General features: G+C 45.4%; 54 protein-coding genes and 2 pseudogenes. 26 read left to right on the plus strand and 30 right to left on the minus strand.

Annotation, left to right across the window (positions count from 1 at the left end):
• Nucleotides 1-79 precede the first annotated feature (79 nt).
• The gene (locus H6F66_RS11310; protein ID WP_190421198.1) at nucleotides 80-388 is read right to left on the minus strand and encodes a hypothetical protein; all 309 of its coding nucleotides are present in this window, start codon (nucleotides 386-388) and stop codon (nucleotides 80-82) included.
• Nucleotides 389-418: 30 nt separating this feature from the next.
• Here H6F66_RS11310 and H6F66_RS11315 point away from each other — a divergent pair, with 30 nt between their 5' ends.
• The 5 genes and pseudogenes from H6F66_RS11315 to H6F66_RS11330 all read left to right on the plus strand — a co-directional run bounded on the left by H6F66_RS11315 (nucleotide 419) and on the right by H6F66_RS11330 (nucleotide 5,400).
• Nucleotides 419-1,303, plus strand: coding sequence for a GTP-binding protein (locus H6F66_RS11315; protein WP_190421200.1), 885 nt, complete (start codon nucleotides 419-421; stop codon nucleotides 1,301-1,303).
• 119 nt (nucleotides 1,304-1,422) lie between these two features.
• A complete protein-coding gene (locus H6F66_RS11320; RefSeq protein ID WP_190421202.1) occupies nucleotides 1,423-1,854 on the plus strand; it encodes an archease in 432 nt (143 codons plus the stop codon).
• 389 nt (nucleotides 1,855-2,243) lie between these two features.
• Nucleotides 2,244-3,962 carry a hypothetical protein gene (locus tag H6F66_RS11325; RefSeq protein ID WP_190421204.1) on the plus strand — a complete coding sequence of 573 codons (1,719 nt, stop codon included), beginning with the start codon at nucleotides 2,244-2,246 and terminating at the stop codon, nucleotides 3,960-3,962.
• A gap of 27 nt (nucleotides 3,963-3,989) precedes the next feature.
• Nucleotides 3,990-4,101, plus strand: a pseudogene (locus tag H6F66_RS29295) (archease); the annotation flags it as partial.
• A 150-nt stretch (nucleotides 4,102-4,251) separates the two neighbouring features.
• Entirely contained in the window at nucleotides 4,252-5,400 is a 1,149-nt protein-coding gene (locus H6F66_RS11330) for a DNA cytosine methyltransferase (protein WP_190421206.1), read from the plus strand.
• Nucleotides 5,401-5,421: 21 nt separating this feature from the next.
• Here the strand turns inward: H6F66_RS11330 and H6F66_RS11335 are convergent, their stop codons facing one another.
• Nucleotides 5,422-6,315 carry a helix-turn-helix transcriptional regulator gene (locus H6F66_RS11335; RefSeq protein ID WP_190421208.1) on the minus strand — a complete coding sequence of 298 codons (894 nt, stop codon included), beginning with the start codon at nucleotides 6,313-6,315 and terminating at the stop codon, nucleotides 5,422-5,424.
• Between the two features lie 178 nt (nucleotides 6,316-6,493).
• On the opposite strand from H6F66_RS11335, the pseudogene H6F66_RS11340 reads away from it, so the two are divergent.
• The 3 genes and pseudogenes from H6F66_RS11340 (at nucleotide 6,494) to H6F66_RS11350 (ending at nucleotide 8,491) form a co-directional block, all read left to right on the plus strand.
• Nucleotides 6,494-7,208, plus strand: a pseudogene (locus H6F66_RS11340) (Uma2 family endonuclease).
• A gap of 687 nt (nucleotides 7,209-7,895) precedes the next feature.
• Nucleotides 7,896-8,066, plus strand: coding sequence for a hypothetical protein (locus H6F66_RS11345; RefSeq protein WP_190421210.1), 171 nt, complete (start codon nucleotides 7,896-7,898; stop codon nucleotides 8,064-8,066).
• 248 nt (nucleotides 8,067-8,314) lie between these two features.
• A complete protein-coding gene (locus H6F66_RS11350) occupies nucleotides 8,315-8,491 on the plus strand; it encodes a hypothetical protein (RefSeq protein ID WP_190421212.1) in 177 nt (58 codons plus the stop codon).
• Here H6F66_RS11350 and H6F66_RS11355 read toward each other — a convergent pair.
• The 7 genes from H6F66_RS11355 to H6F66_RS11385 form a co-directional block, all read right to left on the minus strand.
• Nucleotides 8,463-9,431, minus strand: a complete 969-nt coding sequence (locus H6F66_RS11355; protein ID WP_190421214.1) for a hypothetical protein — start codon at nucleotides 9,429-9,431, stop codon at nucleotides 8,463-8,465. The two genes, H6F66_RS11350 and H6F66_RS11355, sit on opposite strands and share 29 nt — an antisense overlap.
• Before the next feature lie 569 nt (nucleotides 9,432-10,000).
• Nucleotides 10,001-10,555: a general stress protein gene (locus tag H6F66_RS11360; protein ID WP_190421216.1), complete on the minus strand. Its 555-nt coding sequence runs from the start codon at nucleotides 10,553-10,555 to the stop codon at nucleotides 10,001-10,003.
• A 539-nt stretch (nucleotides 10,556-11,094) separates the two neighbouring features.
• Entirely contained in the window at nucleotides 11,095-11,589 is a 495-nt protein-coding gene (locus H6F66_RS11365; RefSeq protein ID WP_190421218.1) for a DUF2243 domain-containing protein, read from the minus strand.
• 530 nt (nucleotides 11,590-12,119) lie between these two features.
• The gene (locus H6F66_RS11370) at nucleotides 12,120-13,205 is read right to left on the minus strand and encodes a PAS domain-containing protein (protein WP_190421220.1); all 1,086 of its coding nucleotides are present in this window, start codon (nucleotides 13,203-13,205) and stop codon (nucleotides 12,120-12,122) included.
• A 683-nt stretch (nucleotides 13,206-13,888) separates the two neighbouring features.
• Nucleotides 13,889-14,692, minus strand: coding sequence for a phytanoyl-CoA dioxygenase family protein (locus tag H6F66_RS11375; RefSeq protein ID WP_190421222.1), 804 nt, complete (start codon nucleotides 14,690-14,692; stop codon nucleotides 13,889-13,891).
• 956 nt (nucleotides 14,693-15,648) lie between these two features.
• Nucleotides 15,649-16,533, minus strand: coding sequence for a WGxxGxxG-CTERM domain-containing protein (locus H6F66_RS28345; RefSeq protein ID WP_190421225.1), 885 nt, complete (start codon nucleotides 16,531-16,533; stop codon nucleotides 15,649-15,651).
• 650 nt (nucleotides 16,534-17,183) lie between these two features.
• A complete protein-coding gene (locus H6F66_RS11385; protein ID WP_190421227.1) occupies nucleotides 17,184-18,266 on the minus strand; it encodes an iron-containing redox enzyme family protein in 1,083 nt (360 codons plus the stop codon).
• A gap of 249 nt (nucleotides 18,267-18,515) precedes the next feature.
• Here H6F66_RS11385 and H6F66_RS11390 point away from each other — a divergent pair, with 249 nt between their 5' ends.
• Nucleotides 18,516-19,103 carry a Uma2 family endonuclease gene (locus H6F66_RS11390; RefSeq protein ID WP_190421229.1) on the plus strand — a complete coding sequence of 196 codons (588 nt, stop codon included), beginning with the start codon at nucleotides 18,516-18,518 and terminating at the stop codon, nucleotides 19,101-19,103.
• 137 nt (nucleotides 19,104-19,240) lie between these two features.
• Nucleotides 19,241-19,597, plus strand: a complete 357-nt coding sequence (locus H6F66_RS11395) for a hypothetical protein (protein ID WP_190421231.1) — start codon at nucleotides 19,241-19,243, stop codon at nucleotides 19,595-19,597.
• On the opposite strand, the gene purQ is transcribed toward H6F66_RS11395, so the two are convergent.
• Nucleotides 19,561-20,235, minus strand: a complete 675-nt coding sequence (purQ, locus tag H6F66_RS11400) for a phosphoribosylformylglycinamidine synthase subunit PurQ (RefSeq protein ID WP_190421233.1) — start codon at nucleotides 20,233-20,235, stop codon at nucleotides 19,561-19,563. The genes H6F66_RS11395 and purQ overlap by 37 nt on opposite strands.
• Nucleotides 20,236-20,316: 81 nt before the next feature.
• Nucleotides 20,317-20,595 carry a phosphoribosylformylglycinamidine synthase subunit PurS gene (purS, locus tag H6F66_RS11405; RefSeq protein ID WP_190421235.1) on the minus strand — a complete coding sequence of 93 codons (279 nt, stop codon included), beginning with the start codon at nucleotides 20,593-20,595 and terminating at the stop codon, nucleotides 20,317-20,319.
• A 159-nt stretch (nucleotides 20,596-20,754) separates the two neighbouring features.
• On the opposite strand from purS, the gene H6F66_RS11410 reads away from it, so the two are divergent.
• Nucleotides 20,755-21,159 (plus strand): Fur family transcriptional regulator, encoded by a 405-nt coding sequence (locus tag H6F66_RS11410; protein ID WP_190421237.1) that lies wholly within the window; start codon nucleotides 20,755-20,757, stop codon nucleotides 21,157-21,159.
• 50 nt (nucleotides 21,160-21,209) lie between these two features.
• Here the strand turns inward: H6F66_RS11410 and H6F66_RS11415 are convergent, their stop codons facing one another.
• On the minus strand, nucleotides 21,210-22,193 hold the full coding sequence (locus H6F66_RS11415; RefSeq protein ID WP_190421239.1) for an SPFH domain-containing protein: 984 nt from the start codon (nucleotides 22,191-22,193) through the stop codon (nucleotides 21,210-21,212).
• Between the two features lie 47 nt (nucleotides 22,194-22,240).
• On the minus strand, nucleotides 22,241-22,741 hold the full coding sequence (locus tag H6F66_RS11420) for an NfeD family protein (RefSeq protein WP_242019034.1): 501 nt from the start codon (nucleotides 22,739-22,741) through the stop codon (nucleotides 22,241-22,243).
• Nucleotides 22,742-22,939: 198 nt separating this feature from the next.
• Between H6F66_RS11420 and H6F66_RS11425 the strand changes: the two genes are divergently transcribed.
• Both H6F66_RS11425 and H6F66_RS11430 read left to right on the plus strand, forming a co-directional pair.
• On the plus strand, nucleotides 22,940-25,012 hold the full coding sequence (locus H6F66_RS11425) for a protein phosphatase 2C domain-containing protein (RefSeq protein ID WP_190421241.1): 2,073 nt from the start codon (nucleotides 22,940-22,942) through the stop codon (nucleotides 25,010-25,012).
• 237 nt (nucleotides 25,013-25,249) lie between these two features.
• On the plus strand, nucleotides 25,250-25,474 hold the full coding sequence (locus H6F66_RS11430; RefSeq protein ID WP_190421300.1) for a ferredoxin-thioredoxin reductase variable chain: 225 nt from the start codon (nucleotides 25,250-25,252) through the stop codon (nucleotides 25,472-25,474).
• Nucleotides 25,475-25,528: 54 nt separating this feature from the next.
• On the opposite strand, the gene H6F66_RS11435 is transcribed toward H6F66_RS11430, so the two are convergent.
• From H6F66_RS11435 to H6F66_RS11445, 3 genes are all read right to left on the minus strand, one after another.
• On the minus strand, nucleotides 25,529-25,753 hold the full coding sequence (locus H6F66_RS11435; protein ID WP_190421243.1) for a hypothetical protein: 225 nt from the start codon (nucleotides 25,751-25,753) through the stop codon (nucleotides 25,529-25,531).
• 63 nt (nucleotides 25,754-25,816) lie between these two features.
• On the minus strand, nucleotides 25,817-26,608 hold the full coding sequence (locus tag H6F66_RS11440) for a YdcF family protein (protein WP_190421245.1): 792 nt from the start codon (nucleotides 26,606-26,608) through the stop codon (nucleotides 25,817-25,819).
• 111 nt (nucleotides 26,609-26,719) lie between these two features.
• Complete coding sequence (locus H6F66_RS11445) at nucleotides 26,720-27,769, minus strand: saccharopine dehydrogenase NADP-binding domain-containing protein (RefSeq protein WP_190421247.1); 1,050 nt, start codon at nucleotides 27,767-27,769, stop codon at nucleotides 26,720-26,722.
• Nucleotides 27,770-27,883: 114 nt separating this feature from the next.
• Between H6F66_RS11445 and H6F66_RS11450 the strand changes: the two genes are divergently transcribed.
• A complete protein-coding gene (locus H6F66_RS11450) occupies nucleotides 27,884-28,537 on the plus strand; it encodes an HAD-IA family hydrolase (RefSeq protein ID WP_190421249.1) in 654 nt (217 codons plus the stop codon).
• Nucleotides 28,538-28,711: 174 nt separating this feature from the next.
• Here H6F66_RS11450 and H6F66_RS11455 read toward each other — a convergent pair whose 3' ends face one another.
• The 5 genes from H6F66_RS11455 to H6F66_RS11475 all read right to left on the minus strand — a co-directional run bounded on the left by H6F66_RS11455 (nucleotide 28,712) and on the right by H6F66_RS11475 (nucleotide 36,488).
• Nucleotides 28,712-29,239, minus strand: coding sequence for a hypothetical protein (locus H6F66_RS11455; RefSeq protein WP_190421251.1), 528 nt, complete (start codon nucleotides 29,237-29,239; stop codon nucleotides 28,712-28,714).
• 141 nt (nucleotides 29,240-29,380) lie between these two features.
• On the minus strand, nucleotides 29,381-33,217 hold the full coding sequence (locus H6F66_RS11460; protein WP_190421253.1) for a hypothetical protein: 3,837 nt from the start codon (nucleotides 33,215-33,217) through the stop codon (nucleotides 29,381-29,383).
• A gap of 16 nt (nucleotides 33,218-33,233) precedes the next feature.
• On the minus strand, nucleotides 33,234-33,824 hold the full coding sequence (locus H6F66_RS11465) for a phage tail protein (RefSeq protein WP_190421255.1): 591 nt from the start codon (nucleotides 33,822-33,824) through the stop codon (nucleotides 33,234-33,236).
• Nucleotides 33,825-33,838: 14 nt separating this feature from the next.
• Nucleotides 33,839-34,033 (minus strand): hypothetical protein, encoded by a 195-nt coding sequence (locus tag H6F66_RS11470; protein WP_190421257.1) that lies wholly within the window; start codon nucleotides 34,031-34,033, stop codon nucleotides 33,839-33,841.
• Between the two features lie 97 nt (nucleotides 34,034-34,130).
• A complete protein-coding gene (locus H6F66_RS11475; protein ID WP_199294972.1) occupies nucleotides 34,131-36,488 on the minus strand; it encodes a substrate-binding domain-containing protein in 2,358 nt (785 codons plus the stop codon).
• A gap of 215 nt (nucleotides 36,489-36,703) precedes the next feature.
• On the opposite strand from H6F66_RS11475, the gene H6F66_RS11480 reads away from it, so the two are divergent.
• Nucleotides 36,704-36,913: a Nif11-like leader peptide family natural product precursor gene (locus H6F66_RS11480; RefSeq protein ID WP_190421259.1), complete on the plus strand. Its 210-nt coding sequence runs from the start codon at nucleotides 36,704-36,706 to the stop codon at nucleotides 36,911-36,913.
• Nucleotides 36,914-37,200: 287 nt separating this feature from the next.
• On the opposite strand, the gene H6F66_RS11485 is transcribed toward H6F66_RS11480, so the two are convergent.
• The 4 genes from H6F66_RS11485 to H6F66_RS11500 form a co-directional block, all read right to left on the minus strand.
• A complete protein-coding gene (locus tag H6F66_RS11485; protein ID WP_190421261.1) occupies nucleotides 37,201-39,183 on the minus strand; it encodes an ATP-binding protein in 1,983 nt (660 codons plus the stop codon).
• Complete coding sequence (locus H6F66_RS11490; protein WP_190421263.1) at nucleotides 39,180-40,520, minus strand: DUF4255 domain-containing protein; 1,341 nt, start codon at nucleotides 40,518-40,520, stop codon at nucleotides 39,180-39,182. Before H6F66_RS11490 ends, H6F66_RS11485 begins: the two co-directional genes overlap by 4 nt.
• A 112-nt stretch (nucleotides 40,521-40,632) precedes the next feature.
• Nucleotides 40,633-41,307 carry a response regulator transcription factor gene (locus H6F66_RS11495; protein WP_190421265.1) on the minus strand — a complete coding sequence of 225 codons (675 nt, stop codon included), beginning with the start codon at nucleotides 41,305-41,307 and terminating at the stop codon, nucleotides 40,633-40,635.
• A 91-nt stretch (nucleotides 41,308-41,398) separates the two neighbouring features.
• Nucleotides 41,399-42,544: a HAMP domain-containing sensor histidine kinase gene (locus tag H6F66_RS11500; RefSeq protein ID WP_190421267.1), complete on the minus strand. Its 1,146-nt coding sequence runs from the start codon at nucleotides 42,542-42,544 to the stop codon at nucleotides 41,399-41,401.
• Between the two features lie 245 nt (nucleotides 42,545-42,789).
• On the opposite strand from H6F66_RS11500, the gene H6F66_RS11505 reads away from it, so the two are divergent.
• The 8 genes from H6F66_RS11505 (at nucleotide 42,790) to H6F66_RS29300 (ending at nucleotide 48,135) form a co-directional block, all read left to right on the plus strand.
• Nucleotides 42,790-43,350: a Pvc16 family protein gene (locus tag H6F66_RS11505; RefSeq protein WP_190421269.1), complete on the plus strand. Its 561-nt coding sequence runs from the start codon at nucleotides 42,790-42,792 to the stop codon at nucleotides 43,348-43,350.
• Between the two features lie 52 nt (nucleotides 43,351-43,402).
• Nucleotides 43,403-45,121: a phage tail sheath C-terminal domain-containing protein gene (locus H6F66_RS11510; RefSeq protein WP_190421271.1), complete on the plus strand. Its 1,719-nt coding sequence runs from the start codon at nucleotides 43,403-43,405 to the stop codon at nucleotides 45,119-45,121.
• Nucleotides 45,122-45,204: 83 nt separating this feature from the next.
• Entirely contained in the window at nucleotides 45,205-45,675 is a 471-nt protein-coding gene (locus H6F66_RS11515) for a phage tail protein (RefSeq protein WP_190421274.1), read from the plus strand.
• A 104-nt stretch (nucleotides 45,676-45,779) separates the two neighbouring features.
• Entirely contained in the window at nucleotides 45,780-46,280 is a 501-nt protein-coding gene (locus H6F66_RS11520; RefSeq protein ID WP_190421276.1) for a phage tail protein, read from the plus strand.
• A gap of 469 nt (nucleotides 46,281-46,749) precedes the next feature.
• On the plus strand, nucleotides 46,750-47,256 hold the full coding sequence (locus H6F66_RS11525) for a phage tail protein (protein ID WP_190421278.1): 507 nt from the start codon (nucleotides 46,750-46,752) through the stop codon (nucleotides 47,254-47,256).
• On the plus strand, nucleotides 47,243-47,602 hold the full coding sequence (locus H6F66_RS11530) for a hypothetical protein (RefSeq protein WP_190421281.1): 360 nt from the start codon (nucleotides 47,243-47,245) through the stop codon (nucleotides 47,600-47,602). The genes H6F66_RS11525 and H6F66_RS11530 overlap by 14 nt, the downstream gene beginning before the upstream one ends.
• A 9-nt stretch (nucleotides 47,603-47,611) precedes the next feature.
• Nucleotides 47,612-47,992 carry a phage tail assembly protein gene (locus H6F66_RS11535; RefSeq protein WP_190421283.1) on the plus strand — a complete coding sequence of 127 codons (381 nt, stop codon included), beginning with the start codon at nucleotides 47,612-47,614 and terminating at the stop codon, nucleotides 47,990-47,992.
• 17 nt (nucleotides 47,993-48,009) lie between these two features.
• Nucleotides 48,010-48,135, plus strand: a complete 126-nt coding sequence (locus H6F66_RS29300; protein ID WP_347269365.1) for a DUF6760 family protein — start codon at nucleotides 48,010-48,012, stop codon at nucleotides 48,133-48,135.
• 193 nt (nucleotides 48,136-48,328) lie between these two features.
• Here the strand turns inward: H6F66_RS29300 and H6F66_RS11540 are convergent, their stop codons facing one another.
• Entirely contained in the window at nucleotides 48,329-49,132 is an 804-nt protein-coding gene (locus H6F66_RS11540; RefSeq protein WP_190421285.1) for a DUF928 domain-containing protein, read from the minus strand.
• A 508-nt stretch (nucleotides 49,133-49,640) separates the two neighbouring features.
• Between H6F66_RS11540 and H6F66_RS11545 the strand changes: the two genes are divergently transcribed.
• The 3 genes from H6F66_RS11545 to H6F66_RS11555 all read left to right on the plus strand — a co-directional run bounded on the left by H6F66_RS11545 (nucleotide 49,641) and on the right by H6F66_RS11555 (nucleotide 53,174).
• The gene (locus H6F66_RS11545) at nucleotides 49,641-51,956 is read left to right on the plus strand and encodes a CHASE2 domain-containing protein (protein ID WP_190421287.1); all 2,316 of its coding nucleotides are present in this window, start codon (nucleotides 49,641-49,643) and stop codon (nucleotides 51,954-51,956) included.
• Between the two features lie 58 nt (nucleotides 51,957-52,014).
• Nucleotides 52,015-52,344, plus strand: a complete 330-nt coding sequence (locus H6F66_RS11550; protein ID WP_190421289.1) for an ArsR family transcriptional regulator — start codon at nucleotides 52,015-52,017, stop codon at nucleotides 52,342-52,344.
• A gap of 68 nt (nucleotides 52,345-52,412) precedes the next feature.
• Nucleotides 52,413-53,174 carry a MinD/ParA family protein gene (locus tag H6F66_RS11555; protein ID WP_190421291.1) on the plus strand — a complete coding sequence of 254 codons (762 nt, stop codon included), beginning with the start codon at nucleotides 52,413-52,415 and terminating at the stop codon, nucleotides 53,172-53,174.
• Nucleotides 53,175-53,204: 30 nt separating this feature from the next.
• Here the strand turns inward: H6F66_RS11555 and H6F66_RS11560 are convergent, their stop codons facing one another.
• From H6F66_RS11560 to H6F66_RS28350, 4 genes are all read right to left on the minus strand, one after another.
• Nucleotides 53,205-53,423: a hypothetical protein gene (locus H6F66_RS11560; RefSeq protein WP_190421293.1), complete on the minus strand. Its 219-nt coding sequence runs from the start codon at nucleotides 53,421-53,423 to the stop codon at nucleotides 53,205-53,207.
• 63 nt (nucleotides 53,424-53,486) lie between these two features.
• Nucleotides 53,487-54,188, minus strand: coding sequence for a tetratricopeptide repeat protein (locus H6F66_RS11565; protein ID WP_190421296.1), 702 nt, complete (start codon nucleotides 54,186-54,188; stop codon nucleotides 53,487-53,489).
• A 242-nt stretch (nucleotides 54,189-54,430) separates the two neighbouring features.
• Entirely contained in the window at nucleotides 54,431-55,252 is an 822-nt protein-coding gene (locus H6F66_RS11570) for an Rpn family recombination-promoting nuclease/putative transposase (RefSeq protein WP_347269364.1), read from the minus strand.
• A 3-nt stretch (nucleotides 55,253-55,255) separates the two neighbouring features.
• Nucleotides 55,256-55,408 carry a hypothetical protein gene (locus H6F66_RS28350; RefSeq protein ID WP_242019035.1) on the minus strand — a complete coding sequence of 51 codons (153 nt, stop codon included), beginning with the start codon at nucleotides 55,406-55,408 and terminating at the stop codon, nucleotides 55,256-55,258.
• Nucleotides 55,409-55,583 lie beyond the last annotated feature (175 nt).

The raw sequence follows: 55,583 nt of genomic DNA on the forward strand, positions 1-55,583 counted from the left end.
TTCCTTCTACCGCATCTTCAGTTCAACGTTCACATAGAGGCACTGGAAACGATGGAAGCTAACAATTCATTCCTTCCTTCTACCGCATCTTCAGTTCAACTGCGTAACTCCTGTAGGTTTTTAACCGAGGCAATAGACAAACCCCATTCCAGGTGTTGCCATTATTTCCACCCATCGCCAAATAAACCATCCATTTTCCATCAAAAGAGATATCACATCTTTTTGGATATAACTTACCGTTAAACCAAGACCCATATTCTAGGGAATCGTCTTTCGTATTCCAACGAATGATGTGGAAAACGTGTGACGGCTTTCGTCTAATTACAGCGACGTATGGGGAGCCTTTAGCCGGAAGTAAATGTATTCTCGCTGGTATTTCTTCAATCATCGCAGTACAGTTCCATCAAAGGGATAGTTTATGCAGGTACGCACGCCACTTACAGTCATTACGGGGCCACTCGGAAGCGGAAAAACAACTCTACTTCGTCACATTCTCGACTCTTTTCCTAAAAAGATCGCCATTTTGATGAATGAATTTGGCGAAATTGGTATCGATACCAAAATCATTCAAGGCAAAAATGTCCAAATGGCGGATCTCGGTGGTGGTTGCGTCTGCTGTTCGCTGTTAGGAGAGTTTGAAGCCGCTGTCAATGAAATCATTGATAGTGTTGACCCCGATAATATTGTGGTGGAGACAACTGGGGTTGCAGAACCAGATGCGCTGGTGTTTGACATTCAAGAAAGCTTAACCAAAGTGCGACTGGATGGGGTCGTGACGGTTATCGATGCAGATGCAATGGTGAAATATCCGTCGGTAGGACATACCACTAGGATACAAATTGAAGCAGCAGACACCCTGCTTCTGAATAAAGTTGATTTAGTTTCCGAAAGCGAGTTAAAGGCAATAGAAGATAAATTGCGCTCCTTTAACGAAGTCGCCTCAATTTTGCATACTAAGCGCTGTCAAGTAGACCCTGATTTGCTATTTGGTATTGGTCGAGAGCGAGTGCAACCGCAACCTCATCACGTTCACCAACTTGAATTTGAATCATTTAGCACGACAAGTCCTGCTACTTTCGAGCGACAATGTTTTGAAGAATTTGCCGACTCCCTTGGGACAGATGTTTACCGGGCGAAAGGTTTTGTACGATTTCCTGAAGGAAACTACCTATTTAATTTCGTGGCTGGACGTTGGGATCTGGAGCCATTTCAACAAGAGGGGACGGAGCTAGTTTTTATCGGCAAACAGGTAAGCGATCGCAAAGCAGAAATTCTGGATCGTTTGAAGTCATGCGAACAATAGAGCGTAGGTTGGGTTGAGGTAACGAAACCCAACTATATAAACACTTGTTGGGTTTCGCTTTCGCTCAACCCAACCTACAGCTTAACTAATATTTAGCGCCATTTTAGTGAATTAGTATTATGTCCTACGAGTTTCTTGAAGATGTTGCCACTGCTGATATTGCTTTTCACGCTTGGGGAAAGGATTTAGAGGAGCTTTTCATCGCGGCGGGTGATGCAACGCTCAACGTGATGATTGATAATCTGGATGCGATCGCGCTAACCGAGACGCGCACCTTCAGCTTAGAAAACGATGAGTTGGATATGCTGCTGTTTAATTTCCTGCAAGAATTTATCTACTACAAGGACAGCGAATTACTACTGCTGAGAGCGCAACAAGTTGAGATTTCCGAGAAAGATGGAGTGCATCAACTAAGCGCGGTTACGAAGGGAGAAAAGCTAGATAGCGATCGCCATCAACAACGGGTAGATGTCAAAGCTGTTACATTACACCAGTTCCAATTAGAAAAAACCGATGACGGTTGGACGACAATGGTAATCCTTGATATTTAGCGCGTGTCTGCAAAAAGGCTTTGCAAATTGTAAATGGCGATGCGGATATTTTAAGATTGTAGCGAATATAGCAGTTCTCTATCGAATGGAACATAGGTTGTTTGTAGGAGTAATTCATCCGCCCCTACTCTGTAGTTTTTCCAAGAATGACTAATTCTCCTTTAAGTCAGTGACATTCGATTTAAAAACTCTGACAGGGAAAAATATTACCCAAGCTAAGCCTCTTTAGCCTACGGCACGCTACGCTAACGCCGACTCACCAAAAACCCAAGTTTGGAAACCTGCGAAGGCAGATTTCGTCTGTATATCCATAACTTACAGGATACCCTTATCCTTCCAATCGCAGTGCGTCTTTATAAACATCCTTTCAAGAGGAGATTTTTTCCATAATGCACGATTTTATAGAACCACTGGGTAACTGGAATCCCCAACTGTTGCGGGAACTCAAAGGACGTCTTAAACCTCAAAACATTCTGCTGGCAACTGCTATCTCTGTGCTGGGTCAATTTGGAATATTCATGTATTTTCAAACCCAGCTGCCGAATTCTGTTAACCGAATTGCGGATATCTACAACAAATATTGCACAGGTAAGCCCCTTCCTAATAGTAAGGAACCGCTATGCCTGCCGGATGGATTGGGCAATATTGTCATAAAGTGGCAATTATGGTCACTAGACCGATTTATATACCTGAGCATTATTGGCATCTTAATCCTGTTACTAGCAGGAACCTATTTGCTAATTAGTGATTTGGCTACTGAACAACGTCGCGGCACCCTCAATTTTACTCGCCTCACCCCTCACTCTACTGCGGGTATTTTGACGGGAAAACTGCTGGGGGTTCCGATTTTGATTTATCTGGTAGCCGTCGTTGCAGTTCCTTTCCATTTGTGGGCTGGACTCGCCGCTAAAATTCCTTTGGGAGAAATTTTGAGTTTCTATGGGGTTCTTGTTGGTAGCTGTATTTTCTTTTACAGTGCTGCGTTGCTATATGGGATTGTCAGTTCTTGGCTAGGCGGTTTTCAAGGTTGGTTAGGCAGTGGTACGGTTCTGGCTTTACTAATGCTAACTAAGGGAATAAGTACGACCAGTTACTATAATTCAACGACTTGGCTGAAGCTGCTTAACCCCTTTTGCCTAATCCCACATTTGTCCGCCAGTTCTTTTAATGAATCCTTTGCCACAGGGTTAGAAGGGTTTAAGTGGTTTAGCTTACCATTGGGTGACAGTGTTTTAACTGCCGTCGGTTTTGTGCTGTTGAATTACGGCATTTTGACTTGGTTTATTTGGCAAGCTTGGCAGCGTTGCTTTCGTAATCCCAATGCCACTATATTAAGCAAGCAGCAGAGTTATTTATTAACTGCTTGCTTTACAGTTTTGACTATAGGATGTGCCAATTACAACTCTATAGAAAATCGTAGCGTTTACGCTACGCCACTGTCAGAAAACCTCTTGGCGCTATCGTTGTTGAATCTGTTGCTATACCTCTGTTTAATTGCTGCTGTGACGCCTCATCGCCAAACTCTACAGGATTGGCTACGCGCTCGACCCAAGAGGGGTTCTAATAGCAAAAGATTTGCTGATAGCTCGTTAGTAAAGGACTTAATTTGGGGTGAAAAAAGCCCGGCAGTAGTAGCGATCGCTGTGAATGTAGTGATTGTTCTCATCCCCTTGGCTTTATTTATTTTACTCTCCCCTGCACAATCAGCTACTGGTACAAATGCTGCTCTGAAAGTAAATGAGAGCAGAACTGGGGCGTTGTTCGGTCTTACTCTGGAGGCTGGCTTAATGCTAATTTACGCAAGCCTAGCCCAACTGCTGTTATTCATGCGAACTCAGCAACGGGCGTTCTGGGCAGCAGGTACGCTGGGGGCAGTAATTTTATTGCCGCCAACTATTTTTGTAGTACTGGGAATTGGCAATTTCGCTCCATTGGCGGTGCTGTCGCTGTCTATTGTCTTTCCCTTCGCTTTCTTACTAAACCAGGAGAACGTTTTTCTGCTAATTACGTGTCTGGGACTAATACTGGTATTACTGAACCTGCAACTGACACGCCAGTTGCGACAAGCAGGCAAGCAAATCAAAGGCTCTAGCCACGTCACCTCGTAGTGAGAAACGCGCGATCACGATGATGGCGATCCCGATCGCCATCAACAACGAGTAGATGTCAAAGCTGTTACATTACACCAGTTCCACATTAGAAAAAACCGATGACGGTTGGACGGCGATAGTGATTCTTGACATTTAGCGTGTGTTTGTGAATTCGAGAATAGAGAGCGATCCGTTTTCTGATTTGCTTACCCTTGACATGCTCAGAAAACTGCTGCATTAAGATGAAAATGAACGAACACGCCATATATGGTGTTTCATAAGAGCAAAGAGCAGTTAAAGAGCAGTTATGGGGCAGCGATTGAAAATTATTGACTTATTCTGCGGGACAGGCGGTTTTTCAGCGGGATTCGAGACGACAGGTGAGTTTGAGGTAAGAGCTGGAATTGACCTCCTGGAAGATAGACTGAGGACATTTAAGGCAAATCACAAGCACGCTTACGTGATCGAGGGCGACATCCAGCAATGGTTGCCTATTAAGTTCTGCAAAACTACTGGGCTTGCCCCAGGCGATGTAGATGTATTGATCGGAGGCCCGCCATGTCAGGGCTTTTCCTCAGTACGTCCATTTCGTAGTCTGAATATGGAAGATCCTCGCAATACACTGTTTGAGTCGTTTGCACTGTTTGTTCAGTTCTATCTACCAACTTTTTTTGTTATGGAGAATGTTGTTGGCTTAATCAGTCACAATAAGGGGAAGACTATTCAACAAATCGTCAAGACATTTGAAGCTATTGGATATTGTACAGATTGGCGAGTGCTAAATGCAGTCCACTACGGTTTACCGCAAAGGAGAGAACGGGTAGTTGTAGTTGGGCGTTTTGGCAACAAAAAGGAAGTAATTTTTCCGGAGCCAACTCACTATTTTGAAGGGCGTAGTATGGCTCCCATCAACCATAACAAGGTAGTACGGACATACCCATTAATGCAATATATACTTGCGCCAGCAGTTACAGTAATGGAAGCAATTCATGACCTACCAGAACTGAGATCAGGGGAGAAAAAGACTCAGTATCGCTCTGATATTTCTCCTAGCCCCTACGAAGTTGAGCGCCGCAATAATACGGAACAGCTTACATTGCATGAGGCTACTGCCCATACGGAAAAAATGCTGAAAGTCATTAAATGTGCAGGAGCAAATATTTTTTCCTTGCCTCCTGGAATGGTAACAAGCGGCTTTAGTACTTCGTATAGTCGAATTGAGCCTGATCAACCCTCTGTTACTTTAACCGTAAACTTTGTACACCCAGGTTCAAATAAATGCATCCACCCATATCAAGATCGAGCGCTAACCCCTAGGGAAGGAGCTAGACTTCAGGGCTTTGACGATGACTATATATTTGTAGGCAACCGCAGCCAAATTGTTAAGCAAATTGGCAATGCTGTTCCGCCTCTTCTGGGACGGGTGATCGCTACCGCCTTGCTAGCACAGTGGTAACGGTCGCCTGCCAATTCAAAGCTAGTTAAAGTAGACATAGCGTTTGTACGGACACAGCGCTTGGTCAAAATAGACGAGATTCATTCTACGTAGAGCTTCGCTTTTTATCACAGCCGTCTTTCCACTGTCACCTGCTGTATTGCTAACCGAAAAGTCGCTCTCGGAGAGCCTTCCGCAGCGTGCTTCCCATATTGAAACTATGTCTCCACGGTGAGAGCGGTCAAAACCGCTTGTGGTGACTAATACATAACGAAAGGTAAGGTAGGTGCCAGCTTTTGCAAGGTGCCCTTTTGGAACGTTGGTTTCAATAGCTACCTTGATCTCGATTCCAGATGCAAAATCACTATTGGTAGATAGGAGATCGGGAAACTTATGTGGACCATTGCGAACAAACTGCCCACCCGAATGAAGAGCTACTCCAGCTCCCAGTAAGTTACCAACAATAGAAGATAGATTTGCTAACTCAACTGTACCACCACCAAGACGCTCCAGTCCTCCTTCCAGCAGGCGAGAATCTATGGAATCAATTACTGTATAGGCATGGAAAATCGCATGGCATAACCTTTCTGGAGTCAGCCCGATAGAATTCAGTCCCTCAGTGTTTCTGCAACAAGGCAGCATTTCAGTCGGAGAGAGGCGTGGCAGACTAGTAGCTTGAGGTCGAGAACCAGAGAGTAGGTGTGGTTCTATTAAGTCAGTGATATTGACCCCAAGGGCTAAAGCCAAGGCAGAAAGAGTACTAATCGTGACATTTAGTTCTCCAGCTTCTACCTTCTGAACGTGACGGGAGTTCAAACCAGCTCGGTCAGCAAGTTCTTCTTGGGTAAGACCTAGAGCCCTCCGGCAAGCACGTACTCTAGCTGCAAGAGTCTCCAAAAGGGTATCAGGAGGGGTCGGTGAATCATCATTGTTCATGCAGCCATGCTATTAACAGCATGGTCAACGCACCACGCCTTTTATGGCGTATGAAAGGGCAAAATCAAAACTGGATCACCAATGCTCTACGGTGTACTGCGCGATCGCTGCTGGGTATGAGAATTCGGCTGTCTTACCGGGTTAACATACAAGCAGTAAGTTACCAGGGGGAAACGTTATGGTACAGTACAACCCGTTGCAATATCTTCCCACCGCTGAAGAACTGCCCGACTCTGACGATACCCCAGTGGATAACGAACTGCAAATCCTCATCCCCACTCTGCTACGAGCAATCTTAGCTCTACTGTGGGCAGACCGCAGGGACTGGTTTTTCGGGGTGAACATGGGATTTTACTATCAACCCCAATTAGCGGCAATTGTACCGGATAGCTTTCTGAGTTTAGGAGTAGAGCGATTTAAGCCTAGTGGTAAACTCCGACTAAGCTACGTACTTTGGCAAGAAAACAATATTGTCCCGCAGTGGGTATTAGAAGTTGTCTCTGAAACTCCAGGCGGCGAGTACGACGAAAAGATGACCAAGTATGCTCAACTCGGTGTGCTGTACTACGTCATCTACAACCCCGACTATTACAGGCGCGACCAGCACGACTCGTTTGAAGTGTATCGTCTAGAGAATGGGGTCTACGTGCGTCAGATGAGTTCCCTAGTGTGGATGCCAGAAATTGGGTTGGGAATAGGGTGTGTGTGAGGTGGGTACTCATGAAGGATACATGAGGGAATGGCTCTATTGGTACGACCAGAATGGCAATCGACTTATTCCACCAGAGGAAATAATTAGGCAGGAGCGTCAAATAGCACAGCAGGAGCGTCAACGGGCAGAGCGTTTGGCGGAGCGGCTGCGGCAGATGGGAGTTGACCCCGATACTCTGTAGAAATGCGATAAGCCTGACGGTATGCTTTGCTAACGCACGGTAATAATTCATCAGTGCGATCGCGTCTGGGTCTACTCCAGTTCAAGTTGAGCCAAGAGCTTTTGTCTACTGAAACCTTACCAAGCGTTTCCCAAAATACATCATTCTTTATACAGAGAAATTGATACCAAAAAATTTCTCTGATGTTTAGGCAATATTCATTCACTATTTTAAGGCTAAATAGTTTATCCCCCCTACCCCCTCCTGTCTTTAACAATATGATGTGCTGTAGTCTTAAAAATTAAAATTCGGGGGGATTGGTTTTTTGGCGGACACTTAGTGAAAAAATGCTTCAGATATTTAGTCAATACTAATTCACCATTTTAAGGCTAAATACGTTATCCCCCCACCCCCTTTTACTCTTAACAGGATGATGCGCGGTAGACAAAGGAGTCGGGAGTTAGGGGGGATTATTTATTACGAACAAATTAGTGAAATGGGATAATTTGTACCGCCTTAGAAAGAAGATTATAAGATTTATTTCCAATAGTCTAGTTAAAGGACAATAGTTGGGAACGAGCTTATGCAGATTTCATTATAGAGGCATTAAGTGGACAAGGCATCGTTCATCCTTGGGGCAATCTAATCAGCAATCTTTGGTAATTGTTCTAATCAATCAAAATCATTGAAATCTAAATTCGGAGCATTATGACAACTGAACAACCAAAAAATACCAACCAGACTGACGCTGTGCAGCACGATAGCGAAACACCTCTTCCTAAGAAACCCTCTGTTCTATTTATCCTCAGCACTTCAATAGGACTGATCACCATTCTCACTGTGGTTATAAGTGCTTATCGCGGAGTTGCTGGTCTCTAGTTCTACTCAATAGAAGTTCTAAACGCTGGCATTTCTTTAAGGAAGTGTCAGCGTTTAGAGCTGATTTATGGCGATTCTCGTTTGAATGCGCTACGTTTAACCCCAGCCCTGTAGAAACGCGATATATTGCGTCTGGAACATTTATCTTCCCCGAAAAAAAACGTTGCTCTTGGGTGAGGTTTTGAAATTGAAATAGGCGATCGCTTAGCGCTGAGTCACCAATATCTTGATACCCTGTTTTGGGCGGAGTGTTAACGAGGGTTACAGCACCACCGGATACTCTGGTTGTAGTGTTAGATGAAATTTTTGCGCGATCGCTTCTACCTGTTCGTGCTGAAGGTATATCGATTTTGGATGATTTTAGATTGGAAATTGAGAAATCTCCCTTCCAGCCACCTATTCCCCTACTGCTTCAATTGCTCTAAGTGGTTGAGGTTCTAGGTTCCTCGCACCATATAGCTCAACGAATCTTCTCATAAGCCACATTGTTTCTCGATCTGAAAGCCCACTTAAGTTGACTAAACGGTATATATTTCTTTCTGCTAGTTTACGCAAGTAGGGTAAATCTTCAAACAGTGTCAAACAAGCGGCAAAATGCAAGATGGTTTGTAACAACGGTTTGGGCCATTCCAGATTACTGTAGATGTCTATAAACAACTTATGCTCGTTCTCATTCAGAGGAATAGCATTAAACATTACAGTTATATGTTTGTTGTTGTAGACCGGAATTATCAGCTCTACAGTATAGGGAGTATGCAATATTAATCCCGCTTCAACTATCGGCTGTCTCCAAATTCTCAGAGCATTGGCTGGAGAATCTAAAATTGTCTGAAACTTAACCATCCCACCCATTTCTGTTGGCTGAATCTGGCTAACATTAATGACTTTTAAGTTATTCAGGCTGAAATTGTGAATCGTCTCCAGATGTTTTAAATTCAACAAATGATAGATTTGACAGAGATAGGGAACAGGCAAAATATATTCCTGGCTGATCATATGTTGATCTTGCAATTCAACCATTCTGGATTGAACTGTAGATATATATACTTCATCCAGATAAGGATGTGAATCTTTCCGGTATCTTTGTATCGTGTCAACACCACCGCTATTAAAGCTTTGCTCTGGCTTCAAACACAGCCAACTTCCAAAGAAGAAAAAGGCGGTCAATAATTGGAAAATTTCTATTGGAGAGATATATCCATCAGCCAATGAAGCAAAGCTTCTATCTGTGATTCCAAAAAGCCAAGATGGAATTCCAAATGCCCAAATATTATTTTTGAGCTTGGTCATCAAAAGAGAAAGTTCTAAAGATTGAATGTTCTGTATGGTTTGAGAACTTTTGGTGGGCAAAATACCGCTAGTCATAGCAATTCAAAAAAATTATTTTTAAAGCTTCTCAGCACAAACTATCCCCGAAAGGGTAGACCGGATAGATGCGTAAGCGTTACTTAGACTTTTACCAATTTTTCTGTGTGATGCTATACACTATATTTTTCCTACTCTCCTTAAAAAAGGAGAGTTTAAAGAATCGCAAGTGTAGCGCTAATGAAGCCAATTGGTATTAGTAGGCTCGCTTTGGATATTTAATGGTGAAATTTAAACCCTGATAAAACATCTTGATAAGAGCGATCGCTGTTTTATCGCAGATATTTTGGAAAGGTATTCCTTCTAAGAGCATATTTGTGCCTACATATAAAGTAACACGTAATATTTTTTAACAGCCTCTATCCCAGGTTAAGGCTGACTTTCTACCAAAATAAGGAAGGCGGGTAAAGTCAATATGTATTAAGATAGAAAAGGTAGGCTAAACATCACTTGTATTAGGCGGGAATTGGGAATTAGTGAAGAGAAAAATCCCAGCTTCCCCTAATAAAGAGGGCGAACCTTCCGGCCCGCCCTACAAGAATCATCCTTTGTTTGTGCTGTCCTGAGTATTAAACCTGTGCGGGATTAAAAATGCCCCAATCTTTAATACCCTTATTGCTTAAGATTGCTTCAGCGCGATGAATGTCCTCATCTGAGCCATCTACTATAAGCAAATACTTGCCTAGATGGAGGCGATCGCTATAAGCTCTAGCTTGTTCTTCGGGAATGCCTAAATCGGTCATCGCCTTAACCAAATTATTACTAGCTAATGCTCCCAATCCAGTACCCGCCACGCCAGTAAGTAGCGCCACGCCAAGGGAACCCGCGGCTAAGACTGGGCCTACACCGGGAATTGCTAGACTGGTCAACCCAACTAATACAGTACCCCAGGTAGCGCCTGTGACAGCATCAGCCACCACTCCTGTTGCAGATCCTACATCTTGACTACCAACGCGATCGCTCATCTCCGCACCGCTAAGCTGATCGTTGTGGTCTGCATCCCTAGCAATAACAGAAACTTTGTCCATTGGGAAGTCTGAAGCTTTTAATTCATTGATTCCCTGTTGGGCTTCTTCACGGTTAGAAAATACTCCAATACCATGTATGCGATCGCTTACTTCCATATCTCCCTCCACCTATAAATGCAGAATTACTTTGATATTTTTGTGGTTTTAGTCACGCTTTTTTCCACAGAAACGTTGACTCCACAGCCGTACCTTAAACTTACCTTTACCGGGGTTGTTCTATCTTCCCACCGGAGATACAGCTTACTGTTAATTTAGTCTGTTAAATACAATACAAAAACATTTCTGAAGTAGCAATAGTTGCTCCTCCTAAAGGAAGATGGGAAACCACAAGCAATGTACCTGAGTAGCGTAGGGATATATTTGCTAGCATTGGGATACATCCGACAAGTGAGTGCGATCGCTTCCTACCCTGCTTATTGTATTGCTAGGAAAGCATGAAAGCTAATATATCCAGCGCCACCACTTATCTATAATATCTATCTTAAGACACGTTATATTACCTTTTATTTGTTCGCTGTCTTCAAATTTTAATTTGAGAACCTATGGTTATTTTTTTAAAGTTGTAAATTGGCTCCAATTGTTGCCTAAATTCAAGAATATTTGAATACAAAATTCAAAACACAAAATTTACAATTTTAGCTTTTGATTTCAGTAGGTGCGATTTCCCGTCCTCCATCTCGCCATAGAATCCCGCCGACTACAACAAGAAGCGCACCTAGGATGAGAAATCCGATATCCCAGGCAAGTTCATTAGGGCCAGATTTTACATGATGAATGCCGAGAATGTGGTGGTTAATTATCCCTTCAATTACGTTGAAAGCACCTGCACCAACAAGCAAAGCTCCCCCAAAAGTCTTTGACTTCCCCACAAAATCGCCACGCAAACCCGCACGCCACAGCAACACGAGTCCAGCTATAGTCATGGCGTATGTGCTGGCATTGAAAAGACCATCCCAGAAGGTATTTACTTCAAAATTGCCGATGTTCGTAGTAGGCTGAACGCTTGTTAGCATATGGTGCCATTGAAGGATTTGATGCAGCATGATGCCATCAAAAAATCCTGCGAAGCCCATCCCAAGAAGGATACCAGCAATAATTAGTAGTCTGTGTTGGTTTTGTTTAGTTTCCATATTTATTAGTTAATTAACACCAGGCTAATATCGACAAAATCGGGGGTGTAGGTAGTCTTACTACATCCTCAGCAGTCACAAAAGTATGCCCAGCAATCAGACAGCGTAACGCATTGGTAACGACGTTGTACTCATCCCAAAGACCGAAGAATCGATAGTGCAGATTATCAGTGATGAGAGATGCACCCTTAAAACCCGCTCCTCTGTAACTAATACAGTCTATTTAAAAATAGTTTTAGGTTTAAAATTTATAACTTCTTCGTGTGCAAGAGATTGGCTGTGCTTCTAAACTTTCATATGTGCAACAGCAAGGAATTGTTGAAATGAAGAACATTAAAATTTATTTTGTTATCGCAATTTTAATTAATAATGATTATCAATTTAATACTTAATTATAGAAAAGTTTTACTTGGGTTGAGAAAGCCAACAAATACTTATGCGTCTTGGGTGAGATTCCTCTACTCAACCCACTTTCTACATGGCTGGCAATCAGTGCAGAATTATGTCAGCAATTTCCATTTATCCACAAGTTAATGTTCGCAAAGAAATTTCGAGCGCGATCGCATTATCGCTATGCTTGAAAAAAAATCACTGTTGTTTGGAAACCCCACCCTCACCGTAAACGGTGAGGGTGGGGTTTCCAAACAATTTGCATCATTGGAATGCTCTAGAGGAATGTAACGTTGGCGGGAGAGAAAATGCTTAATTTCTCCTCGTTCGTTGTGGATCGGGGCGCAATTCAACTGCACCTTATATTCCTTACCATCCTTGCTGTAGTTTCTTATCTCACCCTGAAATGGTTGTCCCTGCGACAAGTTCCGACGCAATTTCTCTAAGACTGAGCGATCTGTTTTAGCGCCTTGCAGAATACGTGGTGTTTTGCCAATAATCTCTTCGGGAGTATAGCCCGTAATTTTAGTAAAAGTTGGGTTAACAAAGAGAATTCTCGGCCCCGGTTCTTCAAGTTCGGCTGATGTGATAATGATGCACTCTTCAATCTGTTGCACAGCTTCTTTGAGTAACCGCAGTTCTTCTCCTGCTCGCTCAACCAGAGTGATGTCGCGTAGAAGCCAGCGTAGAGCGATCGCTTTGCCTCCCCAGTTGCGGATAGTAGCCACCGTCAGGGACACATCCATAGACTGCTCCCTATCGCGCGATCGCAAATGCACTTTCCACTCCTCAAGCCGATCCACTTGGCAGAGCCGATTTAGTTCCCAACGAAACGCTCGACGCTCTTGCTCGACTACAAACAGAACCAGCGGCTTACCCACCAAGAACCGCTGCGGGACGTTGAGCATCGTCGCCGCAGCGCCGTTTGCCTCTTGAATGACCCCTGCCATATCAGTCACCAGACAGGGATCTGGGATAAATTCCAATAAGTCTTGGTAGCGCTGGCGTTCCCCTTGGGCTACCTGGTGAGCCGCAGCAAGCTTCTGATTTAATAAGCTTAACTGCTCCTGAGCTACTTGAAGTTTTTCCAAAGCAGCATACAGTTCCTCAAAAGATTCTGATACTAGGTTTTGTTGCTGTAAAAGCGATTTACGAGCGCACTCGTTCAAAGTAGCTGCACGCCAGTGTGCAACCTTTATCTCTTGAGAAAATCGATTTAAATTCATATCATTTCTGGCTCCACCTTCTTTATGAACGTCTTTATCTATGTTTATCTGCGGATTTTTCTAAAAAACACATACTAACTGGTTCCTATCCATCAGCTGTTTTCTTCAGTAACGGTGACAGAAAGCCGTAGATTTAAAGATTAGGTGAATGAGTCAGAACCAACCTGTGTAGATAAGATAATCGACTTTTTGTATCCAGCCATAACAATCCACAATATCACTACAGTTCCGGCTCCACAGCTTTTGGAAAACTTGCAGTATTAGTAGTTTTTCTATTAAGTATTCTTATTGCCCCCTTAACGCTGCTCAATCGCCATTGGAAGCCAATTAGCCAATCTACTACAAATTAACCCTGCTGTTTTATCTATTCGTCTGCCTAAAGGCACGATCCAGTTTTGATTTTATCTGTAAATTTTTATACAAAAGCCTTTGGTGAAGCGTTTTAGGGGCTTGAATACAATACTTCTGGCATAAGCTTGGATCTACGTTAGCCCCTGATAAATTGTTTAAGTTTTGTTAAGACGAAAAAAGAAACTTTGGGATGGAATGCGATCGCATTCTATCCCAAACATCAGAGAAATTCTCCTAAAACCAATTGCCCTGTCTCATCTGCAAATATTAAACAAAATGCAGATGGGTAAACAGGGTAATTTAGGTATCGGTTTTAATCCAATTAGATATTCTTAGTAAGCGTAAGACTGATAAACCTCAACTTTGGGTTTTTCATCAACGGATTCGACAATCGGATTAAAACGTAGCAAATGGCGGGCGCGTTCCGAGAGGGTATCGTAACTAGCACGCGGGACATGAATACACACCTCCGGACGATATAGCCAGCGACGACTATAGCCAATTACCACCATCGGGCGTGGTGTTTCCGTATAGTTAGGAGTACCCCGGTGCAGACCCCGCACATCGCGGATCATCACATCACCCAGTCGCATCGTAATCGGTTGTAACTTTATTTCACCCGACTCCATGCGGCGCAGTCCTTCCTCCTTTGAGATCATGTGCGTACCGCGCACAATCTCCATCGGGCCGTTTTCCAGGGTTATATCTACGAGTGGAAAGTTGACTGCAAGCTGGAAAGGTGGTGTTTCTTCACCAGTTTCCGGGAAAAGTGGCGGCGCATCCCTATGCACATCTTGATATTCAGATCCCAGCAAGGGCGTGTCCGTCGCCAGCTGACACATGACTGCATCTTTGCCTACCAATAGCTCAACAATTGCCAAAATATCGTCATCTTCGTAGATACTGGGGTCAGCAAAGGGAGCAGTGAAGGGAAGGGTGACATAATAGCGGGATGTGCCGCGATTACGCAGCTTACCTTCGCGGGCGATGTGATCCGAGAGCATTGGCGCGAAAGCCTCACGCCAGGAATTGAGTGTTGCTGGAGAGAAGTAATTGGGCAACACGCAATAGCCATCGTTCCAAACTGATTGGGCGAACGATTGGATTTGTTGGTTGTTATAACGCTTTGTGATCATATTTTGATTTTAGACATTCATATAGTGGCTTGGTAATTGCCTAGACTCCATTTGTAACAACCATTAATAAATACTTCTGCCCCTTCAAGCCACTAGGTTTTGCGTTGAAATGAAACTTCATAAACCCAGTATTTTGTTGTGTATTTTAAGTTGTGGCTGGATGTCAGTCAGGGGCTTTTCTGTATGAAAAATTACACGCCCTCTTAACGTTGAAGCAATTCTTCAGGTAGACGGTGGTGAAAACAATAGCGGTTATGTTGTTGATAGGACAACAGATCAGAACCTGTGGTTAACGCTCCTGGGAGCTTCTACAAGGGTTTGGAAAATAAGGCACTAACTCCTAAGTCTCCGCTAGACTCATGAGCCAGAAGGTACAAACTAATGCGATAAGTCCGGCTATGCGGTAAGCGTAAAGTCTACAGCATACAAGTTCCTTCAGAACTGGGAAGAGAGCTGACGCAAAATGGCCCCAATACACTTTGCTAGGTTCGCTCCCCGTGCGCGAAGCGTTCCGGGTTGTAGTCGAGCTTTGCGCGATCGCGTATGTCACGATTACGCAGCTTCTCGCTATTGTAAAAATCCTTAACATTGCCCTTGGCTTCCTACCCAGAAACTCCCAGGTTTTTTTCTTAAACCCATCTAAAAAATATTAGGCTATAGCACCGCTAAAGGATTTGTGAATGCGAGATCCCCGACTTCTTTGAGAAGTCGGGGATCTGTATATATATTCATTACTCTTAAATTTAAGATATATTACTGAAAAAAAAGCTTTATTGCTTTGAATACTAAAACAAACTTGCGATCGCAGCAATTCCCAGAACACACGTCTTGAAATTGTGTTCTGGGAATTGTCTATCTCAGGCGTTGTCTAGGCTGTTGAAATTAAGCGTTTTAATATCAACAGCCAGAATTCGCCACCATCACCTTATTGCCATCCGCACTCGCAGCAGTTTGGATTAACGTTGACGCACAGGTTCTTGACGGTTGCGGAACAAGTTGGCTAAACCGATTAAACCAAGCAAACCTAGCCAGCCCCAGGAATTGCTATCGCGTGTTTCAGAACGAACTCCAGAGTAAGTGGTTGTTCCCGTAGTATCACTAGGAGTTGTCGTCGTGGCATCAGGAGCCGTAGTTGTCCCAGTCGTGGCATCAGGAGCCGTGGTTGTCCCAGTCGTGTCACCGGGAGTTGTCGTGGTACCGTAAGGAGCCGTGGTTGTCCCAGAACTTGAACCACCTGCACCAGTCGTTCCAGTCGTTCCAGTAGTGCTACCTGCACCAGTCGTTCCAGTAGTGCTATCTGCACCAGTCGTTCCAGTCGTCCCTGTCGTTCCAGTTGTTCCAGTTGTTCCAGTAGTGCTACCTGCACCACCAGTCCCTGTCGTCCCAGTCGTTCCAGTAGTGCTATCTGCACCTGTTATCCCAGTAGTGCTACCTGCACCACCAGTCCCAGTCGTTCCAGTTGTTCCAGTTGTTCCAGTAGTGCTACCTGCACCACCAGTCCCTGTCGTCCCAGTCGTTCCAGTTGTGCTATCTGCACCTGTTATCCCAGTAGTGCTACCTGCACCACCAGTCCCTGTCGTTCCAGTCGTTCCAGTCGTTCCAGTTGTTCCTGTCGTTCCAGTTGTTCCAGTAGTGCTACCTGCACCACCAGTCCCTGTCGTTCCAGTTGTTCCTGTCGTTCCAGTTGTTCCAGTAGTGCTACCTGCACCGCCAGTCCCGGAACCCGAACCACCCGCACCACCGCCAGTCTGGGCAGAAGTAGGCACAGCTAAGGGTAGAGTGGCTACAGTTAGGGCAAAAGTACCAGCAAACAAGATTCTGGACAAATGAGAAGGCTTCATAGTAATGTTTTCTCTTAATTTTCTAGAGAGCTGTGGTTTTTGATGTTGCCAACAAGGTATCGGCAAGTTAATTGGCGGTTGAATTGAAAACAGTCATAGGTTTTGCGATCGCGCAGCACCGATTCAGGAAAATTCTTGTTTTGATTAGGGTTGGAATGGCCAGAGGTATTTGCTGTTTTTGTCCAAATTTATCCTATGTAAAGCAGAGTAACTGCTATTGTTTGCCACCACTCCTACCCAAAGAGAGACTTAGTTATACCTAAAGAATTGACCTGATATTAAGTTAAGCTGTGCTTCTGGATACAATAATTACTGTAGGCAGCCTGATTGACTGACAAAACTCCTAAAACCCTTGAAAAATCTTAGGTTGGGTAGAGCGTAAGCGAAACTCAACGAACTGCACCAGTGGTGCGTAGAGTTCATGAAACCCAGCCTACACATCCGATATTTGTCAGTCAATCAGGTAGGCAGCTGCGCTATCAAGGTCGGTAGCTCACCAAAAATTACCCTAGCTATATGCCAATATGGTGTACTTAATGTTCAGATTTTTAGCTTTAAGTGAACCGTATTGAGCTATATGCTGGGGTTATTTCGTTGAGGGCATACTTTCAAAATACGCCCTACACAACGACAGAAAGTTAGAAATCCAATTACCTTTCGGCTTGGCGGACAGATCGAACGACGGCGGAACCTGCGCGATCGCCCATCAGCTTCTCTTGGTCATACCCTAGCACCAGCTGCCACGCTTCACCTGGGTATTGTTCCGCTAGAGGCAAAGCTACATCATCTAACATCCACTGTCCGTGGCGTTCGTCTTCCTTAATGTGCAGTTCCCAATAACCCATCGCCGCCGCTGATAGTTGCAACCGTTGCGCTGCGGCTAAATAGTTCCTGTACCATGAAGGGCCAGCCACTTCAAAATAGGTCAGTCCACCGCAGTAGCGTAAGAAGTAGATTTTGCGCTCGGTCACGAGAAAGTTATGATTATCGCAAGCCAGCACTTCCCAAGGTACTAAATCAAAGTATGCCTCTGGTTCGGTGTTCATCCCAAACTCGTTAAGCATCTGGGCAAAAAATGTAGAATGCTTGCGAGTATAACGACCGTTACCGTACTCTTCTAGCAGCACTTTGGTGAGCGTACACTGCACCTCATTTGCCGCACCACCCAGGATGCGAGACAGACGGCTGCCTTCGACTAAGCCATCAAAGGAACCAATCGCCAGCAGGTGACGATAACCTGCCTCAGTCATCTGTTCCCGCAGATAGCGACTATCATCTGACAAAGATGGATCGAGATCGGCAGCTACACGATCAATTAGCGCTTGCTTGGGATCAAGTTTTTGTAGTGCAGCTACGTCAATTTGGGCTATTTCCCAGTCTTGCCAAGCTTCCTCAATTTGGTCGCGCACTAATTGCAAGTAGATAGACCGCTCATTAGTGTAGTGTCGCAGATCGTCGTACCAAAACAGTTTGAGGCGATTAATGCGATAAAGTATACGCTGTAAAAAGCGGTGTGCGGCATCATCGCCGGGTGCGTCTTCATATGCACTTTTCAGCGCCGCTTCCATTGCCATTTCAAAGTCAGTAGCGATCGCTGGTTGTGCTTGTATTTTCTTGTCTAAATCTTCCATTTCGAGCAGATTTATAAATTGCTGCTCGGCTCGATCGTAATTTGTGGATTTTAATTGAGCTGTTGGCGTACTTTTCGCCTTAAAGTTAGTAAGCGAATTCATAATACTGGGTCTATTCCTTTGTTACTCTTACAATCCGTAGATAACGTTTATTCGGTTCAGATATTTACATTAATTAATAATAAAGTTTATAAATTTTATTCCTAACTTCCTAAAGATGGAACCTTTTGTCAGCCTGTAGATGGAAATAAAAAAAACTATTAAATGCTATTAAAACGAGATGATGCGTCAGGTTGTAGCTCACAACTAGACTAGAAAGTGTATACCAGAGGAAGATGTTGGGATAAGTCTATGCAAACGGCTGCGATCGCATTGCCTTCAACTCTCGAATTGAAAATCGATTTGACTGATGAGCAGTTTTGGAAGCTGTGTCAGAACAACCGCGATTATAGATTTGAGCGCACAGCAGCGGGAGAATTAATTATTATGCCACCTACAGGTAGCGAAACTGGAAATCGTAACATCAAAATAGCTGCCCAACTAGAAGTCTGGAGTTCTCAGAATAATCTAGGGCTTGCCTTCGACTCGTCAAGTGGGTTCACACTACCTAATGGCGCAAATCGTTCCCCTGATGCGTCTTGGATTCGTCGCGATCGCTGGGACGCTTTAACCGCCGAAGAACAACAGGGATTTGCTCCCATCTGTCCCGATTTTGTGATTGAGTTGCGATCAAAGAGTGATTCTCTCAAAGAATTGCAAGAGAAAATGCAAGAGTACATGGAAAATGGCGCTAGATTGGGTTGGTTGATAGACCGAAAAAACCAGCGAGTGGAAATCTATCGTCAAGGTCAGGATGTGGAAATTCTAGAAAATCCGGCAACTTTATTAGGGGAAGATGTTTTACCTGGGTTTGTATTAGATTTAAAACAAATTATGTAGTTTTATTTAGACGCGCTCATACTCTTTTTTAAGAAAGAGATCGCCTGTCTATGTGAATAAATGTTATCAACGGCAGAGAGTGTGATTCTCTAAAAAGAAAAGTCTTGTAAAATTTTGCAATTCGATACAATGAAATAATGCTCGACTTAAATATATTATCGGAATTCTCGCGCACCCACTGTATCGCCATTTGTGCGTTTCTGGTTCCAGCCAACTTGGTTGCTACCACGCTGACAATGGTTGCCGCTGCACGCCGTCGTCCGCAAGTTCAAGTATGGCGGAGTGCGATCGCGGCAATTTTCTTTGCTTTAGTGATGGTGTTCCACGTCTGGACTTGGTTCCAGATAGGCGTGGTGATGGCTCCTACCTACATCCTGCTGTGGCTGGGAAGCACTTGTCTTGTCGCCAGCCTAGCAGCGATCGCCTACAATCACCACACCACTCGCTCAAACCGCCACTACGCCACTGCACCAACTGCCGCTAACAACCCTTGAAACAGTTTTATGCCATCAGTGCCGCCCAACATAGCGTCTGAGGCGCGTTCTGGGTGCGGCATCATTCCCAGCACATTGCCCTTAATATTGCAAATACCTGCAATATTATTTATAGAACCGTTGGGATTGTCTCCTTCATAGCGGAAGACGACTTGATTGTTATCTTCCAACTTTGCCAGAGTATCGGCATCGGCGTAATATTGACCTTCGCCGTGGGCAATTGGTAATGTGATAACTTGCCCAGATTTGTATTCTTGCGTCCAAGAGAGATTAGTGCGCTCAACTTTGACAGGAGAGCGATCGCAAATAAAATGCAAATCCCGATTTCGTACCAAAGCCCCAGGTAACAATCCCGCCTCAGTTAGCACCTGAAAACCGTTGCAAATACCCAAGACAAACTTACCCTGTGAGGCGTGTTCGACTGTTGCTTTCATTACTGGGGAGAAACGAGCGATCGCGCCGCAACGCAGATAATCCCCGTAACTGAAGCCCCCCGGAATCACCACCACATCTAAATCGGAAATATCAGTTTCTTCATGCCAAACCATTCGCGTCGGCTGAGAAAGCAAATCGCGAGTCACATAGGCGACATCGCGATCGCAATTTGAACCCGGAAAAACCACAACCCCAAATTTCATTTTTTTTCCTTCTCCCAAAAACCCTCCTTCCTTCTTAGCCCCTCCCCGTTGACGGGGAGGGGTTGGGATGGGGTAAGCCACCTAAATCACGCCTGTCTGCGCTTCCACCTCAATTAATTCAAACCGATAATTTTCAATTACCGGATTTGCCAACAATTGATCGCACATCCGATCCAATTGCTGACGCGCCTCATCCTCCTCAGATGCCGTTACCATCAGCTCAATGTACTTCCCGATTCGCACCTGCTCGACATTTTCATATCCCAAATGCTGCAAACTCGACTGTACGGCCGTGCCAGCTGGATCGAGAACCGAAGGTCGGAGCGTCACGTAAATTTTAGCCTGATATTTCAGATTCACAGACGATTCCCCAATTTTTCACTTCCAATGTCACAGATGTACTATTTTAAAGCTGGACGGGTGCAAGATGGGTGATCTTTCGATGATCTAACGTGGAAATAGAGACTGTTATCAGTTAAAACCTGAAAAGATTAAGAATATCTCGCACCAGATTAGACCATGAAAGCCCAACGCACCCGCTCTCAGGATCGGATTCTGAACCTGCTCAAGACAATGAACCGAGCTGTCTCAGCTCAGGATATCTATGTAGAACTTCGCAGCCGCGACCAGAGTATGGGTTTAGCAACAGTTTATCGCTCTTTGGAAGCTTTGAAACTAGAAGGCGTAGTGCAAGTGCGGACGTTGGCTAGTGGCGAATCGCTCTACAGCAGTGTCCAGCAAGACAAGCATCACCTGACTTGTTTGCAGTGTGGAGACTCAATCCCCATCAACGAATGCCCAGTTCATAATCTGGAGACCCAGTTGCAACAGTCCCACTCTTTTAAGATTTTTTACCACACGCTGGAGTTTTTTGGACTATGCGATCGCTGCTCTATCGCTCCTGTTGCTAGTGAAAACAGCTAACTGAAGAATAGCTAATGGCTAATTGTTCATCGCCATTAGCCATTAACTAATTAAGCGTCTTCGTCTAAATCTAAAAATTGCGGCTGATTAGATTCTCCCACAATCGAGCGAAGTCCCTCCAAAGTCCCAGGAATGCTGCGGGGGTCCATAAACATCACCTTGCTGCTGTCACTCTTGCCAATCGTCGTCCCCATTTCGATATAGTTTTGGGCTACTAAGAATTGCAGAGCTTCTTGGGCATTGGCATCAGTTTTGAGGATTCTTGAAATCACTTGCATCGCTTCAGCTGTAGCCTGAGCTTTAAGAACTTGCTGTTGGCGTTCGGCTTGAGCTTTGAGAATGATTGTTTTTTGTTGACCTTCCGCCTCCAGAATTGCAGATTTTTGACGAGCTTCTGCGTCTAAAACTTGCGCTTCAGCCTTACCTCTAGCAGAGTTAACTGCTGATTCTCGTTCGCCTTCGGATGTCAGAATTGCCGCCCGTTTGCGACGTTCTGCCGACATTTGTAATTCCATCGATTCCTGTACCGCCTTGGAAGGAACAATATCTCGCAGTTCTACCCGCGTGACTTTTACTCCCCAAGGATCGGTAGCTTCGTCTAAATCTCTGAGCAGGATTTCATTGATTTGAGAACGGGCTGTAAAGGTTTCATCTAGTTCCAATCTACCCATTTCTGAGCGAATTTGAGTTAATACTAAATTCACCATTGCTGACTGGAGATTTTCCACTTTATAGTAAGCTTTCTCTAAATCCAAAATTCGCCAGTAAACTACGGCATCAGCAGTCATAGAAACGTTGTCGCGGGTAATACATTGTTGGGGAGGAATGTCTAAAACTCTCTCCCGAATGGTTGCTTGATAAGCTACTCTTTCATAAACTGGAATAACGAAATTTAGACCGGGCTTGAGCTTCTTACCGTTATATTTACCCAAAGTTTCCACTAAAGCTTCGTTTCCTTGGGTCACAATTTTGACACCAGAGAGGGCAGAACCACCCAGGACTAAAGCTATGAGTAAACTAAAAAATGATTCCATTTTAAACCTCGTTCTTTGTAACTCGTCAAGCGATTAGAATACTAGGGCTATGACTTCAACAGATTTGCTGGCAGCACAATCAGAGTTGTGCCTTCGCGTCCCACAATGTAAACTTTTTGATTGGGAGCGATCGCTAGTTTCTCATCCCCACACCTTGCTCGCCAAGAACTACCTTCGTATAGAACCCTACCCGTCTCTCCTGGCAAAATCTCTGAAACGGTTTGAGCCTCGGTCGCATTTTCAATAGACGATACCCGACGCTTCGGCATCAAGCGATGGCTGAGGTAGACGAAAGCAGTGGAAAGCACCAGCCAAAGCGCCACCTGAAAAGCCCCCTTCAGTGGTAGCACCATAGTAACCAGCGCCACCACAAAAGCCCCCATGCCCATCATAAAGGCCGTAAAAGCCGTTGGTACAAACAGTTCTACCAAGCAAAGCATTGCCCCTACTATTAACCAAAACATAGTCAGGTTCAATCCAAAGAAGCCTCCCAGCAACGCTATAAGTGGAGAGGTATTTATTTGCCTTACCAGTAACCAGATTGTCATAAAACTCAATCCCTTCTTAATAACAGGCGTGAGTGTAGTTATTGAGGTACAATCCACTATTCCACTCTAGCCAGTTAGGATTGGAAGACATCGTGACTTTATTATTTACTACAACACTTCATCTATGTTTCCGAGGAAAAAACTCAATTTTTCTTATTGACAGTATGATTTAAGATTTTTGTATAAAAACTTTAATTTATGAACAGTTCCCAGTTTCAACGCGAACCGAAGGACATCCTCTTAGGACATCGCTATCTTTGGGCAGCTAACCCAGCCGCAGCAACGATCCCACCTGGCGAGTTAGTACAAGGCAGATATCAGGTTGTTGCACCTCAAATTTGGCAGGATACCCTTCCCGAACAGCCTCCTCACCCCGAACAGCTGCCAAACAGCGTTTACCCTTACCTGCGTTTGTATCCCCAGCGCCTCCACGTCCCGGAGGCTTATGGCTACGCTGTGCTAGAAACTTCGACAGCAGCAGCCGAAATTCTCTTACTGGAAAATGCGCCAATAGATGCGACTGGCAAGCTTGTCCCTTCTTTGGTGGAAGCTTTGCCACAAGCACCAGCAGTGCGTCAGATTTATTGGCTTTGGCAAATTTTGGAACTTTGGAAACCTTTAGCAGATAATGGTGTATCTTATAGCCTTTTAGTGGAAGATAATCTTCGGGTAGACGGGTGGCGGGTGCGCCTATTGGAACTTTACGCCGATCCAGTCGAAGACACGGGTATAGGATTTTCCCCAACACATAACGGTAATGGTGCATCAGACAAGTCCGATGTTGTTACCCAGGCATTTGTGGAACTGCCACTGGAAGAAAGCGCAGCTTCTGCTTTGAGTCTCTATCACCTGGGTTCGTTATGGGCTAGATGGTGTAGATTGATACATGTGTCTGTGGTAACGCAGGTTTTAGAGATATGCGAACAGATGCAAGCCGGGAATACTTCCCAGAAGGCGATCGCCCAAAAGCTGAATCAGCTATTACTGGAACAAGCCGCCCTTTTGCCCTTGCGCTTACGGGTTGCTGGAGCAACAGATACTGGCCCTCAGCGCGACCACAACGAAGATACTTGCTATCCCACAGTACAGGATTCAAAAGCAGACTACACTTCTCTGAATGACCCACTGCTTCCCCACTTGAGTATCGTTTGCGATGGAATTGGCGGTCACGAAGGCGGAGAGGTTGCCAGCCTTCTAGCAGTACAATCCCTGAAGTTGCAAGTGCGGGCGCTTCTGGCGGAGGTGGCAGAACAGACGGAAATCGTGCAGCCTGACCTCCTGAAGGAGCAGCTGGCAGCAAGTATCAGAGTGGTGAATAACCTGATTTCCTCCCGAAATGACGAACAAGGCAGAGAGTCTCGGCGACGCATGGGAACGACGCTAGTTATGGCGCTTCAGTTGCCACAAAAGGTTAGTCCCAACCCACAAACCCTATTAGACAACGCCCACGAACTCTACATCGCCAATGTTGGGGATAGCCGCGCCTACTGGATTACTCCCCATTCCTGTCAGCAACTGACTGTAGACGATGATGTTGCTTCTAGGGAGGTGCGCTTGGGGCGCAGTTTCTACCGCGAGGCATTGCAGCGCCCTGATTCTGGCGCACTTACGCAGGCGTTGGGCACGCGGGATGCTGAGTTTTTGCGTCCCAACGTGCAACGGTTCATTGTGGAAGAAGACGGCTTGCTGCTGCTGTGTTCCGATGGCCTAAGCGATAACAACTGGGTTGAGCAATCGTGGGCGGATTTTGTGGAGCCTATTATGCAAAGCAAGATTCCCCTAGAGGCAGCGGTTCAGTCATGGATTGAGTTGGCTAATCAAAAGAATGGTCACGATAATACGTCTGTGGTAATTACTTACTGCCGCGTTTCGCCAGAGTATCCGGTGTTACTCAACCTTGGGGAGATAGGCAGTAAAGCTCTAATGCCAAAAGTCAATCTGCAACCTGAAATTGTCGAAGGGGCAGTTTACGCTGAGGCTGTGCCTTCTCAAGAAGTTCCGGTTACGGCAACGCCACGACAGCGCCGCCATAAAACTTTAGCTTTATGGTTGGGGTTATTGCTGCTGCTGATTGGAGGCAGTATTGCTGGGTTGTACGCTTGGCGGAAATATGATGAACGGGGGTTCAATCAGATGCGCGATCGCATTTTTCCACCCTCAGCCCAGCCTCTACCCTCGCCAGATGCTGCCTCCCCATCACCGCTATCACCACCATCACCACAGGATGCTCCCTCCCCAATCCCGTCAGTTCCGCCACCACCAAGTAGCTAAGGGCTGGGGGCTGGCTGAAGAATCTTCAAGGGTTCCCAATCCCCAATCCCTAATCCCCAACCCCCTTAGTACCTTCCTGTGCAAAAATATAAAATTGTTCAAAATAGCACTTTGCTGGACGCTGGGTAGAGAGAAGCCGCTGGATAGGCAATGCTCCCAGTTTAATGTTGTGGAAGCGGGAATCCCCGCTTGCAGACTGCACCAGTTTGGCTCAGATACCCAGCCGGAGATTTAAGAATGAAAGTTGGCGATCGCGTTCGCGTCATCAAATCTGTAATTGTTTATCACCATCCTGAAAACAGGGGTAAACCTTTTGATGTCAAGGATCGGGAAGGTGAAGTTATCGGGTTTGCAAATGAATTACACGGCAAACCCATAAGTGCTAACCTTCCCGTTGTAATCCAGTTTGAGAAAAAATTTAGAGGTCATTTCCGCGAAGATGAAATAGAAATCATTGAGTAGGCTAATGGCTAATGGCTAATGGCTAATTGTTGAGTGCTATTAGCCATTAGCCATTTACCTCTTACGGCGATTAAACCAGCCGAATATGTTGATGTCACCCCGCATTTTCTGCAACTCTTTGCGGTTGCTTTCGGCCGTCATGTAATACCATTCGGAGTAAGATTTTAACTCTTCCCGGTATTCCACCTCTCGGTAAAAATCGTGAGTTGCGCGATATGTGGCAAAGACTTCAGCAGCTGGTTGAGTCCCAAGGATAATTCTTAGTATCTTTTGTGACATGATGATTAGGGGCTATTTATTTTGGATTTTGAATTCAATCTAAAATCTAAAATCCAAAATTGATTAAAGCCAGCCTCTCAGGCGATAGATTACTATTCCAATGTATTCTTTTAAAGCTCTGGTTGACCGCTGTAACCTTTCCGCGTCTGGTAGAACATTCAGCACTGTAGATTGGATGCTGCTGTTGGGTTCGCGTAATTCGGCTTGTGTTACCAAAAAGTCAGTAGGTGCGGCGATCGCTTCTATGCCCTGACGCTTGAAAATCAGCAGCGATCGCGGCATATGAAATGCTGAAGTAACTAATAATACCTGACGAATCCCTCGCGCTCGCAGGATTTGCCGCACATTCACTGCATTTTCGTAGGTGTTGAGCGAAGTGGGATCTTGGAGAATAGCATCTTTTGGTACACCCAATGTTTCCAATATTACCGCCATATCCCCTGACTCCGACGCTCCAGATCGTCGCCAGTCAATACGTCCGCCGCTGGCAATTACCAAAGGGGCTTTGCCCTTGCGATATAACTCGGCACCATACAGGACGCGATCGCCTTCTTCGCTCAAATCGACACCGGAACGGGGTGGCGAAGCTGGCTTAGTAGCGCCTCCCAAGATGACGATGGCTTCTGCCGATGGGAGTTCTGCGGCTGGGAGATTTTGCCATTCCAGGCTTCGCATCAAAGCGTTACTCACCCAGCCATTACTCCCCACCAGTAGAGCAATCAGAGCCAAAGAAATCGGTATAGGAGTCCAGCGCGATCGCTTCCACCACAATACAAGTGCCACAACCATCAGCACGCAGGCAAGTCCCAAAGGGTAGAAAAATAGCGGTAGCAGTTTCGAGAGAAATAAAAACATAAAAGGTTAAATAGCAGCAACAAACAGAGGGGATTCAGCGCATAAAATTGACAGCCCTCGTCAGAGAGAAGTATAAGAGGTCTAGAGGGGAATGGAAAATTAGCCATTAGCCTAGTTGATATCTTCTCTCACCACTCCCTCAATTTCTAGAATCAAATCGGCACCATAAACTTTGGAGGGTGTTTGAAAACCTACACTCCCCTGTCCGGCAAGCACCTTTGTTACAATTGCCAAAGCCGTCATTGAAGTGAGAGTATAACCTTCCGGGCATTGTAGCCGCGATCGCTTGCTTGAGCCAGAATCTGACACCTCTCCCCACAGCCTAGTTACACCTTCCTTTCTCTGTGCATCTGTTGGCCCTGGCGCTTGAGATTGAATTAGACGTTTCTGTAAATTCTGTACTATAGGCAACCCCAGCAACCAGCCCAGATATCGACTTGCCACCATAGCCCGATAAGCGGATTCTGAGACAGCCGTATAAACCTCAATGTTGGGAATCTCTGTGCTGTAAAAGGCTGTCGATACGTCTCCCCAAGGAATTGTCGTGGTTAAAACTGCGCCTTGTCCAAAATCAATCATCCGAGTTTTCCAGGCAGCAGGAACCGGAGTAAGAACCCCACCACGCCGCACCAAACCGCCTTTATCCTGCGCCTCCACCATCGTCGTTGCAGTTCCTCGCGACATATTACCTGCCGTGAAACCAAGGGCGAGATGTGTTGCTAAGGGCATCTGTGCTTTGAGGTAAGCCGCTAGACAATCAGAGGGGACGACATCAAAGCCTACGCCAGGAAGCAGCATCACTCCTGCGGCCTTGGCTTCAGCATCTTTGGCAGCCGCTGCCTCAAAGACTGCGACTTCCCCGGTAATATCCAAGTAGTGAGTTTTCGTCCGCAAGCACCCTTCAACCATTGGCTGTGAGGTTTTGGAGAAGGGGCCAGCACAGTGCAGTACGACTGCTACATCCCCTAAAGCCGCATCCACGGCAACCGAATTGTCTAAACTAAAGGCGCGGTGTTCTAAACCAAGCGATGTCGCTAGCGGCTCCAATTTATCGGCATTGCGCCCAGCCAGGATAGGGCGTAACCCTCGCTGCACCGCTAATTTGGCGATGAGGGTTCCGGTATAACCGTTAGCACCGTATAACAAAAAGTTTGATGACATTGGTAAAGGTGTAGATACACGCCAGACAGAACACATCCCGCTTTGCGATCGCTATATTTGTGCTGCTTCTTAAATCAGGATATTCTTCTATTGTGCCGTCTTGCTTGGAAAACTATGCTTGAAGCAATTTTATTTGACTTGGACGGGACTCTCGTAAACACTGACCCAATCCATTACAAGGCTTGGCAGGAAATATTGAGAAACTACGGTTTAGAAATTGACGAAACCTTCTACAAAACCCGGATTAGCGGACGGCTTAACCCAGTTATTATTCAAGATATCTTGCCACAGCTGTCGATAGCAGAAGGCGAACAATTAGCTGAAGATAAAGAAGCTTATTTCCGGGAGTTGGCACCAGAACTAAAGCCGCTGGATGGACTTTTGGATATGCTGGCATGGACGGAGGAATTGAAGTTGCAACGAGCTATTGTTACAAATGCTCCACGTAAGAATGCCGAATTCATGCTCAAAGTTTTGGGCTTGACAGATGCTTTCGCTAAAGTTGTTTTAGCTGAAGAAGCAACAGCGGGCAAGCCTGACCCTGCTCCTTATCAACTGGCTCTGAATCATTTTGGCATGAGTGCCGAACAAGCGATCGCATTTGAGGACTCTCCCTCTGGCATTCGTTCATCTGTAGGCGCAGGAATTACTACAATTGGTATTGCCTCCACCCACGACCCCAAGGTTCTCGACGCATCTGGGGCATTATTCACTGTTGCTGATTTCACATCTTCCCAGTTGTGGACGTGGCTGGTTTCTCCCTCTTGACCCCTTCCCCACCTTGTCTACTATGAGGCGACCGCCTCATAATCTATCCCAAGGGCGAAGCAAAAACTTTAGCCACAGCATACTTACTGCCGCCATCAATGGCTAAAATTCAAGACACTATCTACTTGAATCGCCCCGCCATCTAAAGAATAGCTAGCGTTTTGACCTTAAAGACTACTGATTATTACTGCGGTTTTCCCGACTATCCCCGGTGCGGTTCACACTAGAAGGAGCCTCCGGATTGCCTGGGGGTATAAGTATATCAACCTCGTGGAGTGTCAAGTTAGCCGAAGCACGCACGGGCGTACCATCAGGCAGAAACATAGTCAGTTCGTAGGACAATTGTTGCACAAAGCAACGCAAGTATTCCTGAGCGCCCCAAGTAAACAGATAGACTGGTGGAACCTCTTGACCATCGGGAAACTCAACAGCTTTTTTCAATTTGTTGATGTACCAGAGAACGCTTGTGCCTTCTTCGTAGGTATCAAACAGGATATCTGAGATGGTGAGCTTGTAAGGGTCAATACTTTGAAAGCTGACTTTGGGTAGTCCCTTCCCAGTCCGCGCTCCTTGAGAGGCATTAATTTGAACGCTTCGATTGAAGGATAGTTTGGTGGGATTGAACATAAATTCGATGGTATCCACACCCTGCGCTGGAATCTTGGGAATAAGTTTGGCTTTGACTAGGCGAGTAGTGGACATAATATTCTCCTAAGTAATGCTACTGGCATTTTTTTAGCGGTGCGACATTCAAATTTTTGAAACTGCCTATGGCTTTCCTAATTCAATTATTATTAAAGGCAAAGTTAATCCGATTTTTGCAAAATCCAAAATGGTATAACTTTACCAAGGCAGGCGACCGGAGTAGTTGTTACCTCTACGCTCTCGTTCTATCTCCAACCGTTGCTTTATAAAACTGTAAATTTCACGAGCCAAAATCTCCAGGTTATCAACTCCTTCGTCTTCTGAGAAATCTTCGTCTGACTGATGCGCCTCTACTTTGCTACCACCAGATGATTCCATCAACTGTCTAAGAGCTTCCATCCCGGATGCTGATGTGCGCCCGGAGGTATTGGAATATGCTTGGATAACACCGTTCGCCCTATCGGTATGTGGGGAATCAACTGTTGAGTACGAGTTTCTGGAATCTGACGAGGAAATAATCGGCTCTTGCCAACCCCTCTCCTCTAAGAGGGGTTGTACAATCATTGAGTTGCTTGAGTCTGATGTAGTCTCGCCTATTAAATCGGCGATGCTAGACCATGATGTGGGTATAGTTTTAGCGATCGCAGAATCTTTTGCTAAGGGGATTGAAGATTGGTTGGATTCTGGTAAATCTCCCGCCTGTTGCGATCGCAATTTTTCTTCTTCAAAGGAGGAAGAAACGCTTCTTTGAATTGAAGGCGGCTTTACTTCCGAGTCCCCAAATCCTTGTCCCTTATCCCCTTCTTCTGGCATTTTCTGGATACGGCTAGGTAACTTTGAAGGCGAGAGCAAGGATTCTTCAACGTTAAGAGTTGTCTGTTCTGGAAATTTGGAAACGAGCAAATTGGATTGAGTTAATGGGCTGAGGATGGATAGATTTGTCAAAACTGTAGGCAATTGAGGGATTTCTTCAATCTGCTGGCGAGGCTCTGTTTCCCCTAAAGGTTGGATAATATTGGCTTGTGTATTGGGCGTACTTTCTGACACTTGTTTGTTATCAGTGGCAGAAGATATGGGTGCAGCTCCTTCCACCTTGTCAGCCAAATCTTCCCTAGCTGTCGGCACCTGGTATTGTGCAGACAACTGGTTATCTAACAGAGGTTGTACAACGCCCATTTCTGTATTCGCTGTAATTTTTGACACCTGTTTGTTAGAAGTATCAGAGGATATGGGAGCGATCGCTTCCTCTACCCGAAGAGCTAAATTTTCATGCAGTTGAGTCGGTAGCGGTGCAACAGAAGAAGGTGCATTGATTTCTGAAACCGCTTCTTCTGTTGCCTTCCTGGGTTCCTGTTCCGATAGAAGTTGTACAAGCGGAACATCTGGTGTCGTGACGGAAGATGCCAGAGAAGGGGCTGTGATGTCTGATTGGGTAAGCGTTTTCTCAGAAGCGATCGCTGGTATTTCTACCGATTCTACCTTCCGGCTCACAGAAAATGGCATTGGTTCCGTAACGTTTGACAACGCTGCTACCTCAATCGTTTGTCCTGCGGCTGGCTGTGGTGGTAAGGGTGCTGCCTCTGGTGTAGTTTTCTGCTCAATTCCTTCGGTTGTAGCTGGTGTTTGAGTTTCTAATTGGGCTTGTACTTGAATTGAGTTCGTTGTCGTAACTTGCGGCGTTTCCTCTGGCATTGTGACAGAAGCTAAAGCTCCGAATTCTGACTGAGCCTCATTTACTTTAGAAGCTCCTTGTGGTAAAGTTCCCGACTCAATTCCTTCAGTTTTTGTAGGTAGTATTTTACTTTCTAATCGTGGTTGTACCGTTGTGTCTCTAGTCGTAACTTCCGGCGTGGTTACGGAGGCGAATGCTTCTTTCTCTTGAGTGGCTTCGGAAGCTACTTGAAGGGCAATTTCTGACTCAATTCCTCCAGCTTTTGTAGTTGGTGTTTCTTTAAACGCTTGTACTTGAGCTGCGTCTGTAATCGTAACTTCCGGCGTTGTTGCTGGTGCGAATTCTTTCTTCTGTTGAGTTACTTCATCAGCTACTTCTGGTGCAGCTATTGACTCAATTCCTTCTGTATTCTTAACTGATATTTTACTTTCTAATCGCGGTTGTACCGTTGCGTCTGTAATCGTAACTTCCGGCGTTGTTGCTGGTGCGAATTCTTCCTTCTGTTGAGTTGTTAGATAATTTACCTGTGGTGCAGTTCCTGACTCAACTTCTTCTATGTTTTCATCTGATATTTTACTTTCTAACCGCGGTTGTACCGTTGCGTCTGTAATCGTAACTTCCGGCGTTGTTGCTGGTGCAAATTCTTCTTTCTCTTGAGTTACTTCCTCAACTACTTGTGGTGAAGTTACTGTTCCTGACTCAATTTCTTCTGTATTCTCAGCCGATATTTGACGTTCTATTGCGTCTGCGGACGTAACTTGCGGCGTTATCGCTGGTGCGAAATCTTGCTTCTCTTGAGTTACTTCATCAGCTACTTGTGGCGCAGCTACTGACTCAATTCCTTCAGTTTTTATAGTTGGTCTTTCTGTTTCTTTAAACGTTTGTACTTGGCTTGCGTCTGTAATCGTAACTTGCGGCGTTATCGCTGGTGCGAAATCTTGCTTCTCTTGAGTTACTTCATCAGCTACTTGTGGCGCAGCTACTGACTCAATTTTTTCTGTGTTGTCAGTTGATATTTGACTTTCTAATCGCGGTTGTATTTGAGTTGCGTCTGTAATCGTAACTTGCGGCGTTTTCGTAGGGTCGAATTCTTGTTTCTCTTGAGTTATAGAAGCTACTTCTGGTGAAGTTATTGGCTCAAATACTTCACGGCTTCCAGGTTGTGGGTTACTTTCTTTAAATGCTTGTACGATTGTTGCGTCTGTAACCGTAGCTGGCGGCGTTGTCGTAGGGTCAAATCCTTGTTTCTCTTGAGTTATAGAAGCTACTTCTAGTGCAGCTATTGACTGAGCTACTTCAGGGTTGTCAGATGATATTTTACTTTCTAATCGCGGTTGTATTTGAGCTACGTCTGTAATCGTAACTTGTGGTGTTTCCTCTGACTTCGTGACAGAAGCTAAAGCTGCAAATTCTGACTGAGAATCTGTAATTTCTTCTGCTGCTTTTGGTACCGCTAAGGTTTCTTGTCGTGTAATTCCCGGCTCAATTGCTTCGGTTGTATTTGGTGTTTTACTTTCTAATCGCGGTTGTATTTGAGTTGCTTCGGCAGTCGTAATTTGCGGCACTATCGCTGTATCTAATTCTTGTTTCTCTTCAACTATAGAAGCTACTTGTGGTGCAGTTATTGACTGAATTACTTCGGAGTTTTCAGTTGATATTCGACTTTCTAATTGCGGTTGTATTTGAGTTCCGTCTATAATCCTAACTTGCTGTGTTGTCGCCGCGTCGAATTCTTGTTTCTCTTCAACTATAGAAGCTACTTGTGGTGCAGTTATTGACTGACTTACTTCAGGGTTGTCAGTTGATATTTTACTTTCTAATCGTGGTTGTATTTGAGTTACTTCGGTAATCGTAGGTGGCAGCGTTTCCGAAAGCGCGGTAGTAGAAGACAAAAGGGCGGAATTGTCTTCCTTACCTTGATTAATCTTATAAGTTACTTGCGGTGCAGTTACAGGCTTAATTACTTCTGCCCTCAAAACTGGTTTTTCAGTTTCCAATCGAGGTTGTATTAGTGTGGATTCTTTTAGCTGCGCGACGACTGGTGGTGCTGCTGCTGACGTAATGCCATCAGAGGCTGCAACCGATTTACTCAACTGTGAGGCTTGGGATTCGGCGAAAAAGGGTGAATTGTCAAATGGATTGTCCGGCGGCACTTCATCCGGCATTTCACGGGAAAAAAATACCGAAGGATCAAATGCTGTAATTGCCCTTGCTCCCAGCGGATAGAGAAATTTCCGGCTAATGAAATTTTGTCCTAACGGATTAGCTGGAAGCAAGGGATTTTTGAAACCAAGGGGTTCCTGGGATGTTGTTTCTCCATTGGGAAGATTGTTATGGGGGTGGGTGTCTTGAATTTCCGCCATATATTTGTGCTAATTACTAGGCGAAGTATCCCAATTTATCGCGTCCGCCAGAAATGGAGGAGCCGCCAGCACGGGAGTTATCAACTTGCAAACTTTCGTATGCTAGAGTCAACTCTTCAATAGCCACTGTGCCAGAATCGGCGTTTAATGCCGGTGCTTTCCAAGAAACCGGAACGGCACCGATTAGCGTCCAACACTGCATCGTTTCTCCTGCCTGGTTAAAAACTAGAATATTGACGTTGCGGCGTTCTTTTTTCGGCAAATTATTACCTTTATTGCGTCCAACATCGCTCAATATTTTACTAATCCAATTCCAGAAGGTTAAATCATTGGTGATGCCACGTTTGAGCGTCACATCAGAAAATTCTGCCTGACCCAGAATAATTCTCTGTTGGTCGTTGACACCACCTTCCAAACGTTTTTCAGCTTTTATAGTGACACCCAAGCCTTGGCACTCTGTGAAACAGGCAGTAATGTTACTCTGAATTTCTACATAAAAGCGATTGGCTGTAACGTAGTTCAGTTCGCGAGTGCTTGTGCCATTTTTATTCTGTCCGTTATTCTGATTTGACACAGATGGCTGTGATTGTGGCAATGGAAGTGCCATCAAAATTATCCTCCTTAGTTTCTACTGCGTTCTCGTTGACGGCGCAAATCTTCAATCATCAGTTTGTATACTTGGTCGCTAAGCTGTCGCAGCAGTAGAGGATCTTGCAGAACTTTAGCTGCTGTCTTTGAAAGCGCACTTCGGGAGTGTTGTATGCTCTGATTAGCTACAGCATCCTTCTGCGCCTCTGGAGAACGATAATTTACCATAACCAAAACCCAGACCTTACTGCTATTTTATGCCTCTACCTTAGTGCCGATCAGTAGCGGAAAGTCGAATTTGAGCTAAATTAAGAATTTTTAATTTTTAATTTGGTGGTAGCGGTTGCAAAGGCACCAGCCCTGCTTTACTCAGCAGGCGTTGTGCTTCGCGGGTTCTCAGTAGCTCAGCAAACTTTTGACCGACCGGGGGACGACTGTTATCTCCAGAATAAACTACAGCAATGGGATATCCCAAGGGATAGCTTTTATTTCTGAAAACTTCAACGTTAGGGCGATAACTTCCTTTATCATCGCACAAGTCTGTTGTGGGATTTACGGGATTACCGTTGTCTTGAATTAAAGCCTGTACCGCCGTCTTATTTCCATCTATTAAAGCCAGAGGATAAGCTGAACATTGACCGAAAACTTTGCTGAGCGTACCAAAAGCAATTCCCCCAACTTCATCATCCTCGAAATCTCGAATCACCTGTCGCAGAGTCTCAAAAGTGGACATCTGTTTAATTTCTTGCGCGTACGGATCTTTAAACAAAGGTGGTGGCTGCTCGCCTTTTTGAATTAATCTTCTAAATAAAGCAATTTCTTGGTCATTTTTGAGGACTCGTTGCTCAAAGATTCGTACTGCCTCAGTTTCTTTGGGAATATAAAGTTTTACTGGTATATCGGGGCCACCTAGCTGTTTCCAGCTTGTAATTTCGCCTGTGTAGAGTTTACGCAATTGCTCAAAGGTAATCTGCCCTTTTAAAGCCTGTGGAAGACTCTTATCCCTTTTGGCATAGCTGAAGGCAACAAACACTACCAAACCATCATAGGCAACTTCTTTAGATTTCAGCTCTGGTGCCAATTCATTAACCAGACCGGAGATGGCAAAGTTTGCTTTTCCGGACATTACTTTTGCTATTGCTGCTTCTCCTGAAGGCTCTGGTTGATAATTTAGCTGTAATTTTGGCTGACGTTCTAGGAGCTTTTCTTCTAAAGTTTTATCCTGGGATATTATGTTTGCGTGTCGCAGTATATAGCTCCAGGTTCCCGCTTCTTCGGCTGTGTAATTAAATTTACCACCAGGAATAGCAGAGATGTCCTTGATGCAGCAAGTTAAAAAGTCGTTATCGGCAAGATTTCCGGCTTGGGATTTGGGGATTAGCGCCCAAACAAGTATTCCTAACAAACTCAATCCCAGGATACCAAAGAGCCAGTAGGGAGGGCGACGCAGCTTGGCTTGGTCGTCTTCTGGTGACGCTGTTTCTACAACTAAAATATCAATATGTTGATCTGGGGGCAATTTCAATAGAGCGAGTCGCGCTTCTTCGGCACTTTCAAAACTCACACCTAGTCCGATAAGACGAAGGATAAACGTCTTCAGGTGAGGCTCTACGGGAGGCCATTGTCGCTCATCTCTGGGGTCAATAAGCTGATGGGAAGGGTCAAGCGATCGCCCTACCAACAGGTAAAAGCCCACATATCCCAATGCTACTAAATCTTGGGCAGGCGTGGGAATGATGAGTTCGGTGTTTGGCGGATCAAACAAGCGTTCCCAGAGAGCCAAATCGCACAGGTGTATAAAAAATTTCTCCTTGTCTGCTACGTATAGCAAACTATCAAGGCTGATATTGCCATGAGCCATTCCCTGCTGCACCTGGCCGGAAGGCAGGCTAAACTTTTGACCGTGGAGAGATTCCAGGGTTTGCAACACTTGGTTGAGAACTAGGCGCACTTGCCAACTGGTCATCGCACCACTGGCGGCGAGGTAGGCGCTGAGGGTTGGGGATGTATCTAAATTGCCGTTGGTAATGAGGTAGCAGCGTTCCTCAAGCCCGTCAGCAATGGCATCCCAAGGCTGACGCAGGCGCAAATCCTGAACTCTTCCATCTGCTAGGCTCAAACCTGCTACTAGCTCAAAGGTTTGCTTGCGCTGGCGGGTTTCTTCTTGGTTGAAGGAACGGTTGGGGAGCAGGTATTCTTTAATCACAATTGGCTGCTGATCGGAAAGTTGGGTTCCCTGGTACAGACGGCCCATACCGCGCTTTCCGACTAAAGTTTCTACTCGATATCTGCCGCGCCGTCCCCGAATTTCACTTTTTTCCGGTAAGGTAGCTGGAAAACCGCATTCTAAACAATACTTGGCTGTTGGCTCTCGCTGGAGGGTCTGTTGCGGCAAGTTACAGGCTAAGGGATCGCTATACTTGCAACGATAGTATCTGTAGTGGGATTCAATTGAGTAGTGGGATTCAAATGAGTGGACTTGGGCGGTAAATTGTGGCGGTGCGTCAACAAGGGCGGTTTGTTCTTCTGGGGTTGGCGGATCTAGTTCGGTTTTGATTTCATCAACTATTGGTGCCAGCCATTGGTATCGGCTTAACCAATTGTATTGGGTAAGCCTGATTGGAGGTGCATTTCTGCTCAGATACTCTCTAAGTAAAATTTTGGGAATGTTTGTCAGCGCCACCGAAAACTCTCCGAATAATAAATAGGTGGACTATGGGATTTTAAATTTTGGATGAAAGGATTTTAAATTGGCTATTAGTAATAGTCTTTTCTCCTCTCCAATCCCCAGAACAGGAGTCCCGCCTGTAAATCTCCGATTTTGCCGAAGCTGTTGCTCAAAATATCTCCTCAATTTGTTAAAGTAACATTGATTTAGCGCGATGGAAATATGGATTTATGGCAAAAGAAGAAGTTACAAAACTTTTCAAAGCTGTTCAAGCTGACCCGGCTTTAAAGGAGAAGCTTAACTCTGCACCTAATTTGGAAGCATTTGTCAAGATGGCTGAAGAATCTGGCTATAGCTTCACCGTGGAAGAATGGAATGCGGTTACTGGCTTTGTTGTGGAAGAATTGGAGGGTGAATTATCAGAAATTCCTGGGTTATAAATTTTCAAAGGACATATACAGTTATTAGCGATCGCCTTCTTTAAAGATTATATTTTTATTTAAGCGATCGCTTCTTTCTTTCCTTACTAGCTTATGCCTTTAAAGAAGGAATATGGGGTTTTTAGCTGAATCTCTCATATTTAGCGAGATCAATAATTTTTCTAGTGTTACATATTGTTTTGAGGTAGTAGTAAACACCCTAATAAAATTTAACGTTCTACATCTTTCTAAAAGATGAAATTTGAAATATCTGTCATCTTTAAGAAGTAAGCGATCGCATCCTCTCCTCACACCCAGCCTTTCACTTCCGTATCCGTCAGAGGTCTTTCTAGCTTCACATATTCGCTCTTGGCAGCTTGCAAAACGTGTTTCATCCCCACAGGCTCCCCCGCATCAGCTGCGATAAAAGCTGCATTCAAAGCAATATTGCGGATGTTACCGCCAGCGACATTCAACTGTGCCAATTTACGTGCCTCTAGCCCCTGTGTTGGTGTTTTACTGGGAAAGATGCGTTGCCATATTTCGGCTCTCTGATTAGCATCAGGGAAGGAAAATTGGACGATAAAACGAATCCGGCGCAGAAAAGCTTGATCCAGCGAACCTTTCAGATTGGTGGTGAGAATTGCCAAACCTCGGTATGATTCCATACGCTGTAACAGGTAGCTGACTTCAATATTGGCATGGCGGTCGTGGCTGTCTTTCACCTCAGAACGCTTGCCGAATAAAGCATCAGCTTCATCGAATAGCAGAATTGCCCCACCAGCTTCAGCAGCGTCAAATACGCGCCGCAAGTTCTTCTCTGTCTCGCCGATGTATTTGCTGATGACGGAACTCAAGTCAATGCGATAAAGGTCTAGCCGCAATTCTCCAGCGATTACCTCTGCTGCCATTGTTTTACCTGTACCGCTAGCACCAGCAAATAAAGCGCTGATGCCTAAGCCGCGTCCGCCTTTCCCGGCAAATCCCCAACTTTCGTAAACCTTGGCGCGTTGACGGACGTGGGCGGCAATATCGCGCAGAACTTGGCGTTGTGTCTCTGGCAATACCAGCTCATCCCAACTGGCTCCTGGGATAATGGGTTGAGCCAGGTCATTAAGACGCGATCGCGCTTGAATGCGGCAAGTATCCCATAATTGATTGTGAATCGGGGATTCTGCTTCTGCCTGAGTTGCAAGCTTTCCTTTTGCTTCTGCACAAGCAGCATAAATTGTGGTGGCGCTGAGGGTGAAATGCGAAACTAAGGTTTCGACGTGTCCGTTTAAGCTAATGGCTGCATCGCCCAAGGCAGCTTGCCAAATTGCTCGCTGTTCGTTCGGGGTTGCTTTGGGAACTTCAATGGCGATTAGGGGACGCTGGCGTTGTTTGCGGCGATCGCGACTGATAATTACCAATGGAGAACGGATGCGCTCTACCATAGTTGCGATCGCGCTTTCCCGGAGTCCCTCCCCTGCATCGGTGCCGTCCCATTCCAGCAACAGCACGCTATTACTCAAAATAGCTTCCCGTTCCCACAGTCGCATTAGGTTATTAAGTTCGTTGATGCCAGTGGGAATACTACTGGCAAAGATGGCGTTCAGATTCATTTCTAAAAGTTCGCAGGCTTTCAAAGCGATCGCTTGCATACTGGCAACGTCGTCCCCACACAAACAGATAATCGGTAAAACCGCTTCCTGTGATGCCTCAACCCATGTCTGAGCAAGCCTTTGAGCTAGTTGATGGTGCGACGGCACTAAAATGTTAACAGCGGCGACAGGCTCCACAATGCCCATCAGTCGCTCATCGAGATGCTGCACGCCAGCAATATAGTGCAGTATCTGCTCGTCAATTCGCAGGGGTGCAGTGGTGAGTGCATTCCCCGATCCAACTTCAAGCAGCCGCCAGCGACGTAAAGGAGCGTTAGGCGTTAAAGCACTCCATTCCGGGTTTGGTAAAATTGTCAGAGCCAAACTAAAAGTAGGATACACCCGCTCTTGGACACCTTGAGCGATCGCGCACAAGCTAGCCCAACTAGCATCAAGTTCCATCCCAACGCACAACAGCAGCACATCCCGCTCAAAATCCGACAGCCCAAAAGTTGTGCAAAGCTTCTCCAATGCCCCATGAGGCGAAAGCCCATTTCGAGGCGAAAAATATTCTTCCTCCTGTTCCTTGTCCGGCTTCCCTTGCGCCAGCCGCGCTTGACGTTGTAACGCTTGACGCACCGGAGCCAGTGCTGCCATCAAGGAGTGCTGGTTAGCTTGCTGCAAGTTGTTAGTAGCCGTGACATTCATGAAATTATTACCTTCGGACTAATATACTGCTGAAATGTTGGGCTGCCCTTGTCCATATCTACACTCAGCAGACTTTCTGCCCCATCTACGTGCAAACGCACCAGATACTCCCCAGGCTTCACATCTCGCACCGGAACAGTCACCAGGTTAGTATCATTGCGACGTGGCAAGGCATCGAAAAGATAAGCCACAGGATTGTTAATTGACCGTTCATTGAGTGCCATAACCACCCGCTGCTTGTTGCCAATGGTGACATTGACTTGCACTATCACATCAGCTGAGTACAACTCATCTCTACTTTCTTGTATATTTGAGACGCTAACCTCTGTTATGGTTGGACGCAGCACAAAAGGTGCAACATTTGACTCCACACCGCGTTGGAGACTTCGCTGTAAGCTTAATGTTGGTGTCGAGTTGCCTCTAGAAGTTGCCGCCGACTCAACTCCCATCGATACTGCTTCTGTCCCGGTTGAGATACGGTGAATCACCTGCAAACTTTGTACACCTGCCTGTAGGGAAGAAGCAGGGAACGAGGAGAGAGGCAAGACAATCTGGTTATCCTGAACCTCTGAGGGTGTCACCTCCACCTCACCCAAGCGCACTTGAGTAATACTACTCTTCAAATGCTTACCCCAAATCACCAATGTGCTGTCTGTCGAGATCGGCTGAAACCTTCCAGCTTGGGACACAACCCGATCTATCACTGGCTGATTTGGGAACGGCATCACACCGCTAAACTTGTAGTCGCGCACTGGTAGCGCTTTTTGGGCTGACTCTTCCCCTTCGATTATCACTACAGTAGCGCGATAGGCGACTGACAAGGTGTAGGGAGTTTGAAAGAATACCGACCAAACTTTGGATAAATCTTCTAAAGATAGATCCATCGGCACAAAGTCAATTTCTTCTACCTGTTCAGAGAGGTTAGAGTCAGCCAAGTAGGTAAAGTTAGAATCGGCGATTGTGTCCCAAATCATCTCCTGTGTCAAAGTCGATTGATCCTTGAGGGTACGGACTACGCTGCCTAAAAGTCGTTGCGGTTCTAACTCAACTTCATTGCCATAGAAACTGATCATGTAATGCAAATCTAAGGCATTGTGCGATCGCTTGGCCATTTCTCCTTTACGGTTGCGATTCCGCACATCAGCGTTGTTTCGCCACACGGAATTGAGCGTCACTTGATAAAGATACAGATTCACTCCTGTTTCTGGCGTGCCACTCCCCAAGTTACTAGGTCGTACCATTGTCACTCTTGCGCCATCTACGTCTACTTGTACTACAGCCTGCAAAGTTCTTTGCAAGGCAGCGGTGACAGTAGCGATCGCTAAGTAATTGCTCATAAAATAGCTTTTAGCAGTCAGCGGTAAGCTTTTAGGATAGCTTGGTTTATTTTTCTCAAAGTTCAGCCAAGACTAAGATTTTAGTTTCTAAACGGATGGTTAATCGCTTGCCTTAAGCACTAACTAATCCAAGTTTTAAGGCTTTTACAATTGCTTGTGTGCGACTTGTGACACTTAATTTTTCAAATATAGCTGTCAGGTGAGCTTTGACTGTAGCAACTGTGATGTAAAGATGTCGGGCAATTTCTTCATTTGAAGATCCTTCAACTAACCAGTGTAAAACTTCTTGCTCTCGTTCAGTTAGGTGGATAGCTTTACCTGCGCTCAACGATCGCCCTGCATAAAAGTTAAACAAACGGAAAAAGCAGGTTGCAACTTCTGGCGATAAATACACTTCTTCTTTCATTACTGTGGTAATTGCTTCACACAGTTGGGTAGCTACGCGATCTTTAAACACATAGCCGCAAGCACCTGCTTGCATTGCTCGAAATACCCATTCGTCTTCCCGATGCCCTGAGAGAACCAGCACTTTCCCTTTATAGGACATTTCTCTGAGACTCAGCAAGGCAGTAATTCCATCCCCTGGTGGCAATTCCATATCCAGCAAAATCATCGCTGGTTTTTGTTCTACAGTTAATTTTAATGCTTGCTCTACACTAGCAGCTTCGCCAACAACATCGAATTTTAAAGAGTCGTTAGTACCTAAGAATCCTAGTAAAGTTCTTAACCCTTGACGAAAGCGTGGTTCATCATCCACTAACAAAATAGAAATTGGCTGGTTATTCATGGCTCATTAGTTATTGATAAGCTAAGAGTTGGAACTTTTCAATCCAACTTTCAACCCTTGACGGGCAACAAAGAACTGACAAAATTTGTTTTTAATTATTTCGAGGTAAAATAAACGAAAATTGTGCGCCGCCGACCGAGAGATTTTCTACCCAAATGCTCCCTTTATGGTCGAGGATGATTTTTTTAGCGATCGCTAGCCCCAAACCCGTACCACCCGGACGCTTAGAGTAGAACGGTGTGAATACTTGTTTCAGGTCTTCTTGGGAAAGTCCGTTCCCGCGATCGCTAACTTCAACTATCACTTCCATTGCAAAAACTTGCCAGTTGCAAGTAACTACCCCTCCTTCCGGACTAAAATGAATTGCATTACTTAACAAGTTGTCAAAAACCTGCTTCATCTGCCACCGATCCACCGCCACAATCACAGGTTTATCCGGATAGCAGATATCTACTTGTTTTTCCTCTAACCACGGTCGCAAACCCTGAATGCTGTCAGATAAAATTTCCCGCAGGTCATAAGGCGCTACGCGCAATTTTGCCTGCTGTCCACAGTAAACCAAATCTGTTAAATTAGCACTCAAATCATCCACAGTTTCCCGAATAATCGTAGCCTGTTCTTGCAAGCCTCCAGATTGCAACCCCCGGCATAAATTTTCTGAATAAAGACTAATCAGTGCTAAAGGATTTCGCAGTTGATGTTCTGCACGGCGTAACACTTGCTCAAGTAACTGAATCTCAGCTTTTTGACGAGAACACTCCCGAAACATAGTCAAGTAGTGGCTAAGTAGTTGAGCTTGTTGCTCTATACACTCCTGCTGATGAACAGATAAAGAATATTCGCTCCATAGCATTAAGTACTCAGGTCTAGAGCTATGCTGACTAAGAGCGCAAACATAAGCATTGTAGGGACATGGTACCGTATCCCGACGCGGGGTAAATACACGCGCGATCGCATCTGGCAACCAATCTTCCCACCACACCACAGAAAGGGGATGGGGAAAGCCTGCGTAAATACTGCCTTGCTGCTGTGTATAATGAGCAACAAATTGGCGCATCCCCGTATCAGAATCCTCGTAGACAATCCAAGCTGCCACAATCGGCACTTGCACCGCTAACTGTTCAATATGCAGCTTGCAAATACTTCTAACATCGGCAGACGGCGGTGTACCCAGTGAACCGATTGTGGAGGTAGGTGGACGCACCTCGCGAACCAACTTTTGTATACCAACCTTCATCTGTAACTCCCCGACATACACGATAAATCAGCAGTGTGGAATAGGGTGCAGCACCAAGTAACCAGTTCAGCCTGCGGAACTTGTCATCATCCCTGAGAAGTAAATGACTCATCTAGCTTAGTCCCAGAGTTCCGTAAATACGCGTATTTACACACAATTTTTAAAGTTTCGACCAAAGTCTAATAAACACTCTAGATGTGTCTACCTAATCTAGACCTATACAGCCTAAGCATCTATCTAGTCTTATGATCCCTGCTACTGCCCAGACTTTGGCAGAAATCCTGGCTGGCGGGACTTCTCTGCTCAATACAGAGCAAATAGATTTCAACCACCCTGGTATGCGGCAGGATATAAGGCCAGCGCTGAACCTGTACTGCTACAACATCGGGGAAAACGGTCAGGTAGACCGCAGGCTTAACCCGGAAAAAACGCATACAGGCACTCTTAACCGTTCCCCCTTATGGTTTGATATCTCGTTCCTGGTGAGTGCCTGGGACTGTACCGCCTTAGGAGAACAACGTCTACTCTCAGAAGCATTAACAATGCTGTTGCCTCATCGCCCGATAGCAGAAGAGTTGCTGGTTCCAGCACTACGCGGTCATGGCAACTTGTCAATGATCGTTTCTGCCATTGGCTTTATTGAAGCAGCAGCTTTATGGAGTGCGCTGGGTGTCCCATTACGTCCAGCCTTATATGTGACAGTGACGGTTCCCTTCACCTTACAAGGAGAACCGAATACACCTAAAGAAGTAGTAAAGAAGCGAGAAAAAGTTATGAGTTTTGAATTCAAAACTCATAACTCATAACTCATAACTCCTCGCGCCCATTACCCCCCACCCAAAAAAGGAAGACTACGCCATGCCGATGGATTATTTTGCTCCTGGTGTCTACGTCGAAGAAGTAGACCGTGGCAGCCGCCCGATTGAAGGCGTAAGTATGAGTGTTGCTGGGTTTGTTGGCTTCACCGAAGATGTACGCGGTGATGCCGAACTGTTCAAACCCATGATGATCACCAATTGGAGCCAATTCCTAGAGTATTTTGGCAAACAAGGCTCCGATGGTTACACAGATTTCAACGCCTACCTCCCCTTTGCCGTCAATGGCTGGTTTATGAACGGCGGTGGACGCTGTTGGGTGACTAGCATTGGTACCAAACTCCCCGGTTCAGAACCACCCGCACCGGAGGAAACAGCCACAAAGCTTAGAAGCTCTGGAAATCGTCCCTCTTTGATGTTTGCTATCAAGCCATCGGAAGGCGAAGAGGATGGTAGCTCAGCTCTTGCCCTATCCGGTGGACGAGTCAATGTTTCGATCCTTCCCGATGAACCCAAAGCCCCTGAAGACCCAGAGGCAGAACCCCCACTCAACACAGGGGAATATTTTAAAGTCATTATTAGTCGCGGTGGCGAGAAACTCGAAGAGTATACCCACCTGACAATGAACCCAGATGTCGAGGCGCAAGTCGGTACCTATGTCGTCACTGCAATCAATGAAGGTATTGGCGACCAGCAGGCATCTCAATTTTTGTCCGTAACCGATATGTCCACCAGTGGACAACCCTTGTCTCGGCGGCCTGTCAACGGCACCTATGAAGTCAGCCCTCCACCGGTCATTTCTAGCCGCGAACGCTTTCCACGGGATGTGAATGGGGCGCGTGATGACCGCACGGGCGTACAAGGGATTTTTGAAATTGACGAAGTTTCCATGATTGCTTGTCCAGATTTAATGCTGGCATACCAACGCGGTCTGCTGGATTTGGATCAGGTTCACGGCATCATGGAAATGATGGTTAGTATGTGCGAAAACAACGCACCCAGCCCTAACTACCGCATGGTAGTTCTCGACCCGCCACCTTGCAAGGGAGGCGGCGAGCCTGTACCCCCTGAGCAACAAAAGCCTCAGCACGTAGCTCAGTGGTTAAATAACTTTAATCGTCGTTCCATGTTCGGGGCGTTGTATTATCCCTGGATTAAAGTGGCGAATCCACGCAATGCCGGACGACCGATTTTGGTTCCCCCCTGTGGTCACATGATGGGGATTTGGTGTCGCACCGATGAGACTCGTGGCGTTTTCAAAGCACCCGCCAACGAAGTTCCTCGCGGTGTCTTGGGTTTAGCCTACGAAACTAACTTCCGCGAACAGGAACTGTTGAACCCTGTGGGGATTAACTGTATCCGCAACTTCGCGAACTACAACCGAGGCTTCCAAGTTTGGGGCGCACGCACTTTAGTAGAACCCGCTAATGTCCAGTGGCGCTATATCAGCGTCCGCCGTCTGATTAGCTACATCGAGCGCTCGATTGAAATCGGTACCCAGTGGGTTGTGTTCGAGCCTAACGATCAAGATTTGTGGGCGCGAGTTACCCGCACAGTTAGCAATTTCCTAGAACGGCTGTGGCGTGCAGGGGCGTTGTTCGGTGGTTCGCCTGGTGAATCCTTCTACGTCAAGTGCGATGCCAGTATCAATACCCACGAGACAATAATGCTGGGTCGTCTGTATGTCGAAATTGGTGTCTGTCCAGTCCGACCAGCGGAATTTGTGATCTTCCGCATCAGTCAGTGGTCTCCTAACCAGTAGGTTAGAGTCGTTAGTTTAGATATCAGCTCTAGGGCTGATATCTAAACTGAATATTGAAAAAATTTGTAAGGAGGTTTTGAACAATGGCTATTATTACAGTTGAGAATTTTGAATTAGAAATCAAGGGAGTAGGTGATGGTCTACAGTTTAAAAGTGTTGACCTGCCAGCTTATAAGACTGACGTTCAACATGGTGATGCCCTAATGTCTGGTGCCAAGGGATCTGTACGGCAGACTCTTACTAAGAAAAGGGAAGCAGCGGTTCAAATTACTTTAGTAACCCTAGCTAGTGGAGATGCAAAAAGCACTAGCTCACTGATGCGAAAGTGGCTGTTACAGTGTATGCCAAAAGCAGAGGATGGTGGCGGCTTTCCTACGAGTGCCAGGATGGCAGAAGGCGTAATTAAATCCTATAATTCAGCCGGAGAAATGGTAGATTCGTGGAAGATGAGCGGAGTTTGGATTTGTAAATATCAAATTGGGAAACTCAGTGCAGACGGCGGGTTGCTTGAAGAAACCTTTACGCTACAGGTTGACCAATTCGATCCAGCTTGATCTATCTAAGTCTGGGTGTTTGAGACAATACTCTTAATTTTGTTCGCTTTAAGAAGCGATCGCAGTCGTTTCTTGGTACTTTGTAATTGATTGGAAGGTTATTTATGGCTGATGCTGTTGAGTTACTATCTAGTGATAACTACGATGTAACAATTGGTGATATCAAAGACATCATTATCAAAGAAGTAAGTGGGATGTCAGTAGATATGTCCCCAAAGGGTGCTGATAACGCCATCGGTTCTGGGCCAAAAGGAAAATCGCTGGTTCTCAGTGTTCCGAGTCAACCCAAGTATGGGGAGATAACGCTAGTTTTGGTGCCAGGAGCGCATCAGGGCGGAAATGACGATAAGCTGTGGGAGTGGTACAAGGATTGCGCCTCGAAAGCTAACCTTGGGGAAGCTGCAAAAGCGCGAACCTTACGCAAAGAAATGACAATTAATGTCTATTACTCCGGTTCAGAGGGGAAGGTGGGGTTAACGTACAGTTTTGTAGGGGTGCTTCCCAATAGTTTTGATGTTCCTAAGCGGGACGCAGGGAGTAGCGAACTGGAAACTTGGACGCTTAAGCTTAACTACGAGCGGATGAAGTTTACTGTATCGGCGTAGAAGGAATATACTCAATTTGACACTCCCCGGCGTAAACGCACGGGGATTCTTGGTTCAACGAATCCACTTAACACATGCAGGTTGCCCTGTCTATGCCAGAGATGGTTTTCTCCCCAAGCGTTTTACTCCATTGCAGAAGCCTGTTTGGGTATGCCCTACCCTACAGTTCAAAACCTCAAAGTATCGGTTTCTCTGTACTTGTTGCTTGAAGTTTTTACCTGTGCAAGCTTTCCTACACAGAACCCCATAACTTCAGTTTTCAAGGTGCGTTGCCTTCCGGCGACTGGGTTTTTAATGTGGTTGATTACCCTTGCCACATCTTAATCCTAGCAAAAAGCCGCCCTAGAAGGGCGAAGCTTTAAACCCAATTTTTTGGTAAAACTGCTCTGGTGAGATGCGATCGCGCTCCATTTCACCAGTCAGTGATTTATATAATAGAAAGTAGATTGGTTGTAAGGCGGTATCAACTGTGACAGACTTTCCTGAAATTCTCACAACTTGCCGATTTTACCTGGAACTAAAACTCGATGGAAGCAATGATGCGGTAGACGGCTACTTTATGGATTGTAGCGGCTTTAAGTCTACCCAACAGGTGATAGAAATCTCCGAGGTGACACCTCAGAAGTGGGGCAAAGATGGAGAATCTCAGGGTCGAGTTGTCCGAACAAAAATTCCTGGTAATGTTAGTTACAGCAATATTACCTTGCGCCGGGGTCTGACTTGTTCGATGACGTTGTGGAACTGGATTCAGGCTGTGCAAGACGGAAATTGGGGTAAACAACAGCGCGATGGATCTTTAGTAATCTATAATCAGGCAGCCCAAGAGCAGTTTAGATTTGAGTTTAAACGAGCCTGGCCTACTAGCTATAAAATTGCAGATGTTAATGCTGTTGGGGGCGATATGGAGATTGAAGAGATAGAAGTGACTGTTGAAGAGTTAAAACGGATGAATGTAGTAACGAATGATTCAAACTGAGTTTGAATTTACTTTACCAAAGGGGTATCTCGATAGTGATGGCAACATTCACCGCAAAGGCGTAATGCGGCTGTCGAGAGCAATGGATGAAATTGTCCCCTTGCGCGACCCTCGCGTTAAATCAAATCCTGCTTACGCTACAGTAATTATTTTGGCCCGCGTGATCGTTCGATTGGGAGCCTTGGAAGAGGTTACGCCTTCAGTTGTTGAAGGTTTTTTCGCTTGTGATTTGAATTATCTCCAAAAATTTTATCGTCAGATTAATGAACTAGAGCAGGAAAATGCTGAGTCGAAAGTGGTGACAAACCCGTTACCGAATCCTGCACTGACTCCTGATTTTGAGTAACCCGACGAGATGGACAGCGATCGCATACTCTATACTGAATTTGAATTTATCCTTCCTAGAGGATTGGTGGATGCAAGCGGGGGCGTTCATCGCCAAGGCGTGATGCGTCTAGCAACTGCAAAAGATGAAATGTTTGTCCAAAAAGACCGGGGGGTGCAGGATAATCCCGCTTATGCAGTTTTGGTGATGCTTTCGCGAACTATTACTCGTTTAGGCGAACTATCAAAGGTAACTCCTGAATTGTTGGAGAATCTTTTTTCTTTAGATTTGGCGTACTTGCGGGAGTTTTACAATCGCATCAACCAGCAAGGTGATGTTTACATTCCGGTTCAGTGTCCCACGTGCAATAGTCAATTTCAGGTGGAGCTTTCTCTAGCGGGGGAATCTTAGGCTACCCCTCTGATGCGCTGCGCGAGGAGGTAGCCTCAATTGCTTTTCACTTCCACTGGTCTTTAGAAGACATCCTCAACTTGGAGCATAACGACCGCCGGAGTTGGGTGACGGAAATTAGTAAGATTAAGGATCAGGAATGATGTCATGTCCGGTAAGTTGCCCATAATAAAAGAAGCCCACCCCACCATCGTCTGGGGCTTTGGCTCCCCCCGTTGGCTTGCTCTCTAGCAGGGTGGTTTCATTTATTAAAAGAAAATTTGTAACGTTGATTTTGGTTGGCTATAGGGGCTTTTTGATTGCCATGCCCCTACAAAATTGACAACATTTCAATGGCTAGGGCGTGGAACTTGTGTTGGTTTCTAACTTAATTAAAGGTTCCTTAGCAACTGTGCCAAGATTAACCGCTTTTAATAAGTCTTCCCAATCTGTTACTAAGCTGGAATCGTTAGGAGAAGCGTTGCGTAAATCAGCTAGAGATGCGATTGTGTCGAGCCACAGTCCAGCCTCAGCGTACAAGACTGGGCGATCGCGTTCTGTTGCTTTCTGTAAATCCTTAACTAAGGTGGCACTTGGTTCCATTCGTTGCACCCACCCTTCTACAAAAATATCTGCTGCCCTATCCTCAGCGTCACAAATAACTGAAAACGACCAACGATATTTTTTACCAACTTCCAGCTGTGGAGAATCAGCGTCTGAGGGAAGGCTGATGCTAACAATACCAGCAGTGCTAGGAATGGGAATTGTTGTTTTGTATAGTGCCTCCTGCTGGTTTTCCTCGTCATGCAGCGTAAACTCCGCTTGTTGGGCGCTACTAGAAGGAATAGCAACAAATAAGGTCGGACGCTCTGCTAGAGTCAATCCCACATTAGTATTTGGCAATAATGCCATTACGGATTTTTCTTGATTGCTACAGTTTGAGCTACCACGCGATGCTCCCGGTTCTCTAGTACGGGGCGCGCCGACTTTTGGCAATCTGAATCTCAGGCGACCTGAGCGGATTTGCCCACGGCTGGGGGTTGTTTGCCGTATCGGTGTTCGTGGCGATTCTGCTGTCGCGGGAATGCTGGCGTACAGCGTTAGTCCCACAGACAAAGCTAAGGAAAGTGTCGTGAAATGTACAGAAGATTTGTTCAACATATATTTTTTTCAAGTTGTAGCACTTTTACACGTCTTGCAGCACGTCTTCAAAGCATAGGCTTTGCGGTCTGTAGGGCAAAGCTTGACTAGGACATTGTAATTTGTAAACAGAGACTCTTTTATCTTCAACAATGTTTCTCTAATTTCCTGGGAAATAAGATAGAAAATTTAAAGATGCGATCGCTCTTGTCTAGTTTTTAAGTTGATTTTTTTACTTTTAGCCTATTGGGAAGATTTCAGTGTTATAACTGCTATAAATTATCTCTCATGTCAGCCTTTTTTCTTCTGCTTCATTGAAAATTTAATTGACTTATCCATTTATTCGTCCAAAACTTCATTAAGTTTTGTAAGCTTGGAGAAATAAAATTTAAGAGCGACGCAGAAGCTCATCAATCAGCTTTGCCAAATACATTGGGGCAGAAAAAATCTTAATTTTGAATTTATCTGTAAAGGCGACAGATTGAGCGACAATTGACACTCTAGCCCCTAGAGAGGAGGTGGCAATTATATGATTTCTCGGCTCAACTCAAAAATTCGCTCCCTGTTATCAAACACCAACGTCGGCACAACAGCATTAAACTTTGGCGGACAGGTAGTTCTCACCAGCGTTGTAATTACAGGCTTGGTAGTAGGAGCAAGAGCGCTGGGAATGCTCCAGGGACAGGAGCTTGGTGCTTTTGACCAGCTAATTCGTCTGCGTCCTGATGAAGGGCCAGATAAGCGCGTGTTGCTGGTGGAAATCACCGAGGGAGACATCCAAGCGGAAAAGGGATGGCCTTTGTCTGATGCGACAATTGCTAGAGTTTTGCAGAAACTAGACGAGTATGAACCGCGAGCCATCGGTATAGATATTATTCGGGATGTTCCCGTCAAAGAGGGAAATGCAGACTTATTGAAGGTGTTGAAGGGAAGCGATCGCATTATAACTATCTGCCAACTGAGTGATGGTAAACAAGCAGGATTTCCGCCGCCACCTAGCATCCCGCCAGAGCAAGTTGGATTTGCTGATTTCGTCAAAGAGCCTGATGGATGGGTGCGCCGCAGTCTCTTAGTTGCAAGTCCCCCAGCCCCGAAAGTTCCCCTAGAGAATGCTCACCTATGCAGCGATCCCGAAGAGCAACTGACATCTTTGGATATGTCCCTAGCACTAATTTACCTGCAAGCTGAGGGAATTGAAGCGGAACCTACACCCGATGGAAACCTGAAAATCGGCTCAACCATATTCAAAAGCCCCGACAAAAATGCTGGCGGATATCGGAACGCCGATATGGAAGGTGTGCAGATGCTAATTAATTATCGCTCTGCAAATGAGCCAGCCAACAAAGTAACGCTCACAGATGTACTCAAGGGTAAAGTCGATCCGGCTTTAGTAAAAGATAAAGTTGTGCTGGTTGGCTACACAGCAACCAGCGTAAATGACGACTTTAACACGCCTTACAGTGCTGGTCAGGAAGGCACCCAGAAAATGCCCGGAGTGACAATTCACGCTCAAGTTGTCAGTCAAATCCTTAGCGCAGTGCTGGATAAACGACCCCTATTTTGGTACTGGAATGAGTGGGGCGAACTTTTCTGGATTTGGGGTTGGTCGCTGGCTGGAGGGATTCTAGCATGGCGCATTCGCCGTCCTTGGCTGCTTGGTATTGCTGGAGGCGTAGCAATAGTCGTTTTGTATGGAACTTGCTACGTTTTATTTCTCCAAGCTGGGTGGATACCGCTAATACCGCCAGCATTGGCACTGGTGGCGACAGCTGGCGGTGTTTTGATCGTAGAAAGAGGCTACGCCAAGGCAATCTATAAAAGTGTCAAGGGTTTCTTGAAAATCGATATTGAGATTGATGAAGAAAAGAAAGAGCGCCAGGTAGCTGAAATTACAGAAACTGACTATTTTGTGGAGTTGCAGGAAAAGGCAAAAAATTTCAGAAGTCGAGGCGGCACCTCATCTAAGGCAAAAGCTCAGCCTCCATCCGAAGCCATTGAAACAACTGAAAAAAACGACGATTACTTGCAGCAGTTGCAGCAACAGGGGAAAAATTTGCGCCCTCGGCACACCGATGTCGAGATTGAATCAAATCCACTGACATCAGAAGCAACAGTTTCACCCCAAGTTGTAATAATTGATGAAACCAACGACTACTTGCAGCAGTTGCAGCAAAAGGCGGAAAATCGGCACAGGGATGTCCAAATTGAATCAAATACACAGTCATCAGAAGTGACAGTTTCCGCCTCTGTACCTGTAATAACTGAAGAAACCGACGACTACTTGCAGCAGTTGCAGCAAAAGGTGAAAAGTCGGAAACATCGGCACAGGGATGTCGAAATTGAATCAAATACACACACCTCAGAAGCCGCAGTTTCACCCCAAGTTGTAATAACTGAAGAAATTGATTATTTTGAGCAGTTGCAGCAAAAGGCGAAGCTGAAGAATTGGGATGCAGACGGGCGTGAAGCGGCAATCGAGATCGAAGAAGATACCCAGGTAAGCCAAAACGCCCAAACTGCTGAAGAAGACTACTTCCAGCAGTTGCAGCAACGAGTGCAACTGAAGAATTTGGACGCTAACGGACAAACTGAAGGCGTAGCTGAGATCGAAGAGGATTCACAGGTAAGCCAAGACGCCCAAACCGCTGAAGAAGACTACTTCCAGCAGTTGCAGCAACGAGTGCGACTGAAGAATTTGGACGCTAACGGACAAACTGAAGGCGTAGCTGAGATCGAAGAAGATTCACAGGTAAGCCAAGAAGTTAACTCATCTGAAGAAGACTACTTCGAGCAGTTGCAGCAAAGGGCGAACAAGCGACCGAAGACGGAGGATGAATCTAAGTGATGGGCATAGGAGCGATCGCTTTCAACATTAATTGGCTTAAAGTCAAGGGAGGAACACTATGACTAAGGAAACGACATCTGGCGGACAAGAGACAGATATTGGTCTGAGTATGGTCGATGTGATGAGTTTACCCGACCAAGAGCAGAAACTCGTCAATTGGATCATGCGTCACAAAAGCGTATCCTTAGCGGAAGTGGTGGCTCATACTGGCGCGGGTGAAGATATTGCCCGCGCACAGCTAGACACCCTGATAGCACAAGGATTTGTGCAAGAAGTGGAACAGGGAAGCGATCGCTACTACCGACCTCGCCTTGCCTCTAAACGGCGTAGCAAGTTGTCTACAGATATCTGGCAAAGTTTAGAAGAGAAGGCACCAGGGGAAGAGTGATGAGTTAGGAGTTTGTAGAGACGCGATGATCAATCGCGTCTTGAGTTATGAGTTAATTGAGGTAAATCATGTCAAAAATCGTGTCCATCCACTCATTTCGGGGTGGCACCGGAAAATCGAACTCGACTGCTAACCTGGCTGCGATAGTTGCTCGCTTTGGGCATCGCGTTGGCATTGTTGATACGGATATCCAATCCCCTGGAATTCATGTGCTTTTCGGTTTCGATGAGGATAAGATAAAACACTCTCTCAATGACTATCTGTGGGGGCGCTGTTTAATTGAAGAAGCTGCTTATGATGTCACCTCGGTTTTGAAAAAAACGGGTAATAAAAACAGCAGCATTTACCTGATTCCTTCCAGCATTAAAGCTGGAGATATTACCAGAGTGCTGCGCGAGGGATTCGATTTTGGACTGCTCAATGATGGGTTTCAAGAAGTAATCGACGCTCTAGATTTAGACTACTTATTCATTGATACCCATCCAGGGCTTAATGAAGAAACTCTACTTTCTATCACTATTTCTGATATTTTGGTTTTGATTTTGCGTCCAGATCGCCAAGATTTTCAGGGTACTGCCGTGACAGTCGAAGTTGCCCGAAAGTTGCAGGTTCCTAAGATGTTGCTTATGGTGAATAAGGCTCTACCTATTTTGGATTTTGATGCTTTAAAGCAACAGGTCGAGAAGACATATAAGGCACCGGTAGCAGGTATTTTGCCGCTTTCGGAAGAGATGATCCAAATGGCAAGTAGCGATTTGTTCTGCTTGCGTTTTCCAGATCATCCGTTAAGCAAGGTGATGGAAAATGTTGCCAAAATGATTATCGCTTGATGGCTAATAGCTAATTCCAATTAGCTATTATTACTTGCCTGTAACTAACTGCCAAAGGGTTTGAGGAAGTTGGGTCACTTGTTGCCAAAGGTCTTGAGGCCCAATGCCAAAGAATAGTTGCAAAATAAGAACAATTGCCGCAACAAGAATGGCAGTGCTAATACTTGCCTTCACAACTTTAACCAGTAGGGTAAAGATTAGCCAGGAAACTATAATTGCGGCGATGAAAATGATTAAGTCTACTGGCATAGCGAATCAAAAGTATTTATTGCTGAAGAGGAAATTTTTGGAGGAGATCGCACCAAATCGAGATCAAACTGTTTGGCGTTCGGCTACTGATTGTTGCAAATCTTTAATTTTATCGAGTGCATCTTGATATAACCTTTGATTGTCTTGTTGTTTGCCGAGGTCGGCGGCTTTCTGAAAATCTGCGATCGCGTCCTGTGGGTTTCCTAATTGAGCTTTGGCAGTCGCCCGGTTATAGTATGCTAGGGCATCATTGGGATTAATTTGTAGCACCTGGTTATAATCAGCGATCGCTCCCTGTTTATCTCCAAGGGCGGCGCGAATATTTCCCCGGTTGCCATAAGCTTCGGCAAACTCAGGATTAAGACGAATTGCTTGGTCGAAGTCTGCGATCGCTTCTTGATAGTTTCTCGCTCTGATGCGAGAGATTCCTCGGTTGTAGTAGGCTGTATCATCCTTGGGATTCACACGAATCGCTTGGTTATAATCTGCGATCGCTCCTTGTATATCTCCCATGTCATCGCGGGCATTGCCTCGATTTACATAAGCTCCGGCAAAGTTGGGATTGAGACGAATTGCCCGATCGTAATCTTGTATTGCTCCCTGGTAGTCTCCGTTGTGGTACTTTTCTAATCCTTGTTTGTTGAAGTCCTCAGCGCTTCTTTCTTGCGTGAGCGTTTGCGGTGGTTGAGCATAGACCGAAGGAGACAGTCCACCGATGGAGGTAATGATTCCCAAGATAGCGATCGCTCTATGAATGTGATTCATAATTTTTGCTGGCAGAAATAAAAGTATCAACTTATATATACAAGATGTTAGAGAATTTTTCCGCAGGTTTTACCTTTTCTAATACTTTACTTCATGCGAAAACTTCCTATATTGCCTGTTGATGATGAATGCGATCGCATTACGGCTGCTCTTGAATCGTGGCACTCTATATTTTTTGTTTTAGAAATCTCTCTTGCTTATGGCTCTTAGTAAATCGCTATCTACCAATTTAAAGCGTGAAGTTATGATTGCTCAGGTTCAGACCTAATACTGTTGATAAATTCCTGAAATTCTGACAAGGACGCAATAGTTATCCCTTGCCGAAGCAGACTCTTCAGCACAGACAAATCATTAAGCTCATTAATCACCTCAACCATAGATTGAGGAACCACTTCAAAACGAGTTTCTAAAACTTCGATAACAGCCTCTCGCGCATTTTCCAGTCGCCCTTGGAGTTCCCCCCTTGCCATTGCTCTCCGCTCAATACTGGTAATATATGGCATTTGCTGCTCCTCCTGATAACGGCTTATTTCTTCGTCAAACCTATCTTCTAAGTCCTCTGGTAATCGCATCACCCAGTCAATGAAGCGAAATAACTCTAGTATATCTTGGCGTTCATAGCCGCGTTCATACAACCCTCTGACCAGCCTCAATTTCCACTGTAACCGGCTAAATTTATCGCGGCGCGTTGCTTTCGCTTTCAAATGCGCCATGACTACTACAGAAAATGGGTTGCTACTCTGCTCTAGTTCGCTCCATTGTGCGTCATAATCTAATAGTTTCACTATCGGGAACTCTAGGCTTGCTCGACAACCAAAGAGGGTATACCTGTAACTATTGGGTCGCCAATTATGTTCGTCATCTGCCAATACTGCAAGACTTGCTACTTGTCTCTCATACCTGTCAAAAATGCGGTAGTTGTATGTGTACATACGCTTGGCAAAGCTTGACTGAGATTTGCTTTGGACTTCGATATGAACTAATACCCAAGCTTCCTCGCCGTTTTGCAGCCATACTTTTATCAGTTTATCGACTCGCCGCATTCCAATCTCAGCATCCTGCACAATTTACTGTAGTTCGTTGTCAAGAGATTCATAATTTCTTAACCAGTTAATCTCAGCATGAGCTTGTGGAAAAAAGAAGGCCACGAAGTCTTGAAAATAGGTTTCGATAACTTCTTTCCAAGGACTATCGTATTCATCGGGTTGATTGTTGGCCATGCGATCGCGTCCACAGCTATAGTCTATTTATTCTAGCGATCGCTGCGGTTTTGGCTATATCAATCAGGAGTTACGCAGTTGAACTGAAGATGCGGTAGAAGGAAGGAATGAATTGTTAGCTTCCATCGTTTCCAGTGCCTCTATGTGAACGTTGAACTGAAGATGCGGTAGAAGG

It is taken from the genome of Trichocoleus sp. FACHB-6 (genome assembly GCF_014695815.1).
Classification (GTDB): Bacteria; Cyanobacteriota; Cyanobacteriia; order Cyanobacteriales; family FACHB-T130; genus Funiculus; species Funiculus sociatus.

Bases quoted from the DNA above. Each gene is read 5' to 3' on its own strand.
- H6F66_RS11310 (WP_190421198.1), bottom strand. From the start codon at position 388: ATGATTGAAGAAATACCAGCGAGAATACATTTACTTCCGGCTAAAGGC.
- H6F66_RS11315 (WP_190421200.1), top strand. From the start codon at position 419: ATGCAGGTACGCACGCCACTTACAGTCATTACGGGGCCACTCGGAAGC.
- H6F66_RS11320 (WP_190421202.1), top strand. From the start codon at position 1,423: ATGTCCTACGAGTTTCTTGAAGATGTTGCCACTGCTGATATTGCTTTT.
- H6F66_RS11325 (WP_190421204.1), top strand. From the start codon at position 2,244: ATGCACGATTTTATAGAACCACTGGGTAACTGGAATCCCCAACTGTTG.
- H6F66_RS11330 (WP_190421206.1), top strand. From the start codon at position 4,252: ATGGGGCAGCGATTGAAAATTATTGACTTATTCTGCGGGACAGGCGGT.
- H6F66_RS11335 (WP_190421208.1), bottom strand. From the start codon at position 6,315: ATGAACAATGATGATTCACCGACCCCTCCTGATACCCTTTTGGAGACT.
- H6F66_RS11345 (WP_190421210.1), top strand. From the start codon at position 7,896: ATGACAACTGAACAACCAAAAAATACCAACCAGACTGACGCTGTGCAG.
- H6F66_RS11355 (WP_190421214.1), bottom strand. From the start codon at position 9,431: ATGACTAGCGGTATTTTGCCCACCAAAAGTTCTCAAACCATACAGAAC.
- H6F66_RS11360 (WP_190421216.1), bottom strand. From the start codon at position 10,555: ATGGAAGTAAGCGATCGCATACATGGTATTGGAGTATTTTCTAACCGT.
- H6F66_RS11365 (WP_190421218.1), bottom strand. From the start codon at position 11,589: ATGGAAACTAAACAAAACCAACACAGACTACTAATTATTGCTGGTATC.
- H6F66_RS11370 (WP_190421220.1), bottom strand. From the start codon at position 13,205: ATGAATTTAAATCGATTTTCTCAAGAGATAAAGGTTGCACACTGGCGT.
- H6F66_RS11375 (WP_190421222.1), bottom strand. From the start codon at position 14,692: ATGATCACAAAGCGTTATAACAACCAACAAATCCAATCGTTCGCCCAA.
- H6F66_RS28345 (WP_190421225.1), bottom strand. From the start codon at position 16,533: ATGAAGCCTTCTCATTTGTCCAGAATCTTGTTTGCTGGTACTTTTGCC.
- H6F66_RS11385 (WP_190421227.1), bottom strand. From the start codon at position 18,266: ATGAATTCGCTTACTAACTTTAAGGCGAAAAGTACGCCAACAGCTCAA.
- H6F66_RS11390 (WP_190421229.1), top strand. From the start codon at position 18,516: ATGCAAACGGCTGCGATCGCATTGCCTTCAACTCTCGAATTGAAAATC.
- H6F66_RS11395 (WP_190421231.1), top strand. From the start codon at position 19,241: ATGCTCGACTTAAATATATTATCGGAATTCTCGCGCACCCACTGTATC.
- purQ (WP_190421233.1), bottom strand. From the start codon at position 20,235: ATGAAATTTGGGGTTGTGGTTTTTCCGGGTTCAAATTGCGATCGCGAT.
- H6F66_RS11410 (WP_190421237.1), top strand. From the start codon at position 20,755: ATGAAAGCCCAACGCACCCGCTCTCAGGATCGGATTCTGAACCTGCTC.
- H6F66_RS11415 (WP_190421239.1), bottom strand. From the start codon at position 22,193: ATGGAATCATTTTTTAGTTTACTCATAGCTTTAGTCCTGGGTGGTTCT.
- H6F66_RS11420 (WP_242019034.1), bottom strand. From the start codon at position 22,741: ATGACAATCTGGTTACTGGTAAGGCAAATAAATACCTCTCCACTTATA.
- H6F66_RS11425 (WP_190421241.1), top strand. From the start codon at position 22,940: ATGAACAGTTCCCAGTTTCAACGCGAACCGAAGGACATCCTCTTAGGA.
- H6F66_RS11430 (WP_190421300.1), top strand. From the start codon at position 25,250: ATGAAAGTTGGCGATCGCGTTCGCGTCATCAAATCTGTAATTGTTTAT.
- H6F66_RS11435 (WP_190421243.1), bottom strand. From the start codon at position 25,753: ATGTCACAAAAGATACTAAGAATTATCCTTGGGACTCAACCAGCTGCT.
- H6F66_RS11440 (WP_190421245.1), bottom strand. From the start codon at position 26,608: ATGTTTTTATTTCTCTCGAAACTGCTACCGCTATTTTTCTACCCTTTG.
- H6F66_RS11445 (WP_190421247.1), bottom strand. From the start codon at position 27,769: ATGTCATCAAACTTTTTGTTATACGGTGCTAACGGTTATACCGGAACC.
- H6F66_RS11450 (WP_190421249.1), top strand. From the start codon at position 27,884: ATGCTTGAAGCAATTTTATTTGACTTGGACGGGACTCTCGTAAACACT.
- H6F66_RS11455 (WP_190421251.1), bottom strand. From the start codon at position 29,239: ATGTCCACTACTCGCCTAGTCAAAGCCAAACTTATTCCCAAGATTCCA.
- H6F66_RS11460 (WP_190421253.1), bottom strand. From the start codon at position 33,217: ATGGCGGAAATTCAAGACACCCACCCCCATAACAATCTTCCCAATGGA.
- H6F66_RS11465 (WP_190421255.1), bottom strand. From the start codon at position 33,824: ATGGCACTTCCATTGCCACAATCACAGCCATCTGTGTCAAATCAGAAT.
- H6F66_RS11470 (WP_190421257.1), bottom strand. From the start codon at position 34,033: ATGGTAAATTATCGTTCTCCAGAGGCGCAGAAGGATGCTGTAGCTAAT.
- H6F66_RS11480 (WP_190421259.1), top strand. From the start codon at position 36,704: ATGGCAAAAGAAGAAGTTACAAAACTTTTCAAAGCTGTTCAAGCTGAC.
- H6F66_RS11485 (WP_190421261.1), bottom strand. From the start codon at position 39,183: ATGAATGTCACGGCTACTAACAACTTGCAGCAAGCTAACCAGCACTCC.
- H6F66_RS11490 (WP_190421263.1), bottom strand. From the start codon at position 40,520: ATGAGCAATTACTTAGCGATCGCTACTGTCACCGCTGCCTTGCAAAGA.
- H6F66_RS11495 (WP_190421265.1), bottom strand. From the start codon at position 41,307: ATGAATAACCAGCCAATTTCTATTTTGTTAGTGGATGATGAACCACGC.
- H6F66_RS11500 (WP_190421267.1), bottom strand. From the start codon at position 42,544: ATGAAGGTTGGTATACAAAAGTTGGTTCGCGAGGTGCGTCCACCTACC.
- H6F66_RS11505 (WP_190421269.1), top strand. From the start codon at position 42,790: ATGATCCCTGCTACTGCCCAGACTTTGGCAGAAATCCTGGCTGGCGGG.
- H6F66_RS11510 (WP_190421271.1), top strand. From the start codon at position 43,403: ATGCCGATGGATTATTTTGCTCCTGGTGTCTACGTCGAAGAAGTAGAC.
- H6F66_RS11515 (WP_190421274.1), top strand. From the start codon at position 45,205: ATGGCTATTATTACAGTTGAGAATTTTGAATTAGAAATCAAGGGAGTA.
- H6F66_RS11520 (WP_190421276.1), top strand. From the start codon at position 45,780: ATGGCTGATGCTGTTGAGTTACTATCTAGTGATAACTACGATGTAACA.
- H6F66_RS11530 (WP_190421281.1), top strand. From the start codon at position 47,243: ATGATTCAAACTGAGTTTGAATTTACTTTACCAAAGGGGTATCTCGAT.
- H6F66_RS11535 (WP_190421283.1), top strand. From the start codon at position 47,612: ATGGACAGCGATCGCATACTCTATACTGAATTTGAATTTATCCTTCCT.
- H6F66_RS11540 (WP_190421285.1), bottom strand. From the start codon at position 49,132: ATGTTGAACAAATCTTCTGTACATTTCACGACACTTTCCTTAGCTTTG.
- H6F66_RS11545 (WP_190421287.1), top strand. From the start codon at position 49,641: ATGATTTCTCGGCTCAACTCAAAAATTCGCTCCCTGTTATCAAACACC.
- H6F66_RS11550 (WP_190421289.1), top strand. From the start codon at position 52,015: ATGACTAAGGAAACGACATCTGGCGGACAAGAGACAGATATTGGTCTG.
- H6F66_RS11555 (WP_190421291.1), top strand. From the start codon at position 52,413: ATGTCAAAAATCGTGTCCATCCACTCATTTCGGGGTGGCACCGGAAAA.
- H6F66_RS11560 (WP_190421293.1), bottom strand. From the start codon at position 53,423: ATGCCAGTAGACTTAATCATTTTCATCGCCGCAATTATAGTTTCCTGG.
- H6F66_RS11565 (WP_190421296.1), bottom strand. From the start codon at position 54,188: ATGAATCACATTCATAGAGCGATCGCTATCTTGGGAATCATTACCTCC.
- H6F66_RS28350 (WP_242019035.1), bottom strand. From the start codon at position 55,408: ATGGCCAACAATCAACCCGATGAATACGATAGTCCTTGGAAAGAAGTT.